The sequence below is a fragment of the Ruegeria sp. AU67 genome (assembly GCF_900312795.1).
In the GTDB taxonomy this organism is placed as follows: domain Bacteria; phylum Pseudomonadota; class Alphaproteobacteria; order Rhodobacterales; family Rhodobacteraceae; genus Ruegeria; species Ruegeria atlantica.
In genome coordinates this window covers 1-57,671 of record NZ_OMPH01000021.1, presented here as the reverse complement: position 1 = coordinate 57,671, position 57,671 = coordinate 1, and the positions used below count along the sequence as shown (strand labels likewise).

53 protein-coding genes and 1 tRNA gene (1 of these 54 running past the window's edge) are annotated in these 57,671 nt (G+C 54.6%); 30 read left to right on the top strand and 24 right to left on the bottom strand.

Annotated features, from left to right (window positions below; all coding sequences use genetic code 11):
* On the bottom strand, positions 1–153 hold the start of the coding sequence (locus DK510_RS11560; RefSeq protein WP_109312232.1) for a MarR family winged helix-turn-helix transcriptional regulator. The gene continues 300 nt to the left of window position 1, outside the view; the window shows 153 of its 453 coding nt (coding positions 1–153); the start codon lies at positions 151–153; its stop codon lies beyond the left edge, outside the window.
* Positions 154–210: 57 nt separating this feature from the next.
* Between DK510_RS11560 and hmgA the strand changes: the two genes are divergently transcribed.
* The 7 genes from hmgA to DK510_RS11525 all read left to right on the top strand — a co-directional run bounded on the left by hmgA (position 211) and on the right by DK510_RS11525 (position 6,844).
* On the top strand, positions 211–1,566 hold the full coding sequence (gene hmgA / locus DK510_RS11555) for a homogentisate 1,2-dioxygenase (protein ID WP_109312231.1): 1,356 nt from the start codon (positions 211–213) through the stop codon (positions 1,564–1,566).
* A 22-nt stretch (positions 1,567–1,588) separates the two neighbouring features.
* Positions 1,589–2,845 (top strand): fumarylacetoacetase, encoded by a 1,257-nt coding sequence (gene fahA, locus DK510_RS11550; RefSeq protein ID WP_109312230.1) that lies wholly within the window; start codon positions 1,589–1,591, stop codon positions 2,843–2,845.
* A gap of 10 nt (positions 2,846–2,855) precedes the next feature.
* The gene (locus DK510_RS11545; protein WP_109312229.1) at positions 2,856–3,806 is read left to right on the top strand and encodes an MBL fold metallo-hydrolase; all 951 of its coding nucleotides are present in this window, start codon (positions 2,856–2,858) and stop codon (positions 3,804–3,806) included.
* A gap of 137 nt (positions 3,807–3,943) precedes the next feature.
* A complete protein-coding gene (locus tag DK510_RS11540) occupies positions 3,944–5,554 on the top strand; it encodes an FAD-dependent oxidoreductase (RefSeq protein ID WP_109312228.1) in 1,611 nt (536 codons plus the stop codon).
* 5 nt (positions 5,555–5,559) lie between these two features.
* Positions 5,560–5,757, top strand: a complete 198-nt coding sequence (locus tag DK510_RS11535) for a DUF2783 domain-containing protein (protein ID WP_200833234.1) — start codon at positions 5,560–5,562, stop codon at positions 5,755–5,757.
* A gap of 19 nt (positions 5,758–5,776) precedes the next feature.
* Positions 5,777–6,415 carry a maleylacetoacetate isomerase gene (maiA, locus tag DK510_RS11530; protein ID WP_109312226.1) on the top strand — a complete coding sequence of 213 codons (639 nt, stop codon included), beginning with the start codon at positions 5,777–5,779 and terminating at the stop codon, positions 6,413–6,415.
* 87 nt (positions 6,416–6,502) lie between these two features.
* Positions 6,503–6,844, top strand: coding sequence for a DOPA 4,5-dioxygenase family protein (locus DK510_RS11525; protein WP_109312225.1), 342 nt, complete (start codon positions 6,503–6,505; stop codon positions 6,842–6,844).
* Here the strand turns inward: DK510_RS11525 and DK510_RS11520 are convergent.
* Positions 6,841–8,469, bottom strand: a complete 1,629-nt coding sequence (locus DK510_RS11520) for an acyl-CoA synthetase (protein ID WP_109312224.1) — start codon at positions 8,467–8,469, stop codon at positions 6,841–6,843. The two genes, DK510_RS11525 and DK510_RS11520, sit on opposite strands and share 4 nt — an antisense overlap.
* Before the next feature lie 218 nt (positions 8,470–8,687).
* Here DK510_RS11520 and DK510_RS11515 point away from each other — a divergent pair, with 218 nt between their 5' ends.
* The 3 genes from DK510_RS11515 (at position 8,688) to DK510_RS11505 (ending at position 11,703) form a co-directional block, all read left to right on the top strand.
* The gene (locus tag DK510_RS11515) at positions 8,688–10,085 is read left to right on the top strand and encodes an aspartate aminotransferase family protein (protein ID WP_108861337.1); all 1,398 of its coding nucleotides are present in this window, start codon (positions 8,688–8,690) and stop codon (positions 10,083–10,085) included.
* A 163-nt stretch (positions 10,086–10,248) separates the two neighbouring features.
* On the top strand, positions 10,249–10,710 hold the full coding sequence (locus tag DK510_RS11510; RefSeq protein ID WP_109312223.1) for a hypothetical protein: 462 nt from the start codon (positions 10,249–10,251) through the stop codon (positions 10,708–10,710).
* Positions 10,711–10,884: 174 nt separating this feature from the next.
* Positions 10,885–11,703 (top strand): DUF2189 domain-containing protein, encoded by an 819-nt coding sequence (locus DK510_RS11505; RefSeq protein ID WP_109312222.1) that lies wholly within the window; start codon positions 10,885–10,887, stop codon positions 11,701–11,703.
* A 133-nt stretch (positions 11,704–11,836) separates the two neighbouring features.
* Here DK510_RS11505 and rplT read toward each other — a convergent pair whose 3' ends face one another.
* From rplT to pyk, 5 genes are all read right to left on the bottom strand, one after another.
* Positions 11,837–12,202 (bottom strand): 50S ribosomal protein L20, encoded by a 366-nt coding sequence (rplT, locus tag DK510_RS11500; protein WP_058273348.1) that lies wholly within the window; start codon positions 12,200–12,202, stop codon positions 11,837–11,839.
* A gap of 14 nt (positions 12,203–12,216) precedes the next feature.
* Positions 12,217–12,417 carry a 50S ribosomal protein L35 gene (rpmI, locus tag DK510_RS11495; protein WP_010443552.1) on the bottom strand — a complete coding sequence of 67 codons (201 nt, stop codon included), beginning with the start codon at positions 12,415–12,417 and terminating at the stop codon, positions 12,217–12,219.
* Between the two features lie 182 nt (positions 12,418–12,599).
* Positions 12,600–14,150: a sodium:alanine symporter family protein gene (locus DK510_RS11490; RefSeq protein ID WP_058279006.1), complete on the bottom strand. Its 1,551-nt coding sequence runs from the start codon at positions 14,148–14,150 to the stop codon at positions 12,600–12,602.
* A gap of 14 nt (positions 14,151–14,164) precedes the next feature.
* Positions 14,165–14,602, bottom strand: a complete 438-nt coding sequence (locus DK510_RS11485; protein WP_058279007.1) for a universal stress protein — start codon at positions 14,600–14,602, stop codon at positions 14,165–14,167.
* A gap of 244 nt (positions 14,603–14,846) precedes the next feature.
* Entirely contained in the window at positions 14,847–16,292 is a 1,446-nt protein-coding gene (gene pyk, locus DK510_RS11480; protein ID WP_058273351.1) for a pyruvate kinase, read from the bottom strand.
* A 132-nt stretch (positions 16,293–16,424) separates the two neighbouring features.
* Between pyk and DK510_RS11475 the strand changes: the two genes are divergently transcribed.
* The 3 genes from DK510_RS11475 (at position 16,425) to DK510_RS11465 (ending at position 17,861) form a co-directional block, all read left to right on the top strand.
* A complete protein-coding gene (locus tag DK510_RS11475) occupies positions 16,425–17,162 on the top strand; it encodes an N-formylglutamate amidohydrolase (protein ID WP_109312221.1) in 738 nt (245 codons plus the stop codon).
* A 67-nt stretch (positions 17,163–17,229) separates the two neighbouring features.
* The gene (locus tag DK510_RS11470) at positions 17,230–17,469 is read left to right on the top strand and encodes a DUF6868 family protein (protein WP_109312220.1); all 240 of its coding nucleotides are present in this window, start codon (positions 17,230–17,232) and stop codon (positions 17,467–17,469) included.
* 77 nt (positions 17,470–17,546) lie between these two features.
* On the top strand, positions 17,547–17,861 hold the full coding sequence (locus DK510_RS11465) for a DUF1244 domain-containing protein (RefSeq protein ID WP_109312219.1): 315 nt from the start codon (positions 17,547–17,549) through the stop codon (positions 17,859–17,861).
* A 43-nt stretch (positions 17,862–17,904) separates the two neighbouring features.
* Here DK510_RS11465 and DK510_RS11460 read toward each other — a convergent pair whose 3' ends face one another.
* The 3 genes from DK510_RS11460 to dgcN form a co-directional block, all read right to left on the bottom strand.
* Positions 17,905–18,765, bottom strand: coding sequence for a D-amino-acid transaminase (locus tag DK510_RS11460; RefSeq protein ID WP_109312218.1), 861 nt, complete (start codon positions 18,763–18,765; stop codon positions 17,905–17,907).
* Between the two features lie 11 nt (positions 18,766–18,776).
* The gene (dgcA, locus tag DK510_RS11455) at positions 18,777–19,742 is read right to left on the bottom strand and encodes an N-acetyl-D-Glu racemase DgcA (protein WP_109312217.1); all 966 of its coding nucleotides are present in this window, start codon (positions 19,740–19,742) and stop codon (positions 18,777–18,779) included.
* Positions 19,743–19,816: 74 nt separating this feature from the next.
* Positions 19,817–20,818 carry an N-acetyltransferase DgcN gene (dgcN, locus tag DK510_RS11450; protein WP_109312216.1) on the bottom strand — a complete coding sequence of 334 codons (1,002 nt, stop codon included), beginning with the start codon at positions 20,816–20,818 and terminating at the stop codon, positions 19,817–19,819.
* Positions 20,819–21,113: 295 nt separating this feature from the next.
* Between dgcN and DK510_RS11445 the strand changes: the two genes are divergently transcribed.
* Positions 21,114–22,073 (top strand): L-malyl-CoA/beta-methylmalyl-CoA lyase, encoded by a 960-nt coding sequence (locus tag DK510_RS11445; protein ID WP_058279015.1) that lies wholly within the window; start codon positions 21,114–21,116, stop codon positions 22,071–22,073.
* A gap of 41 nt (positions 22,074–22,114) precedes the next feature.
* On the opposite strand, the gene DK510_RS11440 is transcribed toward DK510_RS11445, so the two are convergent.
* Positions 22,115–22,690 carry a PA14 domain-containing protein gene (locus DK510_RS11440; protein ID WP_109312215.1) on the bottom strand — a complete coding sequence of 192 codons (576 nt, stop codon included), beginning with the start codon at positions 22,688–22,690 and terminating at the stop codon, positions 22,115–22,117.
* 115 nt (positions 22,691–22,805) lie between these two features.
* Positions 22,806–23,258 (bottom strand): Lrp/AsnC family transcriptional regulator, encoded by a 453-nt coding sequence (locus tag DK510_RS11435; protein WP_109312214.1) that lies wholly within the window; start codon positions 23,256–23,258, stop codon positions 22,806–22,808.
* 73 nt (positions 23,259–23,331) lie between these two features.
* Here DK510_RS11435 and DK510_RS11430 point away from each other — a divergent pair, with 73 nt between their 5' ends.
* The 3 genes from DK510_RS11430 (at position 23,332) to DK510_RS11420 (ending at position 25,899) form a co-directional block, all read left to right on the top strand.
* Positions 23,332–23,928, top strand: coding sequence for a LysE family translocator (locus DK510_RS11430; RefSeq protein ID WP_109312213.1), 597 nt, complete (start codon positions 23,332–23,334; stop codon positions 23,926–23,928).
* Positions 23,929–24,151: 223 nt separating this feature from the next.
* A complete protein-coding gene (locus tag DK510_RS11425; RefSeq protein WP_234999041.1) occupies positions 24,152–24,835 on the top strand; it encodes a hypothetical protein in 684 nt (227 codons plus the stop codon).
* Positions 24,836–24,936: 101 nt separating this feature from the next.
* Complete coding sequence (locus DK510_RS11420; RefSeq protein ID WP_109312211.1) at positions 24,937–25,899, top strand: acetyl-CoA carboxylase carboxyltransferase subunit alpha; 963 nt, start codon at positions 24,937–24,939, stop codon at positions 25,897–25,899.
* Positions 25,900–25,903: 4 nt separating this feature from the next.
* On the opposite strand, the gene DK510_RS11415 is transcribed toward DK510_RS11420, so the two are convergent.
* The 3 genes from DK510_RS11415 to DK510_RS11405 all read right to left on the bottom strand — a co-directional run bounded on the left by DK510_RS11415 (position 25,904) and on the right by DK510_RS11405 (position 28,516).
* The gene (locus tag DK510_RS11415; protein WP_058279021.1) at positions 25,904–27,031 is read right to left on the bottom strand and encodes a lytic murein transglycosylase; all 1,128 of its coding nucleotides are present in this window, start codon (positions 27,029–27,031) and stop codon (positions 25,904–25,906) included.
* A 111-nt stretch (positions 27,032–27,142) separates the two neighbouring features.
* Positions 27,143–27,790 carry a GntR family transcriptional regulator gene (locus DK510_RS11410; protein WP_058279022.1) on the bottom strand — a complete coding sequence of 216 codons (648 nt, stop codon included), beginning with the start codon at positions 27,788–27,790 and terminating at the stop codon, positions 27,143–27,145.
* Between the two features lie 30 nt (positions 27,791–27,820).
* Positions 27,821–28,516, bottom strand: coding sequence for a M48 family metallopeptidase (locus tag DK510_RS11405; protein WP_200833233.1), 696 nt, complete (start codon positions 28,514–28,516; stop codon positions 27,821–27,823).
* Positions 28,517–28,616: 100 nt separating this feature from the next.
* On the opposite strand from DK510_RS11405, the gene DK510_RS11400 reads away from it, so the two are divergent.
* The 4 genes from DK510_RS11400 to DK510_RS11385 all read left to right on the top strand — a co-directional run bounded on the left by DK510_RS11400 (position 28,617) and on the right by DK510_RS11385 (position 31,590).
* Positions 28,617–28,943 carry a TIGR02300 family protein gene (locus DK510_RS11400; protein ID WP_108861356.1) on the top strand — a complete coding sequence of 109 codons (327 nt, stop codon included), beginning with the start codon at positions 28,617–28,619 and terminating at the stop codon, positions 28,941–28,943.
* 142 nt (positions 28,944–29,085) lie between these two features.
* Positions 29,086–29,161 (top strand) — tRNA-Ala (locus tag DK510_RS11395).
* 282 nt (positions 29,162–29,443) lie between these two features.
* On the top strand, positions 29,444–30,982 hold the full coding sequence (locus DK510_RS11390) for a site-specific integrase (RefSeq protein WP_160116503.1): 1,539 nt from the start codon (positions 29,444–29,446) through the stop codon (positions 30,980–30,982).
* A gap of 203 nt (positions 30,983–31,185) precedes the next feature.
* Positions 31,186–31,590: a PaaI family thioesterase gene (locus DK510_RS11385; RefSeq protein WP_160116502.1), complete on the top strand. Its 405-nt coding sequence runs from the start codon at positions 31,186–31,188 to the stop codon at positions 31,588–31,590.
* 50 nt (positions 31,591–31,640) lie between these two features.
* Here the strand turns inward: DK510_RS11385 and DK510_RS11380 are convergent, their stop codons facing one another.
* A complete protein-coding gene (locus DK510_RS11380; protein ID WP_109312207.1) occupies positions 31,641–33,035 on the bottom strand; it encodes a pyridoxal-dependent decarboxylase in 1,395 nt (464 codons plus the stop codon).
* A gap of 296 nt (positions 33,036–33,331) precedes the next feature.
* Here DK510_RS11380 and DK510_RS11375 point away from each other — a divergent pair, with 296 nt between their 5' ends.
* Positions 33,332–34,705 carry a transposase gene (locus tag DK510_RS11375; RefSeq protein WP_109312301.1) on the top strand — a complete coding sequence of 458 codons (1,374 nt, stop codon included), beginning with the start codon at positions 33,332–33,334 and terminating at the stop codon, positions 34,703–34,705.
* 209 nt (positions 34,706–34,914) lie between these two features.
* Here the strand turns inward: DK510_RS11375 and DK510_RS11370 are convergent, their stop codons facing one another.
* Positions 34,915–35,424 carry a TetR/AcrR family transcriptional regulator gene (locus DK510_RS11370; RefSeq protein WP_160116501.1) on the bottom strand — a complete coding sequence of 170 codons (510 nt, stop codon included), beginning with the start codon at positions 35,422–35,424 and terminating at the stop codon, positions 34,915–34,917.
* Positions 35,425–35,609: 185 nt separating this feature from the next.
* Here DK510_RS11370 and gntH point away from each other — a divergent pair, with 185 nt between their 5' ends.
* From gntH to DK510_RS11350, 4 genes are all read left to right on the top strand, one after another.
* On the top strand, positions 35,610–36,803 hold the full coding sequence (gene gntH / locus DK510_RS11365; protein WP_109312205.1) for a guanitoxin biosynthesis MBL fold metallo-hydrolase GntH: 1,194 nt from the start codon (positions 35,610–35,612) through the stop codon (positions 36,801–36,803).
* Between the two features lie 9 nt (positions 36,804–36,812).
* Positions 36,813–38,624, top strand: coding sequence for a hypothetical protein (locus DK510_RS11360; protein WP_109312204.1), 1,812 nt, complete (start codon positions 36,813–36,815; stop codon positions 38,622–38,624).
* The gene (locus tag DK510_RS11355; RefSeq protein WP_109312203.1) at positions 38,617–39,900 is read left to right on the top strand and encodes a HupE/UreJ family protein; all 1,284 of its coding nucleotides are present in this window, start codon (positions 38,617–38,619) and stop codon (positions 39,898–39,900) included. The genes DK510_RS11360 and DK510_RS11355 overlap by 8 nt, the downstream gene beginning before the upstream one ends.
* 377 nt (positions 39,901–40,277) lie before the next feature.
* Complete coding sequence (locus DK510_RS11350; protein ID WP_109312202.1) at positions 40,278–40,838, top strand: recombinase family protein; 561 nt, start codon at positions 40,278–40,280, stop codon at positions 40,836–40,838.
* A gap of 234 nt (positions 40,839–41,072) precedes the next feature.
* Here DK510_RS11350 and DK510_RS11345 read toward each other — a convergent pair whose 3' ends face one another.
* The 6 genes from DK510_RS11345 to DK510_RS11320 all read right to left on the bottom strand — a co-directional run bounded on the left by DK510_RS11345 (position 41,073) and on the right by DK510_RS11320 (position 47,359).
* On the bottom strand, positions 41,073–42,491 hold the full coding sequence (locus DK510_RS11345; RefSeq protein ID WP_109312201.1) for a hypothetical protein: 1,419 nt from the start codon (positions 42,489–42,491) through the stop codon (positions 41,073–41,075).
* Between the two features lie 137 nt (positions 42,492–42,628).
* Positions 42,629–43,453, bottom strand: coding sequence for an HNH endonuclease signature motif containing protein (locus DK510_RS11340; RefSeq protein ID WP_109312200.1), 825 nt, complete (start codon positions 43,451–43,453; stop codon positions 42,629–42,631).
* A gap of 120 nt (positions 43,454–43,573) precedes the next feature.
* Positions 43,574–44,194: a thermonuclease family protein gene (locus DK510_RS11335; RefSeq protein ID WP_109312300.1), complete on the bottom strand. Its 621-nt coding sequence runs from the start codon at positions 44,192–44,194 to the stop codon at positions 43,574–43,576.
* A gap of 86 nt (positions 44,195–44,280) precedes the next feature.
* Positions 44,281–45,186, bottom strand: coding sequence for a hypothetical protein (locus tag DK510_RS11330; RefSeq protein WP_109312199.1), 906 nt, complete (start codon positions 45,184–45,186; stop codon positions 44,281–44,283).
* Entirely contained in the window at positions 45,183–45,926 is a 744-nt protein-coding gene (locus DK510_RS11325) for an OmpA family protein (RefSeq protein WP_109312198.1), read from the bottom strand. The genes DK510_RS11330 and DK510_RS11325 overlap by 4 nt, the downstream gene beginning before the upstream one ends.
* Positions 45,923–47,359 (bottom strand): hypothetical protein, encoded by a 1,437-nt coding sequence (locus DK510_RS11320; protein ID WP_109312197.1) that lies wholly within the window; start codon positions 47,357–47,359, stop codon positions 45,923–45,925. Before DK510_RS11320 ends, DK510_RS11325 begins: the two co-directional genes overlap by 4 nt.
* Positions 47,360–48,984: 1,625 nt before the next feature.
* Here DK510_RS11320 and DK510_RS11310 point away from each other — a divergent pair.
* The 4 genes from DK510_RS11310 to DK510_RS11295 all read left to right on the top strand — a co-directional run bounded on the left by DK510_RS11310 (position 48,985) and on the right by DK510_RS11295 (position 55,437).
* A complete protein-coding gene (locus DK510_RS11310; protein ID WP_109312195.1) occupies positions 48,985–49,560 on the top strand; it encodes a GAF domain-containing protein in 576 nt (191 codons plus the stop codon).
* Positions 49,524–50,618: an adenylate/guanylate cyclase domain-containing protein gene (locus tag DK510_RS11305; protein ID WP_109312194.1), complete on the top strand. Its 1,095-nt coding sequence runs from the start codon at positions 49,524–49,526 to the stop codon at positions 50,616–50,618. The genes DK510_RS11310 and DK510_RS11305 overlap by 37 nt, the downstream gene beginning before the upstream one ends.
* A gap of 348 nt (positions 50,619–50,966) precedes the next feature.
* The gene (locus tag DK510_RS11300) at positions 50,967–52,805 is read left to right on the top strand and encodes an amidohydrolase (protein WP_234999040.1); all 1,839 of its coding nucleotides are present in this window, start codon (positions 50,967–50,969) and stop codon (positions 52,803–52,805) included.
* A 406-nt stretch (positions 52,806–53,211) separates the two neighbouring features.
* The gene (locus DK510_RS11295) at positions 53,212–55,437 is read left to right on the top strand and encodes a tetratricopeptide repeat protein (RefSeq protein WP_109312192.1); all 2,226 of its coding nucleotides are present in this window, start codon (positions 53,212–53,214) and stop codon (positions 55,435–55,437) included.
* A 259-nt stretch (positions 55,438–55,696) separates the two neighbouring features.
* Here the strand turns inward: DK510_RS11295 and DK510_RS11290 are convergent, their stop codons facing one another.
* Positions 55,697–57,061 carry an alpha/beta fold hydrolase gene (locus DK510_RS11290; RefSeq protein ID WP_109312191.1) on the bottom strand — a complete coding sequence of 455 codons (1,365 nt, stop codon included), beginning with the start codon at positions 57,059–57,061 and terminating at the stop codon, positions 55,697–55,699.
* Positions 57,062–57,671 lie beyond the last annotated feature (610 nt).

Genomic DNA, 57,671 nt, shown 5'->3' with positions numbered 1-57,671 from the left:
CAAGACGCGCCATTCGGTGCGAAGCATTCCGTAACGGTCCTTATAGACCTGCTGAAACTCCAGCGAACTTTCTTCGGCTGCTCGGTTCAGCAGATACGGCAGGAATTCCTGCAGATCAAAGTCATCTTTTTTGGCAGATTTGTCTTGAGTCATGCTTGTTAGTTACAAAATCAACTATTACTCGACAAGCAGCAATTGGAGGAACACAGGATGAACCATCCGACGGATCCGCACAAAATGACGCAAGCCAGCACGACCGTTGGCACGCATGCGGGTTATATGCCCGGCTTTGGAAACGACTTCGAGACAGAGGCCCTGCCCGAGGCGCTGCCGCAGGGTATGAACAGCCCGCAGCGTTGCAACTACGGCCTTTATGGTGAACAGCTTAGCGGCACGGCCTTTACAGCCAATCCGCCCGAGCGCACGTGGTGCTATCGCATTCGCCCGTCGGTCAAGCATTCGCACCGTTATGAAAAAATCGAACTGCCACATTGGAAATCCGCGCCCTGCGTTGACCCGGACGTGATCAGCCTTGGCCAATACCGCTGGGACGCAGTGCCTCATTCCGATGAGGGGCTGACATGGCTCACCGGTATGCGCACCATGACAACGGCGGGGGATGTGAACACGCAGGTGGGCATGGCCAGCCACATCTATCTGGTCACCGACTCTATGGAGGATGACTATTTCTTCTCGGCCGATTCCGAGATGTTGGTGGTGCCACAGGAAGGTCGCCTGCGGTTCGCGACTGAACTCGGAATCATTGATCTGGAACCCAAGGAAATCGCCATTCTCCCCCGTGGCCTCGTGTACCGTGTCGAGGTGCTGGAAGGCCCGGCGCGCGGGTTTGTCTGCGAGAACTACGGCCAGAAATTCGAATTGCCCGGCCGCGGTCCAATTGGGGCCAATTGCATGGCCAATCCACGCGATTTCAAGGCTCCGGTGGCGGCGTTTGAAGACCGCGAGGTGCCTTCGACCGTGACGGTCAAATGGTGCGGGCAGTTCCATACCACAAAGATCGGCCAAAGCCCGCTGGACGTGGTGGCGTGGCACGGGAACTACGCGCCCTACAAATATGACCTGCGCACCTACTGTCCGGTCGGTGCAATTCTATTCGACCATCCTGATCCGTCGATCTTTACTGTCCTCACCGCGCCCTCGGGGCAACCGGGCACGGCAAACATCGATTTTGTCCTGTTCCGCGAACGCTGGATGGTGGCCGAGGATACTTTCCGCCCGCCCTGGTATCATAAGAACATCATGTCCGAGTTGATGGGCAACATTTATGGCCAGTACGACGCCAAACCGCAGGGGTTTGTTCCGGGCGGCATGAGCCTACACAACATGATGCTACCGCATGGGCCGGATCGGGAAGCGTTTGAAAAAGCATCAAACGCGAACCTCGGGCCAGACAAGCTGGACAACACGATGTCCTTCATGTTCGAAACCCGATTCCCGCAGCATCTGACACCATTTGCAGCCAACGAAGCCCCGTTGCAGGATGACTACATCGACTGCTGGACGTCGCTTGAGAAAAAGTTCGACGGCACGCCGGGCAAAAAGTGACACCCAAAAGAGGTTTGAATACATGCCATTAATGAAATCCTGGGTGGCCTCGGCCAATGACGCCGATCACCCGTTTCCTCTGAACAACTTGCCATACGGCGTTTTCTCGACCGAAGGAGGTGATCCGCGGTGCGGTGTGGCGATTGGCGAAATGATTTTGGACGTCACCGCAGCCGAGGCACGGGGCCTGATCGAACTGGCAGACGAGCCACTCTTCGACCTGCCGTTCTGGAACCCGTTGATGGAGGAAGGTCCTGCCGTCTGGGCTGCTTTGCGCAACCGCCTGACCGCATTGTTGGCCGAAGGCGCAGAAGAGCAGGCGCAGGTTGAACCGTTGCTTATTGCCCAGATCGACGCCGAAATGCACATGCCTTTTGCGGTCAGCGAATACACCGATTTCTATGCCGGACGTCACCACGCGCAAAACGTTGGCACCATGTTCCGCGGACCGGAAAATGCCCTTCCGCCGAACTGGTTGCATATCCCCATCGGGTATAACGGCCGGGCTTCTTCCGTTGTCGTGTCGGGCACCGATATCCGTCGGCCTTGGGGTCAGCTCAAGTCGCCCGATCATGACATGCCCGCTTTTCTGCCCAGCCGTCGTTTTGACATCGAGCTTGAGATGGGCGCGATTGTCGGTACACCCTCGGACGGACCCATCTCGGTTCAGGAGGCCGACGACAACATCTTTGGCTATGTTCTGCTGAACGATTGGTCCGCACGCGATATTCAGGCCTGGGAATATCAACCCTTGGGGCCGTTTCAAGCCAAAGCCACAGCCACTTCGATCAGCCCGTGGATTGTGACAAAGGCGGCGCTGGAACCCTTCCGCTGCGACACGCCTGCGCGTGAATTCGAGTTATTGGATCACATCAAAGACTGCGGTCCGATGCTGTATGACATTGATCTTGAGGTCACGATGGAGCCCGACGGCAAGGGCGCCACAGTCATTGCCCGAACAAATTACAACGAAATGTACTACTCGGCCGCCCAACAACTGGCACACCATTCGACCTCAGGCTGCCCAATGAACACGGGCGATCTGCTTGGGTCTGGCACGATTTCCGGTCCAACAAAACCGGAGCGGGGCTCGCTGCTGGAACTCAGCTGGGGTGGAAAGGAACCGCTGACGCTGGATACCGGTGAAACCCGCACATTTATCGAGGACGGTGACACACTGACCCTGACAGGTGCCGCCAAGGGCCAAGGTTACACCATCGGGTTTGGCGACTGTGTCGGGACCCTGCTGCCCGCCCTTGAAAACCCATACGCCCGATAAGGAACTCATCATGGCTAAGGCATTCGCATCCCAGGGGGACATGTCCGAAAAGAAGATCTCTTTCACCGAGGTCGGCGAGGGCCTTTATGCCTTCACCGCCGAAGGCGATCCAAATTCCGGCGTCATCATTGGCGATGACAGCGTCATGATTGTCGAGGCGCAGGCGACCCCGCGATTGGCCAACAAGGTGATCGAATGCGTGCGATCCGTGACCGACAAACCGATCACACATGTTGCGCTGACCCATTACCACGCAGTCCGCGTATTGGGGGCCAGCGCCTTTGGTGCGCAACAGATCCTCATGTCGGACATGGCGCGCGCCATGGTCGTTGAACGCGGGCAAGAGGACTGGGATAGCGAGTTTCAGCGTTTCCCGCGCCTGTTTGAAGGCCATGAAAGCATCCCCGGCCTGACCTGGCCCACCACCACATTCAGTGACACGATGACGGTTTATATTGGGAATCGTCGGGTCGATCTTATGCATTTGGGCCGCGCACACACCGCAGGTGATATCGTCATTCACGTACCCGATCAGAATGTCATGTTCACCGGTGACATCGTCGAATACCACTCGGCCTGCTATTGCGGCGACGGGCATTTCAGCGTTTGGGGTGATACGCTGGATGAAATCAAGTGGTTCGACGTTGATGCCATCGCACCGGGTCGCGGAGACGCTCTGGTCGGCAAGGACATGGTCAATGCAGCCATCGAGAACACACGCGACTTCGTCGAAAGCACCTATCGGCCCGCCGCAAAGGTTGCAGCCCGTGGCGGTTCTCTGAAAGAGGCATGGGACGCGGTGCGCGCCGAATGCGATCCAAAATTCGCGGATTACGCGATCTACGAACATTGCCTGCCCTTCAATGTCGCCCGCGCCTATGACGAAGCGCGCGGTATCGACACGCCCCGTATCTGGACCGCCCAGCGCGACTTGGAGATGTGGGAGGCCCTGCAGGGCTGAAGTAGACGGGCAAACTTGATCCAGATCGTTTTGCACAGGGGAAATAAGTGGAATCATAGGGCAAGGCCTTCTGGCGCACATGTGCCAGAGGGCGGGATCTAGTGCGCCCACGGCGCCTGAGTATCGGGGGAGAGCCCATGAACAAGATTTTCGAAGTTCCACTCTATGCCTATCAACGCAGCCCGGATCAGGACACGGCAAGCTCGGTACGACACAAGGTTATCGTGATTGGTGCCGGCCCGGTTGGGTTGGCCGCAGCCATTGACCTGGCCCAGAAAGGGGTCCCCGTCGTCGTGCTCGACGACAATGACAAGGTTAGCTTTGGTAGCCGCGCGATCTGCTTTTCACAGCGGTCTCTGGAAATCGCCGACCGTCTGGGCGCCGGGGATAAATTGGTCGATAAAGGCGTGCTGTGGGATGCCGGCAAAGTCTTTTTTGACAACCGTCAGGTCTATGAGTTTCACCTGCAACCCGACGCGGGCTATGCGCACCCCGCCTTCATCAATCTGCAACAATACTATTTTGAAAAAGCGCTTGTTGAGCGGGTACGGGAATTGCAGGCTGAGGGCGCGCCGATTGAAATTCGCGGCCAGAACAAGGTCGAAGCCGTCGGCACGCACAACGATCACGTCAAGCTTGAAGTCGAAACTCCCGAAGGCCCCTATAACGTTGAGGCGGATTGGCTGATTGCCTGTGATGGGGCAAACTCGCCCACCCGCCGCATGCTGGGCCTGGATTTCGAAGGCCGCGTATTCGAAGACAACTTTTTGATCGCTGATGTTGTGATGCAGGCGGATTTTCCGAGCGAGCGTTGGTTCTGGTTCGACCCGCCGTTCAACCGGGGACAGTCCGCGCTGCTGCACAAACAGCCGGACAACGTGTGGCGGATCGACCTGCAACTGGGAAAAGACATCGATCCAGAACATGAAAAACAACATGAAAACGTGATCCCGCGGCTCAAGGCCATGTTGGGTGAAGACGTGAAATTCGAACTCGAATGGGTCTCGATCTACACGTTCCAGTGCCGCCGAATGGAGCGGTTCCGCCATGGTCGCGTATTGTTTGCTGGCGACAGCGCTCATCAGGTCAGCCCATTTGGCGCTCGGGGGGCCAACTCTGGCATACAGGACGCAGACAACCTGTGCTGGAAGCTGAAGCTAGTCATTGACGGCGATGCGCCCGAGGTTTTGCTGGACAGCTACAATCGCGAACGGGTCGAGGCTGCGGATGAGAACATCAGCGCATCTACGCAATCGACAGAGTTCATCACGCCCAAATCCGACATGTCGCGCCTGTTGCGGGATGCTGTTTTGGACCTCAGTGAGCGTTATGAGTTTGCGCGCCCGCTGGTCAATTCCGGTCGCTTGAGCACACCTTGCGCCTATACCGCATCATCGCTCAGCTCTGCCGACGCGCTGAACGGGCCAGAGCTGACACGCCCCGGTTCCGCTTGCCCGGACGCACCTTTGAGCGATGAATTCCTGCTACCAAAACTGGCTGGGAAATTCACGCTGCTGACAATTGATGCGGATGCGCCCGACAGGATCGAAGAGGGCGGCGTGCAGGCGACGCGGCTGGCTCTGTCGGTCAAGGATGACCTGTCTTTGGAATTGAAGCGCAGGTATCTGGGTGATGCAACGGGTGCGGTGTACCTGATCCGGCCTGACCAACATGTTGCAGCCCGTCGCGACACATTCGAAGAAAACGCGTTCCGGCAGGCGATCCGCCGGGCAACAGGTAAGGAGTGAACGAAATGACCGATCTGATCCTTTCCCCCAATCTGGAAAATGCCGACGGTTTCTATGCCGATCTGGTGGCGGCACATGATGGGCTGGTCAAAGCCGACAGTGACGCCCTGAATGCACGTCTGGTTCTGGTCCTGGCCAATCACATTGGGAACGCAAATGTATTGTCTAGCGCCCTGAAAGCCGCCACGCTGAAGGACACCTGACGAACCGAGGAGATCGATGATGAGCGGCGTGGTGCTGTATGACTTTTGGCGGTCTTCGGCCAGCTACAGGGTGCGCATCGCGCTGAACCTGGCTGGGATCAGCTATCGCGCCGTTTCAATTGATCTGACAGCGGGCGAACAAAGGTCCGGCAACCACTTGGCGCGTAACCCACAGGGGCTGGTCCCCGTGCTCGAGATTGACGGGCTGCGGTTGACACAATCTCTGGCCATTATCGACTATCTTGACCAAACTCGCGGCCTTGGACTGTTGCCTCCGGAACCGGCGGCCCGGGCACATGCGCTGGCTTTGGCGCAATCCATCGCGGTCGATGTGCATCCGGTCTGCAATTTGTCCGTCGCGCAGTATGCGGCCGCGCTGAGTGATGGTGCTGACGGGATGCCCGGCACCTGGATGCGCCATTTCATTCGCCCCGGCCTACTGGCTTTTGAGGCGCTTCTCGAGGGCTTCGAACAAGCGCCCTATTGCACCGGGGCCAAGCCCGGACTGGCCGATGTTTGCCTGGTCCCGCAAATGTACAATGCGCGCCGTTGGGACGTGGATTTATCGGACTTGCCGCGCAGTATAAACGCCGAGGCCGCTTGTGCCGAACATCCCGCCTTTGCCGCAGCCCACCCAGATCTCCACGCACCCACTTGATCTGGCGCACAGAGCCTGTGTGGCGGCGCAAGTGGCAATACCATTTGCAGCACCGTACCTTGTTCGAAACGTATGCAAGAGGCCCCAATGTCAGAGATCACCGGCTATCACGCCCATGTCTATTTCGACGCAAACACGCAAGCCATTGCCCAGCAGGTCTGTGAAGAGGTCGCCGATCTGTTTCCGGTACAGATGGGGCGCATGCATGCCAAAAATGTAGGCCCCCACCCGCGATGGAGCTGCCAGTTGGGCTTTGGCCCGGACGCGTTCGATCAAGTCATGCCGTGGCTGATGCTGAACCGGCAAGGCCTAACCATTTTCACCCACCCGGAAACCGGCGACCATCTGGCGGACCACCGGGACCGGGCGATCTGGATGGGCGAAATGCTGGATCTTGACCTGTCGATCTTTGACAAGATAGGCGCTTAATTCAGCGCCCGCGCCTGATCCCGTAGTTTGAACTTCTGAATTTTTCCGGTCGAGGTTTTGGGCAAAGGTCCGAACACCACCGTCCTTGGTGCTTTGAAATGGGCCATGCTATCGCGGCAGAATGCGATGATATCCGCCTCGCTCGCCTGCGTGTTTGGCTTTAGTTCGATGAACGCACAGGGTGTTTCACCCCACTTGTCGTCCGGGCGCGCGACCACGGCCGCCTCCATCACCGCCGGGTGCTTGTAAAGGATATCCTCAACCTCCACGGATGAGATATTCTCGCCACCCGAAATGATGATGTCTTTCGACCGGTCCTTAAGCGCGATGTAGCCGTCCGGATGCATCACCCCCAGATCACCCGAGGCAAACCATCCACCCCGGAACGCCTTGTCCGTGGCGTCGGCGTTCTTGAGGTAGCCTTTCATGACGACGTTGCCTTGCATGAAAATCTCACCCATCGTCTCACCATCAGCAGGCACAGGTTCCAGCGTGTCCGGGTCCGCAACCATCAGCCCCGACAGAGCCGTATAGCGCACACCCTGACGGACCTTCAGCGCGGCGCGGTCTTCGGCCCCCTTGTCGTTCCACTCGTCTTTCCAGGCGCAGACAACCGACGGACCATAAGTCTCAGTCAATCCATAGACATGGGTAACTTCGACGCCCATGTTTTCCATGCTTTCGATCACCGCGGCGGGCGGCGGCGCGCCAGCGGTCATCACCTTGATCTCATGATCGAAATCCTTGAGGTGGTCGGGCGCATTGGCCAGCATGTTAAGAACAATCGGTGCTCCGCAGAAATGTGTTACTTTCTCATCCCGGAATGCGGCATAAATCGGTTCGTCCCGCACGGCCCGCAGACAGACCGAAACACCCGCATTCGCGGCCATCGCCCAAGGAAAACACCAGCCGTTGCAGTGGAACATTGGCAGGGTCCACAAATAGACCGAATGCTTTGGCATGTTCCAGTCCAGCAGGTCCGACTGCGCGTTCAGCGCAGCGCCCCGGTGGTGATACACGACGCCCTTGGGATTGCCTGTTGTCCCCGAGGTATAGTTCAACGTGATCGCGTCCCACTCATCTTTGGGTAAGGACCAGTTGAATTCAGGGTCGCCCTCGGCCAGTAAGGCGTCATAGGTCAGGCCGCCGAGCTTCTCACCACCGTCAAAGCTCGGGTCCTCGATATCGACGATCAGTACATCGTGATCCACCTGTTTCAGCGCCTCTTTGACCACGCCTGAGAACTCGGGATCGACCAGAAGGACTTTGGATTCCGCGTGATTCAGAATGAAGGCAATGATCGGTGCGTCCAATCGAGTGTTGATGGCATTCAGAACAGCACCTGCCATCGGCACGCCAAAATGCGCCTCATACATTTCCGGAATGTTGGCCGCGATGACTGAAACCGTGTCGCCCGTGCTGATTCCGCGGGCGGACAATGCGCCTGCCAGCCGGCGGCAGCGGGCATAGGTTTCAGCCCATGTATAGCGACGCGCGCCGTAAACCACGGAAGGATAATCCGGGTAAATGTGCGCTGTCCGCTCGATAAAACTCAGCGGTGACAACGGCGTATAGTTTGCCCGGCATTTGTCCAAATGACGCTCGTAGATGCTGGCTTGTGTCATTTGCTGACCCTCCCTCTGCGGTTCTGGCGAATTGAGCACAAAGTCGTTCCTCTGACAAACCCGTAATAATACGCCGTGGCCATGGACTGGATTTACGGGATGGTGCAATCTGGCCCTATCTCCGACAGAGCTTTCGCGGTGATCTGAGCCATCGAAAACACAAAGCCGGGACGGCCCTTTTCGCCGCCCGCGCCCCAGCCATTCTGAAAGGACATGTCATGGACGGCACGTTCAACGAAAACGATCTCTCGCACGTGGTCGAAGCCGACCGCGCCCATATCTGGCACCACCTGCTGCAGCATAAGCCATTGGAAAGCAACGATCCGAAGATCATTGTCGAAGGCAAAGGCATGCGTGTCTGGGACCAGAACGGCAAAGAGCATCTGGATGCCGTGTCCGGTGGCGTCTGGACCGTTAACGTCGGCTATGGCCGCGAATCGATCTGTAAGGCGGTTCACGACCAGCTGATGAAGCTGTGCTATTTCGCAAATACCGCAGGGTCTATCCCCGGTTCGATCTTTGCTGAAAAACTGATCAGCAAAATGCCGGGCATGAGCCGCGTTTATTACACCAACTCCGGTTCCGAAGCGAACGAGAAGGCGTTCAAGATGGTTCGCCAGATCGCGCACAAGCGTTATGGCGGCAAAAAAACCAAGATCCTGTACCGTGACCGCGACTATCACGGCTCGACCCTGGCAACCATGTCTGCTGGCGGCCAGGACGAGCGTACGGCGCAGTACGGTCCGTTCGCACCAGACTTTGTCCGCGTTCCGCATTGCATGGAATACCGCAAGCACGAGCTGGGCTTGGAAGAGCTGTCCGGCGAGGCATTCGGCAAAGCAGCCGCGGACGCCATCGAAGAGGTGATCCTGCGCGAAGGCCCCGAAACCGTTGGTGCGCTGTGCCTTGAGCCTGTGACCGCCGGTGGTGGCGTGATTGAAGCGCCCGAAGGTTACTGGGAACGCGTGCAGGAAATCTGCAAAAAGTACGACATCCTGCTGCATATCGACGAAGTCGTCTGCGGCGTCGGTCGTACCGGCACCTGGTTCGGCTATCAGCAATACGGCATCAAGCCTGACTTCGTGACCATGGCCAAAGGCGTTGCCTCGGGCTATGCGGCGATTGCCGTGATGGTTACCACCGAAGAAGTCTTTGACATGTTCAAAGACGACATGTCGGATCCGATGAGCTATTTCCGCGACATCTCGACCTTTGGTGGCTGCACCGCCGGGCCAGCTGCTGCAATCGAAAACATGCGCATCATCGAAGACGAGAACCTGCTGCAGAACTGCATTGATATGGGCGACCGGATGTTGGGCAACCTGCAGGCGCTGATGGATAAGCACGAAGTTATCGGCGACGTGCGCGGCAAGGGTCTGTTCCTGGGTGCCGAACTGGTTTCCGACCGGGCCACCAAAGAGCCCATGGACGAGAAAAAGGTTCAGGCGGTTGTTGCCGACTGTATGGCGCAGGGCGTCATCATCGGGGCCACCAACCGTTCGATCCCCAGCCGCAACAACACGCTGTGCTTCTCGCCTGCACTGATTGCAACCGCAGACGACATCGACCAGATCACTGATGCGGTCGACGGCGCACTGGGTCGTGTGTTCGGCTGAACCTAACTGGAATAAATCTGCCATCACTCATGCAACCACGGCAGATGAACTTAGACCGGCGCGCCCACCGCGCCGGTTTTTTTGTGTTTACACACAAGGGTTTGTCAAATGCGCCAACTCAAGTACCCTGTGGTTATCACACCCCATGCAGGAGACGTGTCCAATGGTACTCAAGCTCATCCGAAGCCTCGCCGCCGTGGCCATCCTTGCGGTCGCCACCCCTTCCAGCGCCGATGAAGGCAGCGGCTTTCCCCAGATCGTCGGCACCTGGCACGGCACCTATCTGGTGGGCTTTGCCAAATCGAACCCGAACCACGCAAAAGGCTTGCTGAAGACCGAGATGGAGCTGGAGATCACCAAGCTGGACGGCAACCTAATCACCGCCACCAATCGCTGGCGGCGCATCGGGGACAAAGATTGGATCGTCGAAGAAGCAATGGGCACCTTCAGCCTGGACGATCCCACTCGCTTTGTTCTGGCCGAGGCCGGGATATCGGGCGACGATGTGTCAGCCGGGATTTTCAACGGAGTCTATCTGGATGACGTGATCATGGTCACCTATGCCGGGCCGGGAACCGGCGTGGCGTTTGCGGCGCAGTTGGTAAAGAAAGACCCAAGCAAATAGGCTTATGGCTCCGCTAAAAATTAGCGAAACACGCCAGCCAAAGTTTGGCCGCCATCCTATCTCTTGCCGTTATGCCGCCACTGATGCAGACTTGAAACAGGAAGGATGTCTGCTTCACCGCTTAGCAAGTTGGCAGACCACCCAGCGCGACACCTTCTTTGAGAGGAGTGTGTCATGGCATCCAAAACTACAGGGTCCACACCACCGGACAACCTGACGCCGCAACAAGCGGCTATGCCCCAAATCAATAGGGTAACTACAAGTGATATCACCGCATCGCTGAAGGCAGGGTTTTCCGACTTTCTGGCGCGCCCCTTCATGAGCGGCTTCTTCGGCCTGTTCTATGCGGTTTTCGGAATCCTGATGGTTTGGAGTCTGGTCTGGCTCGGCAAGATCTGGATGATCATTCCCGCCATTGTTGGATTTCCTCTGGTCGCACCTTTCGCTGCCGCTGGGCTTTATGAAATGTCCCGTCGGTTGCAGAACGGAGAGAGGTTCGGCTGGTCAGAAATCCTGACCGTGATGGCCAATCAACGCAAACGCGAAATGGGCTGGATGGCCTTTGTCACCCTGTTCATTTTCTGGGTTTGGATTTACCAGATCCGGCTTTGGCTGGCGATCACCCTTCAAAACGCATCCTTTTCGGATTTTGAAGGGTTCTTGAATATCGTATTCTTCACACCTCAGGGCTGGACTTTCCTTGCCATTGGCACCTGCGTCGGCGCATTTTTGTCGGCCGTACTATTCTCAGTGACCATCGTTTCCATGCCCATGCTGCTCGACCGGGAAACCAATTTTGTTTCGGCCATGTTGACTTCTTTGCGGGTCGTCGCGGAAAGCCCGGGTGTCATGCTCACTTGGGCCGCGATCATCTCAGTTACCATGCTGTTGTCGCTGGTTCCGGCGTTTCTGGGCCTGATCTTTACCTTGCCGATCCTTGGCCACACCACATGGCATCTTTATCAGCGGGCGGTACCGCCAGTGCAGGAGTGATCCGTCGGAGTATCACCATGGCAATCGTGCGCTTTTAATGGCCGAAATTTTGCTGAGTTCGCTTTCGGCTATCAATGAAAAAGGCCGCCCCAAACGGGACGGCCCTTCATTCACTGTCTCTGCTTAGAGAGGATCAGGCAGCCAGAGCGGCCTGAGCTTTGGCGACGATCGTACCGAACGCTTCCGGTTCGTGCACGGCCAGGTCGGCCAGAACTTTACGATCCACTTCGATACCGGCCAGGGTCAGGCCGTTGATGAAGCGGGAATATGTCAGTGCTTCGTCATGCGAACGGACAGCAGCGTTGATACGCTGGATCCACAGCGCGCGGAAGTTGCGCTTGCGGTTCTTACGGTCGCGGGTTGCATACTGGTTGGCCTTGTCGACGGCCTGACGGGCAACCTTGAAGGTGCTCTTGCGGCGGCCATAGTAACCTTTGGCGGCCTTGATAACCTTCTTGTGACGGGCGTGAGTTACGGTTCCACCTTTAACGCGGGACATCTCTTAATCTCCTCTTAGCGGTCGTAGGGCATGTAGCCCTTGACGATCTTGGCGTCGGGGGCGGACAGGGTGGTGTTGCCACGGGCGTCGCGGATGAATTTCTTGGTCCGCTTGATCATGCCGTGACGTTTGCCGGCCTGGCCAGCAAGGACCTTACCGGTCGCAGTCACCTTAAAGCGCTTTTTGGCGCTCGACTTTGTCTTCATCTTAGGCATTTCCGTCTCCTTTCGGGGTTCGGTTTCAGACGCGACTCGGCATGCCATCTCGGCCGGTCACGCGATCAGAAGCGCCGTTTACGCAAGTTCGACCATACTGGCAAGGGGGTTTGGACCAGAATCTGCGCTTTTTGCAGCCTGATCAGGCACCGGGGCGACAAAGGCCGCCCCGGTGGTTTGATTTAGTGTTCGAATTTGCGGATTTCGCCAGTCTTCAGTCGGCTCGCATAGCTGGCCAGTTCTTCACGCACCACTTTCATCAGGAAGTAGAGCGCAAAGACGTTCACGACCGCCATCGCAAAGATCGCCGCATCCGAGAAGTCGATGACAGGGCCAAGATTGGCCGCCGCGCCGATAACAACGAAGATGCAGAAGATGACCTTGAACACCAACTCCTTGGCGTGGCCTTCCCCGAACAGATAAGTCCAGGCCTTGAGGCCATAGTAGGACCAGCTGATCATGGTTGAGAAGGCAAACAAGACCACCGCAATCGCCAGTACATATGGGAACCAGCTGAAGGCACTACCAAAGGCCGCCGAGGTCAGGCTGACGCCCGAGTTGCCATCAACAGTTGCAATGGCATTACCCGCTTCGTTCAGCATGTAGTTGCCGGTTTCCGGATCGACGATCAGCTGCTGGGTGATGATGATCACCAGCGCAGTCATCGTACAGATCACAACCGTATCGATGAACGGCTCAAGCAACGAGACGAACCCTTCGGTGATCGGCTCTTTGGTCCGAACCGCCGAGTGTGCGATCGCTGCAGAACCCACGCCCGCTTCGTTCGAGAACGCAGCACGACGGAAGCCTTGGATCAGCGCCCCGACCATACCACCAGCGACGCCGAGGCCGGTGAAGGCACCTGCGAAAATCTGGCCGAACGCCCAGCCGATTTGATCAGCATTCATGATGATGATCACCAACGCAGCAGCCACATATAGGATGCCCATGAATGGAACGACCTTTTCGGTCACCCGTGCGATGGATTTCAGTCCACCCACAATGACCAGGAACACGATGATTGCAAAGACAACCCCTGTGATCCATCCGGGATAGTCGCCCGTGATACCCGCGATCTGTTGATGCGCCTGATTGGCCTGGAACATATTGCCCCCGCCCAGCGCGCCCAGAATACAGAAGATCGAGAACAGGACGGCCAGAATCTTGCCTCCAGGCAAGCCAAGCTCGTCAAAGCCCTTGGACATATAATACATCGGGCCACCGGAAACGGTGCCATCCTCGTATTCGTTGCGGTATTTCACGCCCAGCGTACATTCGGTGAATTTCGACGCCATGCCCAGAAGGCCCGCGACAATCATCCAGAAGGTAGCACCCGGTCCGCCAATGCCGACGGCAACCGCCACACCGGCGATGTTGCCTAGGCCAACCGTACCCGACAGCGCCGTGGCCAGAGCCTGAAAGTGGCTGACCTCGCCCGCATCGTTGGGGTCGGAGTAGTCACCTTTGACAAGGCTGATCGCATGGCCAAAGAACCTGAGCTGAACAAAGGCAAAGTACAGCGTGAAAACAGTCGCCGCGACGACCAACCAGCCCACGATCCACGGGAAACTGGTTCCCGGAAACGGCGCAAAGATAAAGCTGACAAATGGCCCGGTGAAATCGGCAAATGCCTGATTGATCTTGTCGTCCAGTCCAGGCGCGTCTTGCGCCATTGCAGGAGCGGCAATCAGAGCGGCAATTACAGCCAGCCAGAGATGTTTCAACATAGTCATTCTCATCCCTCCCGTCAGTTCACAACAGTGACTGGTACATCGGCGTGCATGACCAGATTTTGGGTCGAGCTGCCAAACAAGCGTTTCTTGAACCCATCGGCCGAGGCGCGCCCGACGATGATCTGCGAACCGCCATTCTCGACGGTGATTGCGTTCAGAGTTTCAGCCACGTCGCCATGACGCACGATGCCCTGCACTGTGTAACCATCTGCGGTCAGGGCTTCGACAGCCGGGGTAACAATCCGGTTCGTCGCAAGTTCGATTTCTTCTTCTCGCCGCTTGTGCCGCAATGCGTTCTCTTCAGGGGTCTGAAAAGTAAATGGGGACCATTCGATGACATAAACAACCAGCAATTCACACGTACCAATTCGGCCAGCCAGATCTTTGGCAAAGGCGATGGCGTGTTCTCCGGTTTCTGTCCCGTCCAGTCCAATGACAATTTTCGTTGTCATAACGTTCCTCCAATAATTTTGGTTATGCCGGGACCCGTGTACCCGGCAGGGCGGCCGGAACCTGGAACTTATTAAGTGGACCGCCCATGCGCCCGAGTATCCCGGAAAAACCCTCAAAAACAGAGAGTTATCTTCCAAACACATCCGTTATTTCGGCATGTCGTTGAAATTTATATACTTTTTCCGCCTAAAATTTAGGCGTATCGGTTTGATACCAGCTTTTCAAGGCCCTGCATCGCAACTGTCACCCGGGATCAGTGTTGTAGATCAGCCGTTCATCGCAAGGCGCGATACGCAAAATATTGGTCGTTCCCGGGACGTTGAAAGGCACACCGGCAGTCACCACGATCTGATCGGCTTCGGATGCGAACCCACCGGCACGGGCCGCACGGGCCGCGTTGACGACAGCGCCTTTGAACCGCTCCAGCTCGGGCGTCATCACGCAATGACAGCCCCAGCTCAGACACAGACGCCGCGCGGTTCCCGTGGCAGGCGTCATTGCGATGATCGGAACGCCGGGACGTTCGCGGGCGGTCAGCAGCGCGGTGGTGCCGCTTTGGGTAAAACAGCAAATCGCCTTGATATCTGTTTTTTCTGCAATCTCGCGCGCGGCGGCAACGATACCATCGGCAATAGTGGTCCCCTTTGCCGTCCGGGACGCCGCGATGATCTGCGTATAAGTCGGGTCGGCTTCGACCTCGATGGCGACCTTGTTCATAGTTTGCACAGCCTCGATCGGGTACGTACCAGCAGCCGATTCCGCGCTGAGCATGATCGCATCCGTGCCTTCGTAGATTGCTGTCGCCACATCCGAGACCTCGGCCCGGGTTGGCATCGGGCTTTCGATCATGCTTTCCAGCATCTGGGTGGCCACGATCACAGGCTTAGCCGCCCCACGGCATTTGCGCACCAGTCGTTTCTGGATCGGGGGCACGGCTGACACCGGAAGCTCGACACCCAGATCGCCGCGCGCGACCATGATCCCGTCAGAGGCATCCAGAATGTCGTCGAATGCCTCGACCGCTGCAGGTTTTTCGATTTTGGACAGGATAGACGCACGCCCATCTGCCAGCGCGCGGGCCTCAAACACGTCCTTAGCACGTTGCACAAAGCTGAGCGCCAGCCAGTCCACGCCCAGTTGGCAGACGAATTCCAGATCGTCACGGTCCTTGGCCGACAGAGCTGCCAGTGGCAGCACCACGTCAGGAACATTCACACCTTTGCGGTTCGAGATCGTACCGCCGACCTCAACGGTGCAATTGGCAAAATCCTGGCCACAGTCCTGCACGGTCAGACGGATTTTGCCGTCGTTGACTAGAAGCCGCGCACCCTGCTCCAACGCGGCAAAAATCTCGGGATGCGGCAGACAAACGCGGTTGATATCTCCAGGCGCAGGGTCCAGATCCAGACGGAAGGCCGCGCCTTCTTCAAGTTCTTCTGCGTCGTTGGCGAACACCCCGACACGCAACTTGGGTCCTTGAAGGTCGGCCAGAATTGCGATTGGCCTGTCCAGGTCTTTTTCGATCTGTCGGATGATCCGGTGGCGTTCGCGGATCTCATCATGGCTGCCGTGGCTCATATTCAGGCGGAAGACGTCTGCGCCTGCCTCGTACAGCGCGCGGATCATGTCATAGTCATTTGACGCCGGTCCCAGCGTCGCCACGATTTTCACATTTCTCAGGCGTCGCATTGGTCTGGCTCTCCTAACGTCTTCTCTTGATTCTGCGCAAATGTTACCGCAAACATTGCTCCGCCTGCTTATTGCGCAATTCCCTTTTCAAAGCAACTGCCCTAAACCTGCGACAAACTAGATGACAGGCTTATGACGTATTCCCCGTTTTTTATCCACGGCGCGGATCGGCCCTCGCGTTGGCTGATCACATGCGACCACGCATCCAACTTGGTTCCGCCCGACATCCACGGTGGCGACCTTGGCCTGCCTCGTGAAGATATGGAACGCCACATCGCTTATGATGTAGGTGCCTACGAGGTGTCAAAGCATCTGGGTGAGCTTTTGAATGCGCCCGTGATCGCAGCCAATTTTTCCCGCCTCGTGATTGATCCGAACCGCGGCGAGGATGATCCGACCTTGTTGATGAAGCTCTATGACGGGTCGATCATTCCCGGCAACCGGCACGCTGATGCGGTAGAACGAGAGCGGCGTTTGAACATGTGTTATCGCCCGTATCATGACGCGCTGGCGCAGATGGCCGCGTTGCCGCATGCAGTGATCGTGTCGATGCACTCGTTCACGCGGCAATTAAGGGGTCGTGATCCCCGCCCGTGGCATATTGGGGTTTTGCATACTCCGGACGAACGTTTCTCGGGCCCGTTGATCAACCGCCTTGAGGCCGAAGGTGACCTTTGCGTCGGCGTTAATGAACCCTATACCGGCGTGCTCCCCGGTGATGCGATTGACAAACACTGTACCAGTTTTGGTCGCCCCAACGCACTGATCGAGCTGCGCAATGATCTGATTGCCGAACACGCAGGACAGCGAGAATGGGCCGAGCGGCTAGCCCCTATCCTGCAGGACGCGCTGGACCAAAGCGGCTTGTGACAAAAGCCCTCACTTCATTGTGAGAGCCAACCCCAGACCCCATATTATAGGGGTAAAGGAGGCCACTATGACTCAGGAATTTCTGACGTCCGTCTTTGGCTGGATGGCCGTGCTCAACATCGCGATTCTGCTGTTCACCACAATGATGATCTTGCTGTTGCAGGACTGGATCGCTGGCATTCACGGCAAAATGTTCCAGATGGAACGCCCCGCAGTGAAACGGGCTTATTTCCGGTACCTGGCAAATTATAAGATCCTGACGCTGATCTTCTGCATCACCCCATGGCTGGCTTTGAAACTGACCTGATACGCTGATTGTTGAATCATCGCCCCCGGGCCGCTAGGTCACATACAGCACGCATTCCTGTAATCCGGAGCCAGACCATGGACAAGCAAACCGAAATCGAACTTCAAGCCGCCGCATTCCGTCGCTTGCAACAGCATCTGATGGAGGACCGCACTGATGTGCAAAACATCGACATGATGAATCTGGCCGGGTTCTGCCGCAACTGCCTGTCGCGGTGGTATCAAGAAGCAGCCAACGAAAAAGGCATTGAGATGGGCAAGGACGAAGCCCGTCAAATTTTCTACGGCATGACCATGGATGAGTGGAAAGCCAAATACCAGACCGACGCCAGCCCGGAAAAACAGGCCGCCTTCAAAGTCGCGTTCGAAGAGAATGTAACGAACAAGGGCTGACGCCAAAACCGAAAGAGGCCCGCCAATCTGGCGGGCCTTTTCTTTAGATTGCGACCTTGCGGCTTTCGTCCAAATAGATTTCCCGCAAACGCTTGGCGATTGGTCCCGGTGTACCGTCGCCCAGCGCAACCCCGTCAATCTCGACCACTGGCATGACAAACGCGCTGGCCGAAGTGGTGAAAGCCTCATCCGCTTCCTTCGCCTCATCAATGGTGAACAGGCGCTCTTCGACTTCCATCTGTGCTTCGGCCGCCATGCGCAGCACTGCCTTGCGTGTGATGCCGTGCAGAATGTCGTTCGACAGTGGGCGGGTGACGATTTTACCGTCCTTGACGTAGTAGGCGTTGTTGCTGGTGCCCTCGGTCACATAACCGTCCTCGATCAACCACGCATCGTCACAGCCAGCTTTCTTGGCCATCATCTTACCCATCGACGGGTACAGCAGCTGCACGGTCTTGATGTCGCGGCGGCCCCAGCGGATATCCTCGATCGAGATGATCTTGGCACCCTTCTTGGCGGCTGGGCTATCGGCCAGACCAGGCTTGTTCTGGGTGAAAAGCACGAGGCTGGGCTTGGTATCTTCGGACGGGAAAACAAAGTCCCGATCGCCATCCGATCCACGGCTGACCTGCAGGTAGACAAGCCCTTCTTCGATGCCGTTCAGTTCCACCAGCTTGCGGTGAATTTCAAGCAGCTCATCCTTGGTGCAGGGCTCAGCCATCTCCAGCTCATCCAGAGACCGCTTCAGACGCACGGCGTGACCTTCGAAATCGATCAGCTTGCCATCCAGAACGCTGGTGACTTCGTAAACGGCGTCTGCGAACAGAAAACCACGGTCAAAGATGGACACCTTGGCCTCGGTCTCGGGCAGGTATTCGCCATTTACAAAAACGGTGCGGGTCATGTCTTGTCTCCTCAGCCCCAGAGGTCCGCTTTGGGCGGGTGCACTCCGGCATCATCAAAAATCAGCGGGTTGTCGCGGTCTTCGGCCAGCAGAAGCGGGCCGTCAAGGTCTGTCACCATCACACCTTGTGCCAACAGTGTCGCAGGTGCCATAGCCAGAGAGCTGCCAACCATGCAGCCGACCATCACGCGATAGCCTTCAGCCAGCGCCTGCTGGCGCAGGGCCAGCGCCTCGGTCAGGCCGCCCGTTTTATCCAGTTTGATGTTGACCACATCGTACTTGCCCTTGAGGCCCTGAAGGCTTGTGCGATCATGACAGGACTCATCAGCACACACTGGCACGGGGCGCTCCATTCCAATCAGGGCGTCATCTTCCCCGGCGGGCAAAGGCTGCTCGACCAGGGCTACACCCAAACGCACCAGATGCGGGGCAAGGTCGGCGTAAACCGCAGCTGACCAGCCTTCGTTGGCGTCCACGATGATCGTGGCATCTGGTGCACCTGAGCGCACAGCCTCCAGCCGGGGCATGTCATCCGGTGTGCCCAATTTGATCTTCAGCAAGGGCCGATGCGCATTGGCTGCGGCCTGCGCCTGCATTTTTTTCGGCGTGTCCAGCGACAGCGTATACGCTGTGATTTCTGGCCCCGGAACCGGCAGCCCGGCCAGATCCCAGGCCCGCTTTCCTGCGCGCTTGGCCTCAAGGTCCCAAAGGGCGCAATCAACCGCATTCCGCGCCGCCCCGGCAGGTAAAAAGTCCATTAGGCTGTCGCGGGTAAACTCGGCAGGCAAAGCTGCGATCTCGGCCTCGACCGAGTCCAGCGTTTCATCATACCTGGCATAGGGCACGCATTCGCCCCACCCCTGATGGGTACCGTCAGAAATCCGAACCGTCAGCACCTTGGCCTCGGTCCGAGACCCGCGCGAGATCGTAAAGACCTGCGCCAGCCGAAACACGTCACGAGAGACTTCTACCTGCACGCGCCAGCTCCTTCATCTTTTTCAAAATACTTTCGCCGAAGGCGGACAAGCCCGCCTCCGACGCGCCGCTTAGATCACAGTGCGGCCAGCGCATCCACCAGCTTGCCCGAACCAAAGCGGAACGGGTCAGTCGCGGGCAGGCCCATATCGGCCTCAACCTTGGCCAGATATGCGGTGGCGTCATCTTCGGACATGTGCTGCGTGTTGACCGAAATACCAACGACCTGGCAATCCGGGTTGGCAACCTTGGCCAGACCCAATGCCGTGTCGCGCAGCGCTTCCAGGGTCGGCAACTGATAGGTCGGCAGACCACGCATATGGTCGCGGGTCGGCTCGTGGCTCAGGATCAGCGCATCCGGCTGGCCGCCGTGGATCAGCGCCATGGTCACACCGGAATAAGACACGTGGAACAGCGACCCCTGCCCTTCGATCAGATCCCAGTGATCGTCATCGTTGTCAGGCGTCAGCCATTCGACCGAACCGGCCATGAAATCGGCAATGACCGCATCCAGCGGCACACCGTCCCCGGTGATCAGAATGCCTGTCTGTCCGGTTGCGCGGAAGGTCGACTTCATGCCGCGCTCGCGCATCTCGGCATCCATCGCCATCGCCGTGTACATTTTGCCGACAGAGCAATCGGTGCCAACAGCCAGACAGCGCTTGCCCTTGCGCTTGATGCCGTTTGCAATCGGGTATTCCACCGAAGGTACGCGAACATCGTGCAGCTTGCGGCCGGTGGCTTCAGCAACAGCCACCAGATCGGGTTCGTCGCATAGCAGGTTGTGCAGACCAGAGGCCAGGTCAAAGCCTTCCTCCAACGCCATGACCAGAACCTTTTTCCATTCCTGGCTGATCACGCCACCACGGTTGGCAACGCCGATAACCAGCGTCTTGGCGCCAGCTTCTTTCGCCTCGGTCAGGGACATGTCGGTCAGGCCCAGATCGGCCTTGCAACCTTCCATACGGTACTGGCCAACGGCATTCTCAGGACGCCAGTCCTTGATGCCGATTGCAACTTTGGCCGCTAATTGGTCGGGCGCATCGCCCAAAAACAGCAGGTACGGTGTCTCGATCATTGCGGTTTACTCCTTTGATTCTGGCGCAATCTAGGGGACGATTTCCACGAGTGTTTCGCGTTTTCGTCTGACAACGCCCCGTCAGGTGGGAAATTTTTGCGCCTTCCTCCTAAATGGCGCACTAATCTTTCAAGTTTCCAAAGCGATTAAACTTTAATCACTGTTTTGACCCTGTATTGCGGCGATTGCTGCGATTGCATTGCCGCACCTGCACAAAGATGCTTGCTATGGCTTGCGCAATTTAATACCCCATGAGGCAAGAAAATCGTAATTTCCTTTCTCGCACGAGGTCCAGATGAGCTTTCGCATCCAACCCGCCGCCCCCGCGCGCCCCAACCGTTGCCAGTTGTTCGGACCGGGATCAAACACCAAGCTGTTCCCGAAAATGGCCGCGTCGGCCGCAGACGTAATCAACCTCGACCTTGAGGACTCGGTCGCGCCGTCGGACAAGGACGCCGCGCGCGCAAATGTGATCGAAGCGCTGAACACCGTCGATTGGGGCAACAAATACATGTCCGTGCGCATCAACGGACTGGACACACCCTATTGGTACCGCGATGTGGTGGACTTGCTGGAACAAGCCGGCGACCGGCTGGATCAGATCATGATCCCCAAGGTCGGCTGCGCGGCAGATGTCTACGCCGTAGACGCGCTGGTCACCGCCATCGAGCGCGCCAAGGGCCGTACAAAGCCCGTCAGCTTTGAGGTCATCATCGAATCCGCAGCTGGCGTTGCCCATGTCGAAGAAATCGCGGCCTCGTCTCCGCGCATGCAAGCGATGAGCCTGGGTGCAGCAGATTTTGCAGCCTCGATGGGGATGCAGACCACCGGTATCGGCGGCACGCAGGAAAACTATTACATGCTGCGCGAAGGTGAAAAACACTGGTCCGACCCGTGGCATTGGGCGCAGGCTGCCATTGTTGCTGCATGCCGGACACATGGCGTTCTGCCCGTGGACGGACCCTTTGGCGACTTCTCAGACGACGAAGGTTACATCGCGCAAGCGAAACGTTCGGCTACCTTGGGTATGGTCGGGAAATGGGCGATCCACCCCAAGCAGATCGCGTTGGCCAATCAGGTCTTCACCCCGTCGGATGAAGCCGTGTCCGAGGCACGCGAGATCCTGGCTGCGATGGAGCAGGCCAAAGCCAATGGCGAAGGCGCAACCGTTTACAAAGGCCGTCTGGTCGACATCGCCTCGATCAAACAGGCAGAAGTGATCGTGGCGCAGGCCGAATTGATTGCCGCGAACTGATATAATTGAATAAGGCGTCCTTAGGGGCGCCTTATTGGGGCCTACCGGCCAAAGACGTCGTTAGGCGTCCATGTAAAACGCTCACCTTTCTTTCCTGACTTCATCATCAGGCAAGATGTACCGAGCTTCTGAAAATAGATTATCTTCAGCGGATACCAGCCGGCCTTCGGCACCTCTACTTCAGTTCGTTGATTGGCCTCACACCCCTGAATACTATTGACTTTGCCGATCTGCTGCCCGCCGACCCAGGCATCGATTCCATCGTTTGACCATGTCTCCAACTCGTAAACCCCCGGTGAGTCAAAGCGCATGTAACCGGTGATTTCTGCAGCGACATTATAGTGGTGGTCGAATGTCAAAACATCCTCCCCCTCGTTTGTATCCCTATAATCCAAACCGATCAGCGGCTGCCCCGGCTGGGCCTTAGGCAATAACTGCTTGGCATGAGTGAGATTGCGGATTTTGCGCTGAGTACCAGTTCCCACATATTTTACATTCAATCCCGCTTTTGGACTGGGTTGCGGACTGGCGGGCTGTAATTTGAGCGGCGCGGCCACTGCTGAACTGGCGATAAACGCCGCAGCTGCTATCAGCGCTCCAATGCGAACAAATTTCATTATCTTCTCCCTGTGTGTGGCCTGTTGGGGTTGTTCCCCTTCGATCAGGTCCTTGAGAAGACACTAGGCTGTGAAAATTCACCCGGCAAGCCGGTTGAAGATAACAATTCCAACGTCAGGCGCGCATATCTTTGGGTGAATCCATCACCACATAAGACGTGATCGACGTCACATGCGGCAGTGTTCCCAGAACTTCGGTGTGGAATGTCTTGTACGAAGGCAAGTCCGCGCATTCCACGCGCAACAGGTATTCGATTGTCCCCGTGATATTGTGGCATTCGACCACTTCCGGCACACGTTGAAGAGCGCGTTCGAACCCTTCCTGGGCAGCTTTGGTATGTTCATCCAGCCCAACGCCGATATAGGCGACGAATCCGACACCAATCTCGGATGGGTTCAGGACTGCGCGGTAGCCCGAGATTACACCCGAACGCTCCAGCTCCTGCACGCGGCGCAGGCAGGCAGAAGGAGACAACCCTACCCGGTCCGCCAGATCCAAATTACTGATGCGGCCGTCTTGCGAAAGTTCTCGCAATATTTGCTGATTTATGTGGTCAATTTTCGCCATTGATTGTGATATTAACGAGATCGCGCATTAAAACGCAATTTCGTTTGTGCGGTTTGCAGCAATTATCCACCTTATGACCTACGATATCCTTCTGGCCCTGATCGCCTTTGCTTTTGTCTCGTCCATTACACCTGGACCCAACAACCTGATGCTGATGGCGTCTGGGGCCAATTTCGGATTTCGCAAGAGCATCCCGCACATGCTGGGGATCGGGCTTGGGTTTACCTTCATGGTGCTATTGGTCGGCACCGGGCTGGTGCAGCTATTCGACAGATATCCGATCAGCTACACGGTGCTGAAATTCGCCTCTGTTGCATATCTTCTGTTCCTTGCTTGGAAAATCGCACATGCCGCCCCGGCGAAGGGGCAAAACACGACAGGCACGCCGATGACGTTCCTGCAGGCAGCAGCCTTTCAGTGGGTCAACCCAAAGGCCTGGGCCATGGCCCTGACAGCCACAACCGCCTACACACCTGATCAGACCCTTCAGGCGATCATTGTGGTGGCCCTTGTTTTCGGGGCAGTCAACCTGCCCTCGGTCAGCACATGGACCGTTCTGGGCCAGCAAATGGCACGCATCCTGACGAACCCGCGCCGGTTGATGGTGTTCAACTGGACAATGGCGGCTTTGCTCGTCGGCTCGCTCTACCCGGTTCTATACCCGAACTGAGCAATTTCAGCGGCAGGTCGCCAGCCTGATTCCCATGACTGTCGGTCAAAACACTCAGAACGCGGTCTTCATCGGCATCCTTTCTACTTGCCCACCTGCGGATTCATATTTCGCAGCTACAAATCTCACTGAATTCACATCGGATTACACACGTAGGAATGTTACAATGGGCGGATAACTCACGAGACCAATAGATTTTTCAACATGGTAAATGAGAACCGATATGAACAATCCATCTCGCCCGCTCCGCCAAGTCCTGTTTGCCGCCATCCTTGCCACAATGCCGGCTATTGCGCAGGCCGATGACGTCCAGACACAATCCATGATTTCTGAACGTATCAGCCAGCATAACCCGGCGCCCGAAGCCTATATCAAGGATCGCCCAATCCTGGGCTGGCAGCTGAACAGCGATGACTTCGACGCCATCCCCGAGGCGATCCGCGACAACCTCGGTTCGGTTGATGGCACCAGCTACGATCAAGCTTACCTGACCGAGAATACCGGCTCGATCATTGCGCTGCAGTTCCGCAAGGATGGCCCGGACTTCTACATCATCGGCAAAAGCACGTTTGACGAGGCCTACGAGCTGGTTTCACTGGACGATGTTGCGGCCAAGAATGCGCGCCTGATCGAACGGCTGGACATGGCCCCTGAGGTAAAGGCGATGTTCGAAGATCAAGCGCCCGGCATTGTAGGTGCGCTCAAGACGACGCCAGTTGATATGCTGCGCCTGTCTGATCTGGGATATGCAAAAAGCGTTGCTCTGACCATTCAGGCCCCATGGGGCGAACAGACCAAACCCGAAGGCGCGGACGCATTTCTGGTCTGGGACAGCGGCGAGAACCAGTACTACATGGTGAACGCTGACGACGACGGCCTACCGTCCAGCTACGTACCTGTGAAGTAACCCATACTGGCGCGGCCCCTGATCGGGGCCCGCTTTACCTTGTGTTGCATTCCTCTGACAGCAAGTTCATATAGCAATGAACTTCCGCGTTGAGAGGCGTCATGACCCAGTATCTGGATTTCGAAAAACCCCTGGCCGAGATCGAAGGCAAGGCCGAGGAATTGCGCGCGCTTGCCCGCGCCAACGAAGAGATGGACGTGGCCGAAGAAGCCGCCGCGCTGGATGCCAAGGCCGCCAAGTTGCTGGATGAGCTTTATGGCGATCTGACCCCATGGCGGAAATGTCAGGTTGCGCGTCACCCCGAACGCCCCCATTGCCAGGATTACGTGGCCGAGCTGTTTACCGAGTTCACGCCGCTGGCGGGTGATCGCAACTTCGCTGACGATCTGGCTGTGATCGGCGGTCTGGCGCGTTTCGATGATCAGCCTGTCATGGTGATCGGGCACGAAAAGGGCTCGGATACCAAATCGCGGATTGAACGGAATTTTGGCATGGCCCGCCCCGAGGGGTATCGCAAGGCTGTGCGCCTGATGGAAATGGCCGGACGTTTCGGTTTGCCCGTCATCACCCTGATCGACACGGCAGGCGCATATCCGGGCAAAGGTGCCGAAGAACGCGGCCAGTCCGAGGCCATCGCGCGGTCGACCGAAATGTGCTTGAAGATCGGCGTTCCGCTGGTGTCCGTGATCATTGGCGAAGGTGGTTCAGGCGGTGCGGTGGCGTTTGCCACAGCAAACCGTGTAGCGATGCTGGAACATTCGGTCTATTCGGTGATCTCGCCCGAAGGCTGCGCGTCGATCTTGTGGAAAGACTCGGAGAAAATGCGTGAGGCCGCCGAAGCCCTGCGCCTGACCGCACAAGACCTGCAAAAGCTGGGCATCTGCGATCACATCATCACCGAACCCAAGGGCGGCGCGCATCGCGACCGCGCCGCAACGGTCGACTCTGTACGCGGCGCTATTGCTGCTATGCTGAAAGAGCTGGATGGCAAGGATGCGGCAGCCCTTATCAAGGAACGCCGTCAAAAATTCCTGGATATCGGCTCGAAGGGGTTGGCGGCCTAAAGCGTCAGCCACCGAGCTGGCGCAACAAAGCCGCCGAAGGTTCCCCGGTTACGGCCAAGCCACTGGCGCGTTGATACGCGCTGATGGCAGATTTCGTGTTGTTGCCGATAACCCCATCCGCGCCCTGCGTGTCGTACCCTGCGGATGTCAGGCGGCGCTGCAGCTCTTTGCGATCCTCAAGCGTCAACCCGGTCGCATCGGGCCCGAACGAGGCCTGAAATGGCGCACCACCAGCGATCCGGTCAGACAAATGTCCAACGCCGATCGCGTAGCTGTCCGAGTTATTATAGCGCTTGATCACCTGGAAATTGCGGAACACCGCAATGCGCGGCCCCGGCGTTTGCGGCTGTAACACCGCGACAGGTGTTCCCGAAACAGTGCCAGCTTCGCCACCCCATGGCTGTCCGCGCACCCAGCCAGCCCGCGCCAGATAGGCGGCGGTCGAGGCCAAAGAGTCCGTGGGATCCTCGGACCAGATGTCCCGACGGCCATCACCGGTGAAATCCACCGCATAAGCCAAGTAAGACGTCGGGATGAACTGCGTATGCCCCATCGCCCCGGCCCAGCTGCCGGTCATGTTCGCGGGCGTTGTATCGCCCTCTTGAATGATCTTCAGGGCAGCGATCAGCTGTTTTTCAAAAAACGCGCCGCGACGGCCGTCATAAGCCAGGGTCGACACTGCCGACACCACCGGCACGTCCCCCCGGCGAGATCCATAACGGCTTTCCAGGCCCCAGACGGCAACGATAACCTCTTTATCGACGCCGTACTTTGCCTCGATCTCTGACAGGGTTCCTGCATGGCGCACCAGCATCTGCTTGCCGGTTGCGATCCTTTCATCAGAAGCTGCAATCGCCAGATAATCCTCAAGCGAGCGTTTGAATTCGACCTGATTGCGATCTCGTTCGATCACGCCCGGCAGGTACCCCGCCCCCTGAAAGGCCCGGTTGATGGTGGTTTGAGAAATACCTTGCGAGGCCGCGCGGGACTTAAAGCCGGCAACCCAGGCGTCATAGCCTGCGTTGGGGACGGCCCGCATCCGCGTTGCCGGGGCGCTGGTTGGCGTGCCACCGGAACAGGCGGCCAAAAACGTTGACCCAAGTCCAACTGAAAATAGGCGTCGATTGATCATGTCTGAAATCTGCTCTTGTTGTGATTTGGGTCAGAGTATCGCAGACCAGGTGCGCAAGCTAGTTCTGCGGTGCTTGGAAACGGCAACCCGATCACTTCGGCGACAAGCCGCTTAACTGACCAGCATCCGCAGCCCCTGCGTCACATCCGACCGTACAGCCAGCCTCAATCCGGGCTCATCCCCCGCCTTCAACGCAGCGATGATCAGCTTGTGATAATGCGGCGGTTCTGTCCGCCGCAACCGCCCATAGAGCGCCCGCATTGTTGGCCCCAGCTGAAGCCATACCGTTTCCACAATGGCCAGCATCGCCGGGGCCTGAGCACGCAGATACAGTGTACGATGGAATTCCAGGTTCGACCGGATGTAACCGACGGCATCGCGTTTCGTGACCATTTCCGCGACGGTCATGTTGATGCTCTGCAACCGGTCGATCAGCGCCATGTGCGCGCGGGGCAATGCACGGCTGGCCAGCTCGACCTCGAGCAGTGCACGCAGAGCCGCCAACTCTTCGATACGATCATTGGTCAGCTCGGGCGTGGACACCCGACCCGAGGAAGACAGAAACAACGCCCCTTCGGCCACCAGTCGCCGCACCGCTTCGCGCGCAGGCGTCATTGAGACATCAAATTCCTTGCCGATGCCGCGGAGGGTCAACGCCTGCCCGGGCGCTATGTCGCCGTGCATGATACGCGAGCGCAGGGCTCGATAGACCAGATCATGAGCTGCGGGTTGAGTGTCGGTTGGGCGAGCGCTTAACATAACCCCATGTGATCACAAATCGCCGCGCGGTCAACTCGTCGCGCTATCAAATCTGTACTGGTGAAGCTGCGCCCCGTTGTCGCGCAGCCAGCGCCTTTGGGCTTTGCAGTCACCAAACAGGCGCTCGACCTGGGCCCAGAACGCGGTGGAATGGTTCATTTCGGCCAGATGTGCGACCTCATGTGCGGCGACATAATGAAGGATGTCCGATGGCGCGAGGATCAGGCGCCACGAAAACATCAGACCACCAGTCGAACTGCACGATCCCCAACGAGACCGCGTATCGCGCAAGGTCAGGCTGGAATAAGGTCGGCCCAGCATTGCCGCATAATCATCGCAGGCCTCGGTCAGGCGATCCCGCGCCAGTTCCTTTATGAACCGTGCCAATCGCCGGGCTTCGGCCCCTTTGGGGATTGCAACCACTGCGTCCCGCAGCAGAACGCGTCGGCCCTCTGCCGGTACGATTCGCCTCTCTTTGCCTTCAATGGGGATTGATTGCCCGAATCCCACGGCCAGTGGGTTGGGTCTGTCCTCAAGATGCTCACGGATCCAGTTTTCCTTGACCTTGGCGAAATTCAGCGCCTCGGCTTCTGCGACACCTTTAGGGTAGGTCAGTGTAACCCGCCCGTCCAATTGAGAAATTCGCAAGCTGATACGCCGCGCCCTGGCCGATTTGCGCAGCGTTAGCGGCACCGGCGGTTTTCCGGGCAATGCGTGGTCCCCCATGTGCCTGTTTCTCCTGCTCAAAGGCTTTGACAGTGCCCGCTGCATGTGGCACGTGACCTGAATCATTACTACGACTCACCTGATATCAAGGGGATCTGAAATGCCCAAGGAAGAATGGGGTGTAAAACGCGTTTGCCCGACCACCGGTAAGCGGTTTTACGACCTGAACAAGAACCCGATCGTCAGCCCCTACACCGGCGAGATCGTGGAGCTTGAAACCGGCAAGAGCCGGATGATCGCCGCAGATGCGGAAGATGCCGCGTCGGCAAAAGCACGCGAAAATGCGTCGGAAGAAGATCTGGTTCTGGACGATGACGACAGTGTCGACGTCGAACTGGACGATGATCTGCTGGATGATGATGACGACAGCAGTGACGACGTTTCGCTGGACGAAATCACCGATATGCCAGCGGAAGAAGAAAGCTAAAACCGGGCCGGGGCGGCCCTTGCGCCGCCTCAAACCACACCCGGATGCGAGGCCGAATCTTTTCCGCATAATCCATTTTTGGACTTGCGCTCATTGCCGTCGTCTCATAAACGTCCGTCCACCGCTACAGCGGTACTTGGAAGGGGCCTTAGCTCAGTTGGGAGAGCGCTTGCATGGCATGCAAGAGGTCAGGGGTTCGACTCCCCTAGGCTCCACCAAAACCTAACAATACAACTAGATAGCAAGCATTAGAGCGGTGTGACACACAGGTGTGACACAAAATGAAGCTGTATTCGTACCTCTCACTGTCCAGACATGGCATATATTACTTTCGCTGGCCCCTACCCGACAAAAGACCAAAATCTCACGCTAGTCCAAGCACCGCACGTAGGACCCTTCGGGTGTCTTTGCGCACAAGATGCCCTAAAGAGGCTGGTACTCTGGCAAGGCGTCTTGCAGTGTGCGGCGACACACTAGCAAAGCACATAGAAGCATCGGGCATGAACCACGGCGAACTGCGCACAAAGGTGCACGAGCACTTCACAGAAGTACTAAAGAAAGCAAAGGCACGTAGGTATGAACTCGGCCCCTACACCGAGCTAGAGAAGGAACGCATCGCCGACGCCATCCGTCTTCATGAGGCGGATAATGAAGACTACTGGGAATTGCTTGGCAGAGAACATGCCCGTTCAGAACTTGATAAGTTTTGTAACGGCACAGGAGTCAAACAGCCCAAGTCGCGTGAAGACGCTTTTCTGATATTAGGTGAAATCAAGAATGCTCAATTGGCGTTAGCCAAGACCATGCTGGAACATAATAAGACATTCGACAAGTACGATTTTGATGAGCCGCCCAGCGCTCCTGTGAGCCCCACTGAAAGCGCTCAAGCTAGTTCCGGCGCGACCTCAGTCACGATTTCAAAGAGGCCCCCACAGGCGCTTTCTGGCCCGCCCCTGTCCGTCTTGTTCGCCGAGAGAAAAGCTGAGGCGGAACGGATAGACGGGTGGTCAGCCAAGCTGTCGAACGACTATCAGGCTTGGATCGGCCTGTTCATCGAATTGCAAGGCGACCGCCCAATTCTCGACTACAAAAAAGCTGACGCGCGCGACTTTAAGAAAGTTCTGCTTGAGCTTCCCAGCAACAGGAACAAGCTGCCGCAAACGATTGGCTTATCTCCCAGAGAGGCCATACAAACTGCCAAAGACCACGAATTGCCAACGCTATCCGCAAGTACAGTCAACAAAGCGTTGGGAAGGCTGCAAGGTATATGGAAGTGGGCTGACAAACAGTTGGACGAAGAGGTTGCAGACATCTTTGGGCCGATGAAGGTTGATGATAACAACAAAGCCAGAAACCAACACGACCCGTTCGGCAAAGAGCAACTGCAGACCATCTTCAACAGCCCCCTGTACTCTGGGTGCAAATCGAAGCGGTTCCGCACACTGCCGGGAGATACAAACCTAAGCGACACCAGTTGGTATTGGCTTCCACTGCTTGGCCTGTGGACTGGTGCACGGCTGAACGAGTTGTGCCAGTTGAGCGTTGAAGACATCGACCAAGAAGAGGGCATACCCCTAATACGGGTCCAAGAGGGCGACGAAGACCAACGCGTCAAGTTTGGCAAAAGCAGACTGGTCCCCATACATCCCGAGCTAATCCAGCTTGGCTTCCTCCGCTTCGTAAAGGCTCAGCGACAGGCGGGCCACGAGCGGATATTCCCTGAACTAAAGCTGGGAGCGACTGGCTACTACTCGGATCAGGCTAGCAAAGACTTTAACCGCTACATCGACAGAATTGGCGCGAAGACGGTCAAGACCTCGTTCCACTCTTTCCGCCATAACTTCAAAGATGCTTGCCGCCACGCGGGTGTACAACCTGATATCAACGACATCCTATTAGGCCATGCTTTGCCCGGCATGGCAGGGCGCTATGGCGACGGAAGTGTTCCATTGCCACTGCTACGCGAAGCGATCTGCAAGATCAGGTATAAAGAACTGCGTTTAGAGCACGTCAAAGGGTATAGAGAAGCTGGAGGCTAAAGTTGGGCACAATGCGGTCGTTAGCTGCAACTTGCTTGAATGCCTACTTTGCGGACCTTCCGGACCTTCACCGCAGTTGCTCGTGTGTCAGGTTGCAGCGCTCTCATAACCGCTTCGGTAAGACCAAATGCGCAAGTTCTGGGTCGAATTCAGGTATCTCAGATGCAAGCCTGCTCTTGCTACTGTAAGTTGAGGGTATGGAATTGAACATCAGACAAAAACTGGCTGAGAATGAATGGAAGGGCGAAATCGGCTTCACCATTGAAAGCCGCGAGCCTGAACGCGTGATTGCCAGAATGCCGGTAACTGAAGCTGCAAAGAACCCGTTTGGAACGATGCACGCGGGCGCTTTGATCTGGTTTGCCGATATCGCAGCAACCTTGTGTGCCATCGGCGATCTGGACAGTATTGGTGAAGACGGGTCAGGCTTTCCGCTCGCCGTTGATCTTCATACCGTGCTGTCGGGCAATGAAAAGACAGGCGATCTGATTGCAACCTCCACAACGGTCAAACGCGGTGGCAAGCTCATTGTCATTCGCACCGAGGTTCGCGGAGAAACAGGGCGTCTGTTGATCGACATGACAACCACGCATCTGCGCGCCGGTTGACCAACTGGAAAGCACCCGCCCTTCTTGCGGCGGATGCATGTTTCCTTGCCTCAAACCGTCGTCAGAAATTCCGTCAACTGATCAATTATCGATTCATCCGTACGTCCATTGGTGACGCAGGCCCGCAAAACCGGTTTGCCCTCGAACATCGCCTTGGAAATCCAGAAACGCCCATCTTCGTGAACCGCATCGACATAGCGTTGCACGGCGTCGTGCCCTTCCGGCGGAACCATGCAGCTTACCCCCATGAGAGACTGGTTTGCCTTTATCCAACCCGCATTTCTAAGATTTTCCGTGAACCGGTTGGTCAGTTGGATGGTACGCTCGACATGGTCGCCGTAGCCGTCCCATCCGGCGGCACCAAGGGCGAGGAACAGGCGCAATCCTACGAAGCGGCGTGACCACTGATTGGAATTCACATAGAAATCCTTGGCTGCCTCGCTTTCCGGCATGTAGCTGGCCGAGATACGGAAAACCTGTGCGGGTATGTCGGGGCGCGAGGTCAGGAACATGCCTGCGCCCATCGTGGTGGCGAACCATTTGTGGGCGTCAATCGTGATCGAATCCGCTAGTTCAATGCCGTCCAGTGCGGTTCGCCCTTCAGTGCTGGCGATCATCGCCCCACCCCATGCCGCATCGACGTGAAACCACATACCATGCTCTCGCGCCAGAGCACCGCAAGGTTTGAGAGGGTCGATCATCCCGGCATTCGTGGTGCCAGCCGTAGCTACGATCAGGACCGGGACACAACCGTTTTTCGAATCCTCATCAATGGCGGTCGCAAGACAACTTGCGTCCATCTGGCCTTGGCCGTCAGTTGCGATCAATCGAACGGCGTTGCGCCCGATGCCCGCCGAATGCGCCATCTTCAACCATGCAAGATGGCTTTCCTTTGAAACGTAAATCGTTGGTTGGCCACCGAACTCATAGATACCCTTGTCGCTGTACTCCGGGCATTTGGCCTGCAAGGCACATAAAACAGCCGCCGAATTGGCCTCAGCCCCACCACTGGTAAAATGCCCCCCGGACCCCTTGGGAAGCCCGGCGCGCCTGGCCAGTTCATTGATGACATGCTGTTCAATTTCGACAGCGGCTGGCGCATGAGAATACACACAGATTTGCGGATTGAAGGCTGATGCGATCCGGTCGGCACATTCCGAGGCAAAGGTTGGCGCGGGATTGAACAGACCAAGATATCCCGGATGAGTCATCTGAACGCTGCCGACATCTAGTGCATTAATCACCCAATCCATCAGGGGTTCGAGTTCTTCTGCCTGATCAAACTGTTTGGATTTCAACTCTCCCAACCAGTCAGGCGTTAACTCAGCCGAGGTCGCCTTGCGATTGGCATAGTCGCGGCGTGCCTGACTCAAGCGCTCGGTCAACGCGTTTTCCGCCTCTGTTATTTGGTCAAAATCCGGGAAGAGTGCGTCGCGTCCGTGCATCGGGAATTCCTGTGGTTGTTTGGTGTGAAACTATCCGTGCTGAATAAGTTCATCGACCCGAAACATGCGGTATTCACGCGGCAATACTGCCAAATTACTATCCCGAACTGGACCAATGACGGCTTTCCGCACATCGCTTCAAAATGAGCGAGGCGCGGCATTGGTCACTAAGGGCTCAACGCGGTCACCCGTTGCACGTGGCATGAACGACTACTTTGCGGAGATAGTGTTGAAAAAGTCCGTTGATTGGTTTGCCTGTCGCTGATTCACTCGTTTTTGAGAGTGGAGGTGCGGTGATGATGGGACCGAGGCAGGTGGCGCAAGGGGCGCTGTTTTACGAGTTCTCGATTGAAGAGTTTGTGCCTGCTGATCATCCGTTACGCGGCATTGATCGCTTCCTTGATCTTTCGGAAGTTCGCCCTCTGCTGGCACCGTCCTACAGCGCTCACGGTCGTCCTTCGATTGATCCAGAGTTGATGATCCGGATGCTGTTGTTGGGCTATTGCCAAGGCATTCTGTCCGAGCGGCGGCTCTGCGAAGAGGTGCATGTCAACCTGGCCTACAGGTGGTTTTGCAAGCTCGATCTGACCGATCCGGTGCCAGACCATTCGACCTTCTCGAAGAACCGACACGGGCGTTTCCGTGAGTGCGGGTTATTCCGCCACCTCTTCGAGACTGTCCTGAGGCGCTGCATCGATGAGGGCCTGGTTGGCGGCGATAGCTTCGGCGTCGATGCCAGCCTGATCCCGGCGAATGCGAACCAGACGCGGGGTGTCGATAGCAAAGAGGGTTTGCCGCCCGACCTAGCCACTCGTGTGGTTGAGGAATATCTCGAAACGCTGGATGATGCGGCTTTCGGCGCATCCACCAAAGTTGTCCCCCAATACATCTCACCCGTTGATCCCGCCGCACGCTGGACAGGCGCGGACGGTGGGGCTGCCTTCTTCGCATATTCCACCAACTATATGGTGGATTTGGATAATGCGGTGATCGTCGATGTTGAACCATCGGTTCCGATCCGAACCGCTGAGGCCTTTGCTGCACGGCGCATGATCGACCGGATTACGGACCGCTTCGGCATGACGCCGGACAAGCTGGTCGGCGATACGGGCTACGGCTCAGCGGAGATGCTGGGCTGGTTGGTGGAAGAGCGCGGCATCGCTCCGCACATCCCGGTGTGGGATAAATCCAAACGGACGGACGGCACGTTCTCGCGCGAAGACTTCGTCTACGACCCCACGACCGACAGCTACACATGCCCCGGCAATAAAGAGCTGCGAACATATCGGCGAAACTTCTCCAAACCGCGCAAGCCAAATGGCGGCAAAGACGGTTTCATTAAATATCGTGCATCAAAGCACGACTGCGACGCATGCCCATTGAAAGCAAATTGCTGTCCAAATCAGCCAGCCCGAAACGTGCTTCGTTCCGTCCATGAAGCGGCTCGCGACGTCGCCCGCGATATCCGCAAGACCGATGCGTACATGACCTCGTTCATTCAGAGAAGGAAGGTTGAGATGCTCTTCGCACATCTGAAACGATACATAGGCGTGCCGACGATGCGGCTACGAGGACCCAAAGGCGCATATGAACAGTTTCAACTCGCAGCAACCGCCCAAAACCTTCGGAAACTCGCCAAGCTGGTGCCACAACCTAGACTGACGGGATGAAGGGAAGGCGGAAGCCTGTTGAGTCCGCATCCTGAACGCGCCCAAACGGCGACTTCTTCAACACTATCCGGACAAGGCGGACCTTGATGGTCACAGACTTAACGTCGGCTTCTGGCATTGTTGCGTGAGCTGTTTCTACTGGGCAATTAAAAACTGGCTGTCCGTTTCGAGCAAACTTACAATGCCGGGCAACTTTCTTGTTCTATCTTCTACTTTCCGACAAGAATTGCATGTTCCCGCTCTATAACCTTTTCCCAATCGCCTTGCGCTTTCAGACCTGTCGATGAGTCTCCCATTAGCGAAGTAACCATCAATCTTCCACGCGCTTTCGCTTCTTCTTTCGAAAACCCGGCCTGTTCAAACATCCAGGCGGCGAACTGGAATCGTTTGCCGATGGTTCTTTGATACGCTTCTCTTACCTTCTCATCGGTATTCGCCCACACTGAGACAGCGTGATCTGGCAACGCGGCGTCCTCTTCAATGACCTTTTTCATGAGAAGAAGAATGCGGTCTTCCGGGGGACCGCCAAATGTCTTTGCCTGTGTGATCACATTGTCAGTCAGTTCCTGCTCCCAATATCTGAGAACCTCATCCAAAAGCTCACGGACGTTCTTGAAATGCCAATAAAAGCTACCGCTTGTCAGGTTCATTCGCTTTGCCATTGGCACGACCTTTATCGCGGAAACGCCGCCCTCGTTGAGAACTTTGTAGGCCAGCAATATCCAGTCTTCCTTGGTCGCGGCGTTTTTGGGTGAGGCTCGGGTGACAGTTTCTGACATTCAGATTACAGCATTCTTTATTTGACATAGAGTAGTCTATGGAATTACCGTAGAGATGTCTATGGTGAACGAGAGGTTCACGGTTTCGTGTTCTCTTACCAGGCTTCGTTTTGAAGGGGGGACCAATGAATAACTTAATGAAAACCGCAGCCGGTACATTGATGGCATTAGGCATGACGCTGGCTGGCACAGCCACGGCGCAAAACGCCTTGCCGACGGGTCGGAGTGCCACTGAAATCGAAAACGGTGTATATCCCGCGTCTTACTTTCCCAACACTGAAATCCTCGGCGAGGATGAGATGCGTATCACGGCATTGGGGACGGGGATGCCAAACCAAACCAAGGCAGCCGTTTCGATTTCGTTTTATGTGGAACTTGGGAATGGGGACGTCTTTCTGTTTGACGTAGGAACTGGCGCAACGGGAAACCTGTTCTCGCTGCGACCGGACTTCGCAAAGATCGACAAGGTCTTCTTCAGCCATTTGCATGTTGATCACGTTGGAGACTTCATGGGCCTCCACGTTGGAGGTTGGCTTTCGGGCAGATATACCCCGCTCCGCATCTTCGGCCCGTCCGGATCAGAAGATGAACTGGGCACCAAAGCCTATGTTGAGGGCATGTCCAAAGCTTACGCTTGGGACTTGGCCACGCGAACGGGCGCGCTGCCGGATGATGGCGCCAAGCTTGAAGTCACTGAATTCGATTACATGCAGGAAAACGAGATTGTTTATCAGGAGAACGACGTAACTATCCGTTCCTGGCCTGCGATCCACAGTCTAGATGGCTCGGTAAGCTACTCTCTAGAATGGAATGGGCTGAAATACGTCTTTGGTGGCGATACATACCCGAACAAATGGTATGTAGAATATGCCAAAGGGGCGGACATCGCGTCTCACGAGGCCTTCCTGCCACCGGATGCGCTAGCCCCTTATTTTGGCTGGGACATGAAACAGGCGACTTATGTAGCTACGCGCGTTCATACGGAACCTGCGGCTTTCGGCAAAGTTATGTCCGCTGTCGAGCCACGCATGGCCCTAGGGTATCACTCTGTTCTTTCGCCCGAAAACTATCAGGCAATCCTGGAAGGTGTCCGTTCGACATACGATGGACCGCTCACTCTGGCGCGAGATCTACAGGTGATAAACGTAACCAAGGATCAGATCGTTGTTCGGGAAGCGAGTGTTGACGAATATGCTCTGCCGCCAGCTGTGAGCGACGAATACATCAATGCACCGCGTTCAAAAGAAAAAGAGCCTTCTGAAAAGGTTCAAGCCGGCAAATGGGAGGGTTACACGCCACCGCCAATGCCGGATAATTAACGTTCAGGGGTGAACAAAATTCCGATTTGGCAGTATCTGAACCGCCTATTCCTGATGCTGAGCCTGATGGCCTCAGGTGGGCAGGCCGTTTCGGCGGATGTCGTTCTGACAAACGGTTCGGAAGTCGCACCCAATATTGCTGTCCTTCATGTCCAAGATGATGGGGTTTACGTCGACCTTGAGGTCTACGTCGGAGATATACCGCTGTTTGCGGATATGCTGCCAATCGGTTGGTCATCAGATTTCGTCCGGGGTGAGCCGGAAGCTGAACAAGAGTCCAATCAAGGTTATGCCCAAGCCGAAAGCCGGGCGCTGTCGATTGTTGGAGGCGACGAACGGGCCCTAAACGCTGATATCAGAAAGGTGGAATACCGAACGCGCATAGACCGGGCTTCGCCGCTTGCAGGTCAGCGCGATCCATTCTCGGGTCAAATTGTTCCCAGCCCGCCAAAAGATCCGCGTATTCTCTTCGTCGAAGTGTTCTTTCCGTTTCAGAACTCAGTTCCCAACGAGCTGACCATAATGCCTCCATCGCAGGATGGCGAACCACTGGTGACAATCGGGATGCAGGTTTTTGACCGAGAGGTTCCGGTCACGGATTTCAGTTTCTTGGCAAAGCCGGCAGAGTTAAAGATTCACTGGCCTGATCCGTGGGACAGCCGCTTTTCTGCTGAAAGCCTGAATCGAAAAGCTCAGGACGGGACATCCACCTTTCTCTACATCGAACCTCGTGAAGTTCGGCATGAAACACTGATCCGCTTGCGTGAACTGGCGCCTTGGATTGGTGAAACTTTCGAAGTGGGGCGAACGCTTTCGCCACAACATAGCGCCTTGATCGTAAACCAGGCGGCGTCCTTTTTGGCTTCTCGTAACCCGGTGACCATTGATGGCAAGTCAGTGCAACCATCAAACGCTACTGCAACACTCCTGGAGCTGACATCGCAGGGTTTTCAGGTTGTCGAGCCGGGAAAGGAAGTGTCTGTGAACAATACGTTTATTGGAGCTATCCTGTCTTTCTCATCGGCAGACCTTCCCGATCAGGTGGCGGTCACTTGGGATATGTTTGACGAGGAAATTTCCCGCGTTGCGACCATTTCAAACGATATCGCCGGGCCGTTCTTTGGAGCTGTTACACCTGCGGACCCTCAGTTTCACTGGCAGAACCACCTACTCCAATACCAAAGAGCATCTGTTACTCAGATTCCAGTTGAGCGGCAGAAACGGCAGAACCCTGCCGTGGCTTTGATCGCCGGGATTATCAGCGCCGTCTCACTCTGTTTTCTCCTGCTAACCAGAGGCAAAGTCGCAAAGCGTGCCAGTTGGGTGACTATGATTGCCGCTGCTTCGGCAACGTTTGTATTTTCGGGATATTTGCCGGAATTACCCTGGAGTAAGCCCGAGCCCCCTGAGCAGCAGGTTGCGGAAGATATACTGCGCTCGATGATCGAAAACTTGAACACGGTGACCCTAGAAACTTCGTCGGCAGCAAGAAAGGCAGAGCTGGCCCACATTGTAACGGCAGCGTCTCTGGGCGACATCGCAACAGAGGTAGAACGTGGTCTCGTAATCCGAACGCCGGGAGGCAGTCTTGCTACAGTTACAGATATTAGTGCCCTGAAAGTAGAGCGCGTTGACCCGACCCTTAATCCGGGTGGATTTAGCACTCTGGCAAAATGGACAGTGAAAGCCCAAGGCGGTCATTGGGGACACGCCCATATACGCGCGGTTACGTTCCGGGTGCTAGCCGAGGTCGTACCTGAGTCAGGGCAATGGAAGCTGGATGGATTAACTGTAATCGAGGCCCGAGATCCAAATGCATGAGCGTTTAAGACCAAAGGTTTTTGCTTTCGGCGCTCTGTTTGTCGGAGTGCTTTTGTCACTGACGCTGTCAGCCTCGGCGCATTTTTTGCTAAACCTCAACGTTCGAATTTTGCATGTCGAGCATTCCGAAGGCGGTCTGCGTGTCTACATCCGTACGCCCATGCCTTATCTGGTTGCAGACAAGGTCGGTGATCAGGATGGTGATGCTTTGCCGAAAGCTGCACCATTCACGACTAATGCCTTGAGCGACGGTCAGTTGGTCCACTTTGTCGACTTGCAGGCTGTCATGAGCGATCCTAATGGGCTGGGGCAATTCGCTGAAGGTGGGTTGCATCTGTTGGTCGACAATCAGCGCTTAAGAGGAACAGTTAAGTCCGTTCGCTTGCATCGAGTTGGAAATGAGCCCGGATTTGCAACTTTGGCCGAAGCTCAACAGGCCGTGGACACCGAAACGGCCTTAACGCCACCGCTTTTTGTTGGTGACACAATTGTCGATCTCATCCTGCATTATGACACTGACGGCCCGGTCCAATCTTACAGCATTACCAACGTGCTGGACCCCGGCTTGCCCGATCAGGACCAAACGGCCAACCTCATTCTCGATTACGCGTCGGACACACCGCAGATATTCCGAACTCGGGGCCTGATGACTGAACCATTGGTGGTTCAGCAAGAGGGGTATGGAGGATTCCTGAGTTTTGTCTGGGAAGGTATACGACATATCCTCGAAGGATTGGATCATGTTCTTTTTGTTGTGTGTTTGGTCATTGGAGCGCAGACACTCAGGGCGCTATTGCTGCGTGCAACCGGTTTTACCGTTGGGCATAGCGTAACGCTGTCGCTAGGGTTTTTCGGGTTTGTACCATCGGGCGCGTGGTTTGTTCCTGCCGTCGAAACCGGAATCGCGCTTTCTATCATATTTGCAGCTGTCGCAGCGTTTATGAGTTTTAAGGACAGCGCGCGCTCTGAGGTCACGATGGTGCTTCTGACGACGCTGATTGGCCTCTTGCACGGGCTTGGGTTTAGCTTTGTGTTGCACAAGATTTTGCAGGTTACATCCCCAAACATCTGGCAAAGCCTGCTTGCATTCAATCTTGGCGTCGAGCTTGGCCAGGTCGCCATTATTCTTGCGCTCTGGCCTGCCTTAGTAATGTGTCGGCGCGTGAACTCCAGTTTGTGGATGTCCGTACGAGTGGGCTTAGCCGTTGGATGTGCGGCTATCGCCTGCTATTGGACCTTTCAGCGAGTTGCCGAGGTTTATTCCACGTTGGCTTAAGGTCATTGCGATGGCGCGTGCCGTGATGGTCGCCTGAGAGAAAAGCGGACATTCGGCTGTTCCACAGCATAAGACAGATTGGGGCTCCGGGCGGTCATTCGCTGCATACAGCGTCAATGTCCGCTGCGTAGGCCAAATTTACTCAAGTTTTTTGGCGAATTTTTTCGCGCCCGTATCTATAGTTCTAGACAGGCTGAGTTCCCCCCATGGGGTAGTCAGCATACGTCTCGGCTCTTTTGTTTGGTATTGCTGTTTCACAAGGCCCTGCCCCAGCGACACAACCAGCACACACGCAAATTGTGTCTCACAGATGTTGACTTTGCTTTTTGAGACAGTATGTGTCTCAATATTTAAGACTTTGAGAGACGGAACAGATCATGCTTGTTGGCTATGCTAGGACTTCGACTTTAGATCAAACGGCTGGGCTTGATGCTCAACTACGGGAACTGGAAAAAGCCGGGTGCGAGAAGGTTTTCACCGAACAGGTATCCTCAGTGGATGTGAGAGCGCGTGAGAAGCTCACAGAGGCGCTCAACTTTGTCCGAGAGGGTGATCACCTAGTAGTCACCAAACTAGACCGACTGGCGCGCTCTATGGCCCACCTGATGGAAATCCGTAACCAGCTTGACGCCGTTCGGGCGCACCTAACGATCTTGGGGTTAAGTCTCGACACTTCCACTGCCCAAGGCAAGCTGATGTTGAACCTGTTGGGAAGCGTGGCTGAGTTTGAGCGTGAGATTATGCTGGAGCGTCAGCGTGAAGGAATTGCCAAGGCCAAAGCTGCCGGAAAGTACAAAGGGCGCAAACCAACCGCATTGGCAAAGTCGGACGAGGTGCTTGCGCTGGCAGGTGAAGGCATCGGCGCCACCAAGATTGCAAATGACCTCGGCATCAGCCGTGCGTCGGTGTACCGGATATTAAATGCAGGTCAAAGCTGACCGCTGCTACCCGCGTTGTTGACGAGCGAAACGGATGCCAAGCTGAAGCTTAACAGACTTACGCTCGCGCCGTGTCATCAATCTTCTTTGCTAAACCCTCCCTCTTATGAGGGAAGAACCGGACAGAGATTTTCACAAGTGTTCTGGGTAATGGTGGAGAATGCATTCCCTCGGAGAGGGGTCAGATACAGATCATCTACTAATTCGGTGAAGCCAAAACTGCCAAATTCGTAATCAGCAAGCACCGATCTTGGTCGTATTTTCTGATTGCTCATTAGCAATCTCAGCAAGTACCTCTCCAACGTCTGCTGTAACCAGACCAGTTGGACCAGTATAATTGCCAGAATAGGCCTTCTGGGCCGGGATTTCTCCGGCACCCAGTTTAACTGCAACTCTCTCCATTATCTCGGGAAGTTCGTCCTCAAGTGTCTTGTAGGTTATAAAGCTGTCATGGATTGGCAGGCACGGTTGCCGCATTTCAACAAATCTGAGCATGATCGCTTCAGCAATTTCTGCATCTATGCGTTGCAAATAGACGCCTGCCCCAGTCATAAAATGTTCTTCCAACACGCTGTGGTGCTTAAGGATGCCATTGAGGAAGCTATTCCAAGGCATGCCCAACTCTTCCTCGTTGAATTCCGGGACAGTGTGGGGTGCAGGTCGACGGCTTGCGTTTAGCAGTACATTGAACGCTCGCTTTACAACCTTACGATGGCGTTCTCCGTACGGCTTGCTGTAGGGATCGATATCCTTTGGTATCGTGGACCCAATGGATTTGTATAGAAGCCTCATATGAATTGACGAAAAATCATACTCACACGTTAGCTTGCCGTTTATCTTGATATGTCGACGCAAACGTTTTGGCACGCTCTGCCACCATCCGCCATAGAACCTTCCACCTTCGTCCCACTGTGGGCTATTGAAGATGCGGCATAGCCGGTTACGTGTTGTGTCTATGCGCTGATACTGAAGAGGTTCGCGTTCGACTTTAGCCTCCTGCACAGCGTCACTCAGCCGGTCGGCCTCCATGCCGTTTGTTTGTTTTTGCGTCAGGTCCAATGTGAACCTATAGCCTTCGAGATGTCTGTTGATTTGCTCGACATTGTCGCGCCATTGGACAATCTGATCTGTATCAATAAAGGCGTGACGCTTCTTTTTCCCGTTGCGCTTAACTCGTAGAATAATTGGATCCGATGTATCGACAAGATGCTCGGGTCTAAGTCCCGCTATACCCAGTTTCTCGACCAGTAGCTTTGTGCCTCTAACCCTAGTTCGCCGCCCACTCGCTTCGCTACCGATGCTTAACTCGTCCATATAGCCTGCTTCGACTAGACCTTTATACGCATCCAGGAATGGTCGCGCTGATACGAATTCCGGCTGGTCCAGGTTCTTTCGGCTAAGAGCATTGTTGTCCTTTGCAACGCCCACTTGCATGTCAGCATCTGCGACATAGGCATCGAACAAATCTAAGCAAATGGCTCTCAAACATTTGCGGAACCTAGCGCCGCTTGCCGCGTCCCTTCTACGCCGATTTTCCAACTGCTCTACTTCAGCTTGAATATGGTCTAGTCTATCAAAAATAGCAGGAGCAAACTGGTCTTTGGGAGTGCGCCAAAGATTAATTGGCCTGCTGGGCGCGTCTGTGAGTTCCAATCAGATTTTTCCTTTTTTTGGATGAGACGGCGAAAGGGAAGCTGTGCTTTTGGCGCCGGCGCCTCAAGTCATAAAACACCAATTGCAAACGCGAACTCAACACTTAGCAGAAAGCCAGAACACAAGCTGTTTTTGCGTCAATCTAAACCGTGTGGTTCGGTGGTTTTTAACTTCTCTACAAGTTGTCGGTTCAATTCCTTGCCGTTTTGCCCGTAATGAATTTCGCGGTGTATGCTTGGACAAATCGCGGCTACGTAACGTGGATCGTCCGGGCCATCATCCGACAGCCGGCGCGTGTGATGAACTTCGAGATACGGCTCCCCAGACTTAGTGCGGAACGGCGCTGGTTTGCCAGTAAGTTCACAGAAGCCCCCCGCTCGCGCGAGAATGTAGTCTCGGACAGCCTTACTTCTTGCTCTGTAGGCTGAACGCGCATTTTTCCACTGTTTAGCCTGGCTGGGTACGGCTGCTGCAATAGCCTTTTCTCGCAAACGTTCAATTTCGCTAGATGCTGGTGGTGCGTTTCCCACTTCCAGAATGGGTTCAACATCACTTTCGAGTTTGATCAAATGAAATTGGATGCAATCACGCAACTTATTATTTGTATCTGCGCCTCTCAGGATATCCCAAGACTGACACGCAAATCGCCCTAAGAACCGAACTGGTTTGGATTTACCAAGGGCTTCAAATAGAAGAAGTTCTTTTCCTAGTTTGTCATGATCTCTGATGGCAGCGTTACCACGCAGAAACTCCATGTCTCCAGTTTGTCCCTCTCCAGTGTACAAGAACACTCCTTCGTCGCGCCAACCGTCCAAATAGCCATGTTGTTCACCACTTTTTCCGGTGAAGATGAAGACGTAGGGATGATCCTTAGGGGTAGATATCCCACCCTGCATTTGCCCCCCGAATAAGGCGTGAATGTCTTCGCGCCGGGAGTACTCAACGCCTTCAACAAATTCCATTGGTACCGCTCCTTCTAGTCAGCCATTCTGTGGACACAACTATCGCAAGAAATACTATTAGGATTGAAGCTCCTGCCGATCGACATCTCATGAGTGCCAATCTATCTTCTTTGTCACAGCCTATTTTGCTACTTTGCGGGACGCTTGTCTGGCTTCGAATTGCTCCCAAAGCTTCATATGCCCCTTCTGCCGCGCGTCAGCTAGCCACAACTTCCTTCTTGCTTCAGGTTGCTCAAGAGCGCGGTACTTACCACCTGAGAACTTTGGCCAATCTATCGCCATTCCGAGCTTGACCATTTCCGCAGACAAGTCGCGGCCATCTTCCAGATAGCACTTTGCCACGGTACGACCGTGGTCATCCTCAGCAGTGACCTCTGCTCTAACTTTCTGCCCCTTGCATAGGGATACCAAAGCCCACTTGGCCTTCTTGCCGTAGGGGTGGTTAATCTCAGGCGCATCAACGCCGAACAAGCGCACTTGCTTTTTCTGTATCTTTATCGTGTCGCCGTCCACAACGTAGGCAGCGCCCTCCAATACTGCGGCGGTGGGTTTCGGTACTACGCTGCCCGCATCGAAACGTGATGGCCGACTTGTATTCTGGGTAGGCGACGCGCCCAACCTCGGTTTCAATTCCGAAGTTTCCTGTCGTTTAGACCTAGTACTTTTGTCAGGCTGTCGTTTGCTACGCGCAATGAGCAGTACAGCCACCACGACGACAATTAGCAGTAACAAGACTTCCATAGTATCGAACCTTCTAATGTTTACAAAAAAGTGCATGCAACGCAGTCGTCGGGTGCATCGCACTTTACGAATAAGAGCAGGGTGACCTAGCTCCTTGTTCCGCCAGCTTGGAGACTTTGTTCGAGACGTAGTTCTACTATTTTGTTCTTATCCCTTGTCGGAACTTTCATGTGCCCGTGGCCCGGCTGTTTTGCATGATCGATTGCACATAGAACTTCGAGATTTTCTAAAGTGTTATCGGTTACGACGCCACTCTTGTGATGGCAGTGCAATAGATGGGGCACCGACCTGAGGTTTACGCCACATGCCTCGCAAGTCCAGTTTTTCCCACGCCTAGTTCTCTTAGAGATTGCCGCCCAGTCGTCGACGTAGACATTGGGTTCAGCAGTCGTATCCCTTCTCGAAGGTTTATCGTGAAAGAAAGTTGAAAACTCTAGGAGGAACTGGCTAATCTGAAACTCTCGCCAAATATCAGCCTTTGATTGGGATCCCCCATTCTCCAGCTCGAGCCTATCGTTCGGTTGTTCGTACCCACGCCAATTGATCGCTTTCAAACAGTTCTTACAGACTTTGAGGGCTGCTTCTGTCTCGCCTCTTTCACCACTATCGTTCTCGAACCAATCGACAAGAAAACGCCCGTCCATTCGATTAGTGACCACATACCGCTCGAAACGTCCTGCATGCCGCATTGTGTCCAGCGTTTCACATTCTGCAACATGAAAACGGCGCGATTTCTCAGGCTCGTGTTCCAGCGTATAGCGGTCGGCTCGAGTGTCCTTAATGTAAAGGATGACCTGCTCGCCTTTATAAGAAAGCAATCCGCCAGGACCACGCGTCACGTCATCAAGTGTGATTTCAATCCCAGACTGGAGTTGAATTCTGATCTCTTCTCGGGGATCAAGAGGACCAGTTTTAGGCGTCCAAGAAGATTGACCCGCCCCCATTGTTGAGCGAAGGCGAACTAACTCTGTGAAGTCCAAGTCGAGCTTCATTGCACTTCCTCGAGTATTTTAACAATTTCTGAGCGCGCCTTTGTTCGGACCCTAAATTCGACGCGGCGTGAAAGACTTGGATCTTCCAAGCCGAATTCGTCCAGCATTAGTCGGCTTGAAGAAAGACCATTGGCTGTTAGCAGAGACTGCAACCAATCTCGTTCCTCGGCAACGTCTGGTAGCGTTAGAGCAAAGCTAAGAACTTCTCTGGTTCGTGCTTGCGACAGAGCCATGTTGTTGTAGTAGGCTTGTTCAGGCGACGCACTATTCCATTCAGACGATGTGTGACCCTCAATCCTAATCTCTTCGATCGCTGGCCTAAACTCTGAGAGAACCTCGACGTAGCGTGGGAAAAAGTCGGAAAGTATCTCTCTAAACTTCTCTCGGATAGTTGATTGGCCTTCGGAGAACAAAACTTCCGGTGCATTGAAACGAATGAGAAGTGTTTCTTTCTCAATCTCGGCATTCCATAGCGGCAAATCGGCCTCAAACTCTTCGACAAGTTTATTATAAATTTTGGTTTCAGTGTCCTGCCAGGTCAGCGCAATTTGAGCTATACTCTCTCTTTGTTTCTCTAGCTGTTCTTTTTGAAACTCAAGTTCGTCGTTCTGCTCCTGAAGCGGTCGGATGAATACGACGGCGATGAAAAGAAAAATCACCATCAGACCAGCCATCAAGTCTGAGACAGAAAGCCAGTCGCTGTCGTCGTCTTTTTTGGACATCCCGAAAAAATCGTTCATGAGTTCACTCTACTTGCGTTGACCAATGTGCGAAGTTGCTCAGTCAACGGCGAATAGTCAGAAACGAACTTCTCGGACAGCGAAGCGAGATTACTGCCGAGTAACTCCAACGACCTCTGTAGTTCTTGCTGCATCTGTTGATCAAAATCCGCGAACTGTTGATTGATCTTCTCGGAGCTGGACGTCCATGCCTCTTGAATGGCCTTTTGAGCCTCCCCCGCAGCAGCTTCAATAAGTTCCCCATGTCGATTGAACTCTTGTGATGCGCTTTCGTTCATTTGGGTCATTGCGTCACTGACACCTTTGGAGATTGCCCCTTGCGCGTCCTCCGCACTCGTAAGGAGGGTGCCATACCCACTTGAAATTTTATCAAAGCTACTCTGGCTTTCTGCAAGCGCAGCCTGAGACTTTGCGACAGCGTCACTAACGCTGACACCAAGATCCGAGGTTATCTTTTCCAGATTTGTTTCAATTATCGGGAACGCTTCGATGGCTTTATCTCTAAGCTGAGAAACTGCATCTAAGTTCGCTTGCAAGACTTCCGATTGCGTGTTTATGCCAGTAAGCGCAGGCTCTAGTTTTTCAATTGCTTGCGGAATGCTGGCTGAATGCTCCTCTACTTTGGACAGTGCTAGTTGAGTAGCTTCGATCGACTTTACTGCCGCTTCCAGACGACCTTGAAGACTGTCCACGTGTTCCCGATACTTGTTTTGCCACTCAACCATGGAAGCGACGGCAGAGTTGAGTTCCTTAAAGTTCTCACCAAACTGCTCAGTAAGGTTTTGATTGAAATCCCGAATTACCTCTTCGAGCGCCTGGACAATGGCTTTTTGGTTATTTTCAACCATGTGCTCGGAAAACTCACGGAACTCCTTGATGAGCTCAGTCTGTCCATCATGAAGCGTGGTTCTCAGCTTTTGGACCTGCGTCAAGAGGCTACTGTCACCATCTGAGGATATGGCACTACGAAGTTGTTGCATCTGCTCTCGTGATGCATCGGCACTCTTGCGGCCGTCGTCTCGGATTTCTTGCAAAACTGAGAATATATCTTCCGGTGTTGCGTCAGCTGTTTCCGCTTTGGAAGGTGCAACTGTTCGGACTAACCTGAACAAGATCGACGCAGCAATGCCAACAATACTCGTTGTGAACGCTATCTTGAGACCAGCCAACAGGCTAGGAACGCTTTCATCGATACTCTGCACGTCAAAATCGAGCAGACCGATGAGAATACCCGTGAAAGTTCCCAATACACCTAACGTCGCTAAGCTGTTTGGTGTAATAGCAACAAAACTGCCACCGAACCGGCTCTTGTTCAGGCCAGGCACAAACAAAAAAAGTATCGCCACTCCGAGCCACATAACAATTGCTGCGGAAAACAAGTAGGCAATCTCATCTTCAACTATCGAAGAGTAGATGCGAAAAATTTCATCCATTTCTATTCCCAAACTTCCTATTTTTTTCGGACGACAAACTGTCTGTCCGTGGCACCCAAAAAGTTTAGCCACGTTCTATGGTGGCCTAGGGTTGCAAACCTTGAGCGAGATCAACTCTCGCGGATGTCAGAATTTGAACCATCCTCGAGCACTCCGACACCTACACTTGGTATGAACAAAGCGTAGTGATCAGGACCTCTGCCGTGACTTCGACGTGGGGTTTTCCCGATCTACATTGCTTTGACATCTAAAGGCTTGAAAACCAATGTGGAATTAGTAATTTATCAGGCTGTCGCCTTTCGAATTCTTGCCAAAGTTATAACAATTTCAGCCAAACAAAATTTGGTTTGCGCAAACTGGATGCAGTTTACTCTCTAGACGGCATCACCACTGCCTAACTCTCAAACTACACACCAATAGAGAACAGTCTGCTTCGAATGCTAGGCCTCTTACGCAGATGGTGCATCACCCAAAGCATACAATAGAAGAATTGCTAACAAAGGTGACCCTACGATGGAGATGAGCACCCAGATCAGACCAGACCGGTTTCGGTTCTGCGCCATATTCATAGGCACGATGATCCAGAGCCAAATCACAAAAGCCAGTGCAAGGGCGCTTACTACAATAGCAACAATTGTCTCCACTATGACTGCTCCTACTTATCTGGTGAACTCCATTGCCCACACTCAGGTGCAGACAACTCCACTGGTTCTGCAGAGACCACTAACTTAGGGTCCACCCGACACATTCGCATTTGACCAGTTTCCGTGTTGGTTTGAACCAATAAGATACCGGACAACATGAGGGTTTGGTATTTACCCTCATCCGCACTTGCTAGTGATGTGGTCGCAAGCATCAACCCAAAGGCAGTCGCAGTCCGTTTCATGCGCATTGCTCCATATCAATACATCTATCAATGAGTACCGTGCCGAATTTAAACAGTACAATAAAGAAGTACTGCGTTTAGGTCATAGTCAGTTGGGTGCTGAGGATTGCGTACTTATAAGTGTGACTCTAAGGTGAGACACACTATAAACCAACACACTACAATAGTGTTTACTATCAGTGTATTAGGCGTTCGGCGGCGTTTCCCCTAGGCTCCACCAAAATCCATTGATTTTGTTGAACTACTTCGCGTCATTGAACGTCTGCCCCTATTCTAACCCTAAATTCACGCCGCTTGCCGAGGCTTCCAGGGTCGTATCCCCGAGGCCCAACCGAGTCGGAATGTCGCACCCCACCCCCCGGCCTCACCCGGACGCGGCGCAATTTTGTTTATACCCCACGCACACCAAGCGCGGGGTATCTGGACTTTTTGACTGCCAGGTCAGGTGAGATATGGCCACCCCCGCGCGGCTACAAACTCGTTACGCCGAGAGTACATCAGCTGCTTGGCCATTTGGTGCACTTAGCACGAAAGACCGCTTTGAAGTCCACGCAGACACCCGATCCATTCCGATCATTATCCGCAATGCGGACAAAGCGAACATCCATGGCTAGGTCGTAGACGCCAATTCAACGAATATTGATGGATCCGGCTGAATGGCCGTTTGGTAGCAGCGGCAGCAACATATAGTGTGGTGATCGTTGAATATGGTCCGGTTAGATGCCGAGCAGAGGTTACAGTGAATACCGAATTGGAAAGTGTGAACGCCGAACTGGCGATCTTGCGCGAGCGAGAATTTGCAATGCGTGAAATCTTGCGAGTGATCAGCGCGTCACGAACTGATCCTGAGCCGGTTTTCGAGACGATCCTGAAAAATGCTGCACGCCTGTCTGGCGCGCCTCTTGCCAATCTGTGCATCCTCAACGACACACGCAGTCACTGGACGCTGGTCGCGCATCACGGTGAAGGATTGCGTCACTTGAGCGTGGGGAAAAGCACGCGTCTTTCGGACAGCAATCTAGTCCCCGCCGCCGCAATGCGGACGGCCTCCATCGTTCATGTTGAAAACCTGGTCGACTCCGACCTTTACCAGCAAGGCGACACCGGCCGGGTTGCGATGGTCGAAGAGGAAGGCATGCGCACCATATTGGGTGTTCCATTTCTGCTAAAAGGCGAGGCAATCGGATGCATTACTCTGTTCCGGCGTGAGGTGAAGCCCTTTACTCAGGACGAAATCGAACTGGTGGAAACCTTCGCCGCGCGCCGCATGCCTGTCTATTGCTTCGCTCCGCTGATGACCGGCATCTTCACTTAGTAGCTGCGAATGTCGAACAGTCTGGATACGTCGACTTTCTGCGGGCGAACCCACATTCGATGAAAGACAAGGCCTCGCTTTCTGTTGAGGCAGTCCGATCAATGGAGGTCCGTCAGTATCCGGACATTGAAGCGCTGGCGGGCGGCACAGCTATTTCAGAGCAATTGAAGAACACGTGGGAGCTAGAGCGTATGCGAACACTGCTCTACGTGCCTCTGATCAAAGGCGACCGCGCAATCGGCGCTATCGCACTCTATCGGCTTCATGTCGAGGAGTTCAGCGAAGATGACATCGACATACTGAAGCTTTTTGCCGCCCAGGCTGTGATTGCAATCGACAATGTAAGACAGTTCAAAGCGCTGGAAGCCTTGAACGCCGAACTCGGCGACCGCGTCCGATCTCAGGTAGGAGAACTTGAGCGAATTGGCCGTCTGAAACGCTTCCTTCCAGCTGCGGTTGCTGACGCAGTGGTGAGTGCCGGCGACGAGAGCATGTTGCCCTCCCATCGCGCGTTGGTTGCAACCCTGTTTTGCGACCTGCGCGGTTTCACTGCTTTCTGCGAGTCCGCTGAACCCGAGGAAACCATCGAAGTCCTTCAAACGTATCACCAAGAAATGAGTGACTTAATTGATCAATATGGCGGTGGCGTCGACCAGCGGGCTGGCGATGGCATCATGGTTATTTTTAATGATCCAATCCCAGCAGATGATCCTGCGGGCGACGCGGTGCAACTCGCGTTAGCAATGCGCGACAAGATGCGGGAGCTCTGTGCCCGATGGAAAAAGCTGGGTCATCGCCTTGGCTTCGGCGTCGGCATTTCATTTGGCTACGCCACGGTTGGTATCGTTGGCTCGGCGGGGCGATACGACTACACTGCTTCTGGCACCACCATTAACACCGCGGCCCGGTTGTGCGATATGGCTGCCAACGATGACATTTTGATCTCTCCACGTACCTGGGCCGCGGTTGAAGGGACTGTAAAAGCCGAAAGCCGAGGCGGGATAGAAATGAAAGGCATCAGGGAACCTGTAGACGTATTTGCTATTCTTTCTGAGTAGTTTCCATCGGCAATAAGAAATCAATGCAAGAGACTATAGGGAACTCTGAAAACCTGCCTTGGGCTCGGTGCGGTCGTTTGCTACGGAGCGGCACTGTATTGTCGATTGAGTGTCCACTTTGGGCTCGTAGCAGCCGTTCGCTGCAATCGGCCTGAACGACTGCTTCGCGGACAAACCCGCCTTATGCGGATGCAAATATTTGGGTCAATCTTTTTAGCTGTACGCCAAAAAGTTGTCATACCGGACAAGACTTCTAGTTTACACTATTAATGTCGAAGACATCATTGGATGAAGGGGACGTCGGTTGTGAACACCAAAATCAGTTGCTTAACCGCACTTGCGAGTGGAGTGCTTTTTGCAAATCCGATTTACGCCGAGGTCATTGCTGACACGATCTACTCGGGCGGCCCGATTCTCACCATCAACGACGCACAACCGACGTCCGAAGCCGTTGCGGTTAAGGATGGTCGAATAATTGCGGTTGGCGCACTTGCGGATATTGCTACACATCAAGGAGATACGACAGAGCTTTTCGATCTAGAAGGTCGCGCCATGCTGCCCGGTTTCGTCGACAGTCACGGTCACGCGATAATGGGCGGACTACAAGCTCTTTCAGCTAATCTTCTGGCCGCACCAGACGGTGACGTAACCGATATTCCCAGTCTTCAGGAGACCTTGAACAACTGGATAGCTGGCAACTCAGAAATGGTGGACAAAGTGCAACTGATCGTTGGCTTTGGCTATGACCAATCGCAGTTGAGAGAGCTACGCCACCCAACGCGCGAAGACCTTGATGAAGTGTCAACGGATATCCCAATCATTATCGTCCACCAATCGGGCCATTTTGGCGTCGCCAACTCCAAGGCGCTTGAACAAACAAATGTTGGTGCCGATACGCCTGATCCCGCAGGCGGTATCATCCGACGGCAACTTGATGGTGAGCCAGACGGTGTACTTGAGGAAAATGCATTTTTTATGGTCTTGACCAACCTACTCAGTGGGCTTGGCGAAGAGGGCTTGCGCGCTTTCGCTGACGCGGGTCCTAAGCTTTGGGCGAGGTTCGGCTATACAACTGCACAGGAAGGGCGGGCAGCTCCTCCAATTGTCGAAGTGATGAAAAGCGTCGCGTCCGAAGGCGGATTTAAAATTGACGTCGTTGCCTATCCAGACGTCATGGTCGATCGGAACTATATCGCGGAAAACGTATCGGATTCGTATGTAAATCGCATGCGTGTCGGTGGCGCAAAACTGACCATTGACGGCTCTCCCCAAGGGTTCACGGCATGGCGCGACCGCCCTTACTTTGACCCGGTGGGCGAGTATGAACCCGGCTACGTTGGTTATCCTGCTGTAACAAATCAGCAGGTGATCGATGCCGTCGATTGGGCGTTTGACAACAATATCCAGATCCTTGTGCATTCCAACGGAGAGGCTGCGTCTGACCTTCTGTTGGCATCTATCGATCGTGCCACGACCAAGTACGGACCAGCGGACCGACGCCCCGTGCTGATACATGGTCAATTCCTGCGCGAAGATCAGGTTGATGCGATGAACAGGCTAAATGTGTTTCCTTCATTGTTCCCTATGCACACCTTTTACTGGGGTGATTGGCACCGCGATCACACTGTTGGACCAGTCCTTGCTGAAACCATTTCACCGACTGGCTGGGTGCGCGAGCGAGGCATGATGTTCGGATCGCACCATGATGCGCCAGTGGCATTTCCAGATAGCATGCGTGTTCTGGATGCGACAGTAACCCGCCGTACAAGGTCTGGTGACATCCTAGGCCCATCTCAGCGGGTGGATGTGTTAACAGCCCTTAAATCGATGACGATCTGGCCTGCATGGCAACACTATGAGGCAGACATGAAAGGCAGCATCGAAGTCGGGAAGTTGGCTGATTTCGTGATCCTGTCAGACGACCCCACTGCGGTTGATGCCGAAGAATTGGATCAACTTCGTGTGACGGCGACGATCAAGGAAAACGAGGTGATCTACAAAGCGATGGATGGAGAACAGGACGCCAAGTTGAGGCAGTCCCCATTTATGAGTGATCCAGTGACGGCCCATCGCTTCCTGCATGCCATGTATCGTGGCGCAGGCGTTGAGAAGCCGGTCTTTGGATGCTTGCTCAGCTATGACAAATGCGAAACACTGTTCGGTACGCCCGCAACACGTCTTGAATGAGGGCACCGAAGTCGCTGAAGTAGCCTTCCAAAAGGCTACTGAGCAACCTGTAAAGTTATTCGCTTTGCCTTAATCTCGGCCGGCGCTGAGCAGTTTCTCTACGCAATCTGAGGGCAACCAATGAATGACGACATTGGGCTCCGAGCAGACCTACACCGCATTTTGGTGAGTGTCTGCGTGTCGCGTTAAGCAGTCGTTCGAAGCCGTCGATTTGTAATTTCCAGCACAAGTGTCGGCATTCAGCGGTAGCAGCCGTTTGTAAAATACCGTCGAAGGTCCGAGTTGCGGACAAACCCGACTTTGACTTTCTCGGTAGGTTCAATTTAGCACTTTAGTGACGACCAACGAATTTCTGTGTTTATTAGACAGGACAATTTCGAAAATTCGAGATTTCCCCGGAGAAGAAATGCAGGACGTACAAGGGACAAGAAGACTAGCCGCAATAGCCGCAATCGATATGGTTGCCTATAGTCGGTTGATCGAACAGAACGAAGCGGACACTCTAGCCCGCCAGAAGGTCATTCAGAAAGAAGTAATCGAGCCTCTGGCGTCAAAGTATGGCGGCCGGATCGTCAAAACCACTGGCGATGGAGCGTTGATCGAATTTGATAGTGCCGTCAACGCGGTTTCGTGGGCAGCCGCCTTTCAGCGTCGTGTTGCCCATCTCGAAGAAGAGAGCGAAGAACACAAACGCATCGCTTACCGCGTGGGCGTCAACGCGGGCGAAGTTGTTTTTGACGACAACGACGTATTTGGGGACGGCGTAAACCTAGCTGCCCGGCTTGAAGCTCTGGCGGACACCGGCGGTATCATGATCTCCGAAGGCGTCTTCAGAAACGTAGCAGGCAGGGTAGACTTCGGCTTTGTCGACTTGGGCGAACAATTCGTTAAGAATATTGCGCGACCCGTTCACGCCTATCGTGTCCTTCTGGACGAGGACGATGCCGGAAAGTTCGTCCCCCTACCGAAGTCGTCGGTACTCAGGCGGAGAAGCATTTTGGCGAGCGCTGCCGTATGCGCATCGGTTAGTATTGCCTTGTTCGTTTACATCTTTCTTTTGCCCGGTGACGAACCGCAGGTTTCAGGCGTTTTGATCGTTCCGTTCCAAGCCGACGACCCTTCTGCACAAGTACTCGCTGACGCCGCCACGGAGAACTTGTACCTGTCATTTGAGCGTCTGAACCAACTAGAAATGACGCCTTACAGCATTGCGAAATCCTATGAGGGGATCGATGTCAGCACAGATGAAGCAACCCGGGATCTGGGCATACGGTACGTTTTGGATGGCTCAGCGAAATCGAACAGTGGAGAAATTGAACTTTTCGCCCGACTTCGGGACGCGTTGGCATCTGGCGACGGCGTCATTTGGGAGCAGAATTTTCGCGGAGAAGCCGATCAACTTCTGGGTATGCTTGTAACCGTAAAGCTGAAGGCCGTTGGTGCTATGAAGGCCAAGCTCAATGACGTTGAGCGCAGCATTCTGGAGAACCGACCAACGCAAAACCCCGCAGCCTACTTAGCTTACGCCAATGGCAGGAGGCTTCTCGAAAGCAAAGACTTCACCGACATCGCAAAAGCACTTCCCTTGTTTGACGAAGCAATATCGATGGACCCGCGGTTCGACGACGCAAAGTTGGGCAGCGCCGAAGCGAATTTCCAAATTTGGGAAGGCAGCTTCAACACGATCAAGTACACACTTGATGCAAAGACGGACTTCTCCGAGTTGATTGAGCAAGTGCTTCAAAACGATCCTCGCAATCCTGAAGCGACGGCTTTGAAGGTGCGCGCTCACTTGGAACAACTCGAACCTGATCTTGCCCTTGCGCTGGCGAGGGGGGCTGTGTTCAAAAATCCAACCAATCCGGCGCTGCGCGTTGTGTTAGGAATGAGCCTGACGACCGAAGGAAATTACGAGGATGCAATCGCAGAATTTCAAGAGTATGAGCGCCAGTCGCCAAAACTGAATTCTGGCGAAAAGGGAGATCTTGCATGGAACTACCTGCGAGCCGGCGACAGCGGGCGGGCGTTGGAACTGCTGAAAAGTATCCCGGAAGAAGATTTGCGTGAGCAACACCATCGGCATTTCGCTGAGGCAAACTTTCGGGAAGGCAATATCAAAGCCGCGCGGGCACACATGGAGCTGTTTCTGAAAAACAATGTCTGGCTTAATCTTAACTGGATGAAGCCATGGTTTGAGATTTACAAGGACCCGCAGGTTTTTTCGGTGTTCGAAGAAGCTATGTTGGGATCAGGACTCCCAGAGTGGCCTTTCAACTTCAACGAAGGGCGCGAGGCTGACCGTATCGCTCATGATGAATTGGTTCTTTTGCACTCAGATTCTTTCATCGAACAGCACTCGGTTGGTCCGTTCGGCGCTCCATATTCAGAAAATCGCAATTCAGATGGAAGGATCGAATTGAATTTTGCGTGGATGAATGGCGTACCTTTGTCCGGAACATGGAAGGTTTTTGGTGATCAGATTTGCCGTAACATCCCTTCCGTACATCAGGGGCGTGATCTGTGTCATTTCCTCTATCTCGATCCTGAGAAATCGACTGATGACCACCGGTATGTTGCAGCGCCATGGTCGTTTGGCATCGTAAAATCTGTGTTCGTCCGGACGAAAAAGTGATGCAAGCCAAGCACGCACGCCTGGCTCGCCTACTCTCACTTTGCGAAACCCTAATGGTCAGAGACGCCTAGCTTCTCTACTTCGCCTTTGGGCTCGGTGCGGTCTTGCGCTACGATCTGTCTGAGGGACCGCTATGCGGACAAAGCGGTCGATGACGAGAAGCCTAGAGTTTTCAAATTCCAGTATCGAAAATCGAAGGGCGCACGGCATCCTCTTACCTTCGAACAATAAAGTTTTGGCGATGAACAACGTATACTGCTCAAATTGAATTCAAAAAACGCTCTATTTCCACTAGGGCTTTAGGCCAGGCGGGATCATACTCTGGCATCGTATTGTTTGCTGTCTCAAGGCCAATATAGCGCGCATTCTGGATGCCGGAGGCGAATATCCTACCTTGTTCAACACTGTGCATCCTGTCTCGATTAGCGTGCATGACCAGAGTTGGACAGGTAATCCGCAGAAGTAGATCGGTTACGTCGACCCCTGCGACCAGTGGTCCAATCTTGAGCCAATCCTGATGGTCCATTGCCACTTTCATAAATTCTGCATAAGTGCGCTGGTCATGCGGACTTGCGGTTGGAGCAAATGATTGGGCCATCAAGTCTCTTGCAGAAGGGTATTCATCGTTCCAGCCTTCGAGACTCATATCCATCATTGCTTGCCCAAGCGCGGCAATTCCGGGCTGTGAACGCACTGCGAGTCCTTGTGCAAATCCACCGAGTAGAACCAACCCCGAAACACGGTCAGGATTATGTGCGGCAAAAGCCGCCGCAATGGTTGCCCCAAAAGAAATGCCAAACAATGGAACTTTTTCGATCCCGGCTGCGTCCAGTACGGCCTCAACATCTTCGACGATTCGATTCAAAGACACATCCTGCACGCCCCGCTGGGACAAGCCATTGTTTCTACCATCAAACCGATAAAGGCAGTGATTTTCAGAAAGCAGCGGCAACCACCCGGCGATGGTGTTCATCGTCCAATCGTATTCCAGATGCCTGAGCCAGTTTGGTGTGACCAGTAACTTTCTACCGCTTCCAGTGGATGTCCAGGCAAGCGTTGTACCGTCTTTTGATTTTGCAAAGCGGACGTTTTGAGAGTTAGCCAGCAGCTTGTTCTTTGCGCGTCTTTTGTCACCATCTAAATCAATAGAATAGGCTTCCACTGGATTTGGAATTCCCTTCAACCGTATCGAGCTTTCTGGTCGCAAAGCAACCGCCAGCGAAGTTCCCGCAACTTCAGCAGCTGTCTTGCTGACTAGACAACTTCCAATATGCGCGCTGGACTGAAGGCGCGATGCAACATTCACGGCCTCTCCGAACAAGTCTGTGCCATTTGGCATTACGTCGCCAACGTGGAGACCTCCTCGAAGTGTTACGTCTTCATCTCTCATCTGAATGAAAATCTGGCTGGCAGCATTAATTGCGTCTGTGGCTGCAACAAACTCAACCAAAGCACCATCTCCCATCAGCTTGAATATTCGTCCTTTGTTTTCATGGACCAACGGTCTGATCACATCGTCCAAAATGCGTTGTAGAGTGTTCAGCGTGGTCTCAGCATCCTCTGACATGCGCTTGGCATAATCGACGACATCGAGGCTTAGGATCGCAGCAATTTTCCGCTTCATCAGTCGATGTGATCCTTTTAGCTAAACCAATTCCTCTGAACCAAAATTAACAGACGAATAGATTTTTGTGACCAAAACTTGTGCCTGGGCATTTTGCTAAGCCTGCAAGTTCCCAAACTTGCGTTGAAACACACAGCCGAGCAAAATGTCGTATTGGCTGGCGAAACCTAGAATTAAGGTGAATGATTAACGCATTTCGCGTTGCTAACGAAGGTTCACTTCGAAATATCCATTCTAATGGTATCAGTCCGTAGTTCTTCTCATCTGTGACCGATGGCAGCCCGAAGCGGAACTTCGACTCCGAGCTTTGCAAAATCTAACAAGCGGAAGGCAGCTACCATTAGTGTGAATGGCTTGAAGGTATCGAGCGCTTCGCCACGGCGACAATTTAAGAAAAAAATGACTGCGAGAAACAAAGCGGCTGAAACTGCTCTCTGACAGGAAACAGGCGTCCCCGCACACTTTCGCGCTATTCGAGCTTAGCCCAAGGTGTTTCCGGTGATGAAGGTGTACGAACTTTCGACCAGATCGATGACGACATCCAACTCTACTGGTGTGGTCGGAGTATAGATCATGACAAAGCCACTCCATCCGGGACGTTGATTAGCCC

Bases quoted from the DNA above. Each gene is read 5' to 3' on its own strand.
- hmgA (WP_109312231.1), top strand. From the start codon at position 211: ATGAACCATCCGACGGATCCGCACAAAATGACGCAAGCCAGCACGACC.
- fahA (WP_109312230.1), top strand. From the start codon at position 1,589: ATGCCATTAATGAAATCCTGGGTGGCCTCGGCCAATGACGCCGATCAC.
- DK510_RS11545 (WP_109312229.1), top strand. From the start codon at position 2,856: ATGGCTAAGGCATTCGCATCCCAGGGGGACATGTCCGAAAAGAAGATC.
- DK510_RS11540 (WP_109312228.1), top strand. From the start codon at position 3,944: ATGAACAAGATTTTCGAAGTTCCACTCTATGCCTATCAACGCAGCCCG.
- DK510_RS11535 (WP_200833234.1), top strand. From the start codon at position 5,560: ATGACCGATCTGATCCTTTCCCCCAATCTGGAAAATGCCGACGGTTTC.
- maiA (WP_109312226.1), top strand. From the start codon at position 5,777: ATGAGCGGCGTGGTGCTGTATGACTTTTGGCGGTCTTCGGCCAGCTAC.
- DK510_RS11525 (WP_109312225.1), top strand. From the start codon at position 6,503: ATGTCAGAGATCACCGGCTATCACGCCCATGTCTATTTCGACGCAAAC.
- DK510_RS11520 (WP_109312224.1), bottom strand. From the start codon at position 8,469: ATGACACAAGCCAGCATCTACGAGCGTCATTTGGACAAATGCCGGGCA.
- DK510_RS11515 (WP_108861337.1), top strand. From the start codon at position 8,688: ATGGACGGCACGTTCAACGAAAACGATCTCTCGCACGTGGTCGAAGCC.
- DK510_RS11510 (WP_109312223.1), top strand. From the start codon at position 10,249: ATGGTACTCAAGCTCATCCGAAGCCTCGCCGCCGTGGCCATCCTTGCG.
- DK510_RS11505 (WP_109312222.1), top strand. From the start codon at position 10,885: ATGGCATCCAAAACTACAGGGTCCACACCACCGGACAACCTGACGCCG.
- rplT (WP_058273348.1), bottom strand. From the start codon at position 12,202: ATGTCCCGCGTTAAAGGTGGAACCGTAACTCACGCCCGTCACAAGAAG.
- rpmI (WP_010443552.1), bottom strand. From the start codon at position 12,417: ATGCCTAAGATGAAGACAAAGTCGAGCGCCAAAAAGCGCTTTAAGGTG.
- DK510_RS11490 (WP_058279006.1), bottom strand. From the start codon at position 14,150: ATGACTATGTTGAAACATCTCTGGCTGGCTGTAATTGCCGCTCTGATT.
- DK510_RS11485 (WP_058279007.1), bottom strand. From the start codon at position 14,602: ATGACAACGAAAATTGTCATTGGACTGGACGGGACAGAAACCGGAGAA.
- pyk (WP_058273351.1), bottom strand. From the start codon at position 16,292: ATGCGACGCCTGAGAAATGTGAAAATCGTGGCGACGCTGGGACCGGCG.
- DK510_RS11475 (WP_109312221.1), top strand. From the start codon at position 16,425: ATGACGTATTCCCCGTTTTTTATCCACGGCGCGGATCGGCCCTCGCGT.
- DK510_RS11470 (WP_109312220.1), top strand. From the start codon at position 17,230: ATGACTCAGGAATTTCTGACGTCCGTCTTTGGCTGGATGGCCGTGCTC.
- DK510_RS11465 (WP_109312219.1), top strand. From the start codon at position 17,547: ATGGACAAGCAAACCGAAATCGAACTTCAAGCCGCCGCATTCCGTCGC.
- DK510_RS11460 (WP_109312218.1), bottom strand. From the start codon at position 18,765: ATGACCCGCACCGTTTTTGTAAATGGCGAATACCTGCCCGAGACCGAG.
- dgcN (WP_109312216.1), bottom strand. From the start codon at position 20,818: ATGATCGAGACACCGTACCTGCTGTTTTTGGGCGATGCGCCCGACCAA.
- DK510_RS11445 (WP_058279015.1), top strand. From the start codon at position 21,114: ATGAGCTTTCGCATCCAACCCGCCGCCCCCGCGCGCCCCAACCGTTGC.
- DK510_RS11440 (WP_109312215.1), bottom strand. From the start codon at position 22,690: ATGAAATTTGTTCGCATTGGAGCGCTGATAGCAGCTGCGGCGTTTATC.
- DK510_RS11435 (WP_109312214.1), bottom strand. From the start codon at position 23,258: ATGGCGAAAATTGACCACATAAATCAGCAAATATTGCGAGAACTTTCG.
- DK510_RS11430 (WP_109312213.1), top strand. From the start codon at position 23,332: ATGACCTACGATATCCTTCTGGCCCTGATCGCCTTTGCTTTTGTCTCG.
- DK510_RS11425 (WP_234999041.1), top strand. From the start codon at position 24,152: ATGAACAATCCATCTCGCCCGCTCCGCCAAGTCCTGTTTGCCGCCATC.
- DK510_RS11420 (WP_109312211.1), top strand. From the start codon at position 24,937: ATGACCCAGTATCTGGATTTCGAAAAACCCCTGGCCGAGATCGAAGGC.
- DK510_RS11415 (WP_058279021.1), bottom strand. From the start codon at position 27,031: ATGATCAATCGACGCCTATTTTCAGTTGGACTTGGGTCAACGTTTTTG.
- DK510_RS11410 (WP_058279022.1), bottom strand. From the start codon at position 27,790: ATGTTAAGCGCTCGCCCAACCGACACTCAACCCGCAGCTCATGATCTG.
- DK510_RS11405 (WP_200833233.1), bottom strand. From the start codon at position 28,516: ATGGGGGACCACGCATTGCCCGGAAAACCGCCGGTGCCGCTAACGCTG.
- DK510_RS11400 (WP_108861356.1), top strand. From the start codon at position 28,617: ATGCCCAAGGAAGAATGGGGTGTAAAACGCGTTTGCCCGACCACCGGT.
- DK510_RS11390 (WP_160116503.1), top strand. From the start codon at position 29,444: ATGAACCACGGCGAACTGCGCACAAAGGTGCACGAGCACTTCACAGAA.
- DK510_RS11380 (WP_109312207.1), bottom strand. From the start codon at position 33,035: ATGCACGGACGCGACGCACTCTTCCCGGATTTTGACCAAATAACAGAG.
- DK510_RS11375 (WP_109312301.1), top strand. From the start codon at position 33,332: ATGATGGGACCGAGGCAGGTGGCGCAAGGGGCGCTGTTTTACGAGTTC.
- gntH (WP_109312205.1), top strand. From the start codon at position 35,610: ATGAATAACTTAATGAAAACCGCAGCCGGTACATTGATGGCATTAGGC.
- DK510_RS11355 (WP_109312203.1), top strand. From the start codon at position 38,617: ATGCATGAGCGTTTAAGACCAAAGGTTTTTGCTTTCGGCGCTCTGTTT.
- DK510_RS11350 (WP_109312202.1), top strand. From the start codon at position 40,278: ATGCTTGTTGGCTATGCTAGGACTTCGACTTTAGATCAAACGGCTGGG.
- DK510_RS11340 (WP_109312200.1), bottom strand. From the start codon at position 43,453: ATGGAATTTGTTGAAGGCGTTGAGTACTCCCGGCGCGAAGACATTCAC.
- DK510_RS11335 (WP_109312300.1), bottom strand. From the start codon at position 44,194: ATGGAAGTCTTGTTACTGCTAATTGTCGTCGTGGTGGCTGTACTGCTC.
- DK510_RS11330 (WP_109312199.1), bottom strand. From the start codon at position 45,186: ATGAAGCTCGACTTGGACTTCACAGAGTTAGTTCGCCTTCGCTCAACA.
- DK510_RS11325 (WP_109312198.1), bottom strand. From the start codon at position 45,926: ATGAACGATTTTTTCGGGATGTCCAAAAAAGACGACGACAGCGACTGG.
- DK510_RS11320 (WP_109312197.1), bottom strand. From the start codon at position 47,359: ATGGATGAAATTTTTCGCATCTACTCTTCGATAGTTGAAGATGAGATT.
- DK510_RS11295 (WP_109312192.1), top strand. From the start codon at position 53,212: ATGCAGGACGTACAAGGGACAAGAAGACTAGCCGCAATAGCCGCAATC.
- DK510_RS11290 (WP_109312191.1), bottom strand. From the start codon at position 57,061: ATGAAGCGGAAAATTGCTGCGATCCTAAGCCTCGATGTCGTCGATTAT.